This window comes from Catalinimonas locisalis, from assembly GCF_038039535.1.
GTDB lineage: Bacteria > Bacteroidota > Bacteroidia > Cytophagales > Cyclobacteriaceae > Catalinimonas.
The window spans coordinates 57,672-115,342 of the sequence record NZ_JBBPHP010000017.1 but is presented as its reverse complement, the minus strand read 5'-3'; the positions used below and the strand labels follow the sequence as shown (position 1 = coordinate 115,342).

Here is a 57,671-nt window from a genome sequence, read left to right as displayed (position 1 = left end):
CCAGCGCCCCTACTTTGTCGGTAGAGGTATTGGCGGCATTGTCTACGCCGATGGCAAATTCCACTTCATTGTACGCTCCGGCAGGGATGTTGTCTATCTGAATCTGAAAAGCTTCTCCCTCTACAGGACGCACCAGATGATAGCTGTATGGCTCCAGGTAAAACGCTCCGGTAGAAGTATTCCTGAGCTTGATATTGCTGAGGTAATACTTAAAATCCTGCACTACGAAGCTTTCTCCGGAAGCGTTGGTATAAGTCTGGGTATTGAACAATAACTGCTCACCATTTACCAGGTGGCTAAGGTCAAGGGTAAGTATAGCCCCTTGCACCATATCGTCAGGAGCTTCTTCCTGGCAACTGCTTAAGCCCAGCAACAGCAGGAAAGAGGTGATGATGTTGATATACTTCATCTTGATAAAATTTGAATGTGTAATAGGTAAACGAATCTGTCAGACATTTCATTTTAAAGCTGCTGAATATATAGCTTAACGGTTTAGGCAAGCTGCTACACTTCACGCGCTTAAAGGTTGACAAATCGTAAAGGGAAGAATGCACGCTATGCGCGGGGAGGGTGGAAAAACAGCTCAGTTACTGAGGTTGCGTGCAGATTTTCCTGGAAAGTAGAAAAAATAATGCTGGGCGCTTCAGGCGTCAGGAAGATATTTTCCCAATAGGAAGACGTATAGAAGACCGCAAAAATACCGTGCGACATCTGGTTCTGTTCCTGCTGGTCTTCTGCCTTTTTGAGTTTATCTTTAAGAAAGCAGATACCACGGCAAACGCTGATCTCTTTTTCTCTTTCTATACAAAGAAACTCGGCAATATAGTCCCTGTTCAGCTCAAAGCTCAGCTGCACCACACTCAATGACATCGCATTGAGGACTACAATCCAGATCAGACCTAATGACAGGAATCTTCGCATGGTCGTAAATGTAGAGGAGACAGGACATATTTGCAATATCTTAGTGGCTTCACTCCCCAAAAACAACCCCCTTAATGCCTGGCAGACATCAAGGGCTTTCATCAAATAATAATTGAGTCTCTGTATCTGAATCTAAACTTTCGTTGATCAACAAATTTCGGCAATCTACTTTCTTTGCTTATTCAGCTTGTGCTTTCTCATCTTCGTAAAGATAACGATCCTGCTGATTGACAGGCATTTCTATGGCTTCTTCTGTGGTCTTCCCACCTATTCGTTCTGCCCATTGATCATATTTGGAAATCATGGCTGAAACGCGCTCGGGGTACTGAGCAGACAGATCATTCATCTCCGAGCGGTCCTGGGAGAGATCGTATAATTCCCACCCTCTTCCCCTTTCGCCTACCAGTTTCCAGTCGCCCTCCCGGATGGCTCTGCTGCCCCGGTATTCCCAGAACATGGGTTTCTCTCTGCTGAGTGAATTGCCTTCAAAAATCGGCAGCAGGCTCATACCTTCCGGCGGCAGTAAGTTTCGTCCCTGATAGCCTTGCGGATACGTAGTTCCTGCCACTTCTATCAAGGTAGGCATAATATCTACAATCTGCCCCGGGCTATCTGAAAAAGTATTGGCTTCTACTTTCTCCGGCCAGCGGATAATCATCGGACTGGAAATGCCCCCTTCATGTATCCATTGTTTATACTTACGGAAAGGAGTGTTGGAAGCCTGCGCCCATTCGGTATCATAGGTTCTGGCAGATTCTTCCGGTCCCGGTGCCACATTAGGGGTGCGGTTGGCATCATAAGGGCAGCCTCCGTTATCCGACATAAACATCACCAGCGTATTCTCAGCAATGCCCAGTTTATCCAGTTGGTCAAGGAGCAAGCCAATCTGCTGATCCAGGCGGTCAATCATGCCCGCATAGGTAGCCATCAAGAGCTGTTCTTCTTCCTTTTGCGCCGGACTCAGGCTCGCCCATGCCGGGGCAATGCTATCCCGGGGAGTCAGTGCCCAGTCAGCATGCACAATGCCCATTTCCTGCATTCGCTGGTATCTGGCAGTTCTCAGACTATCCCACCCTATATCGTATATTCCTTCGTATTTTTGAATATACTCATCATGTACCTGCAGTGGATAATGTGGAGCATTATAGGCCAGATACAGAAAGAATGGATGTTCGTTCTGAGAAGCCTGGCTTACTTCTTCTATGGCATATTCGGTAAAGGCATCAGTCGCATAAAAGTCTTCCGGAGCTTCATATTCCACCGTGTCTTTGCGCATATAATTAACGCCTGAGCCATAGTCAAGGCCGGTGAAAAAATCGATAGCTCCGCATAAGAAACCAAAGTAATGATCAAACCCACGTTGGTTAGGCGTATCTCTTTCTTCCTGCCAGTGACCCAGATGCCACTTTCCACTTAATATCGTCTGGTAGCCGCCTTCTCTCAGTACTTCCGCAAGGGTAACGTTATTATCTGTACGATTGAGGTTATCGGTCTGCTGATGATACAGGCCGGTGAGTAAGGTAGCACGAGTTTCGGTACATTTGGCAGTATTGTAAAACTGTGTCATCCGCATGCCTTCGGCCGCCAGACGGTCCAGATTAGGCGTATTGATTTCCGAGCCATAGCAGCCCAGATCAGAATATCCCATATCATCAGCCATAATGAGGATAATATTGGGCTTTTCAGAAGCAGTTGTGGCTGTTGCTTCTTCTTTAAGAGAGGAACATCCGCTCCATATGAGTAGGCTAAACGAAAGAAAATAGGCTAGAGACAGGCGTTGCATAGTAATAGGTTTTCATACTAAACTAAAGGTACTCCATGTCATCAAAACATAAAGTAACTTTAGCCAAGAAGATAAGCAGATTTTATCTATATCCGTTATTGGTAGGGTCAGATTCCAGTAAAGCAGGATTAAGCCGCAACTCTTCCACCGGAATAGGCAGCAATACATGATGAGGCTGAATGTTAGCGGCAGGATTATAAATCCTATACTCCGTATTCTGTACCACATCCATCAGAATGCCCCAGCGAATCAGATCAAATCGCCTATGGCCTTCACCTCCCAGTTCCCAGCGTCTTTCATCATAAATGGCTTCCCGGAAAGCCTGCTGCGACAAGCCTGACACCGGCTGATTTGGCTCATAAGCCCGCTCCCTTACCTGATTAATATACTGATAGGCATCAGCCGGGCCATTAAGTTCATTCTCCGCCTCGGCAGCCATCAGATAGACATCTGCCATCCTGAAGATAATTTTATTGTCACCGTGGTTACCCCGGGGAGAATTAATCTGGTCCAGGTTCCACATCTTGGGCATATAGGGAAAGTTGAGGTCATACCCAAGATAGCTCTCCACAATATTGGACGGCCTTCTCAAATCATCCAAGGGAAACTCATTCACATAGTCGGGAAGAGGAATCGCCAGTCCATAGCCGGTAAAGCCTTCACTTCTCTGGCTAAGCGCCTCACTCAGGGCAGGTCTTTCATCGCTGTTTTGGGGTTCGTCGCGTATCCTGGGCGTAAAATGATCAGGCCAGTCATCCTGGTTGATATCTTTTACAAAATCAATGGCCCAGATGACTTCATCATTATACTCATTATCAGGAGCAAACACTGCAGCATAATCTTCCAGCAGACGGTGAGGAGAATTGTTGATGATTTCAACTGCCTTATCCCGTGCACCCTGCCAGTTTTCCTGAAGCAGGTAAATTTTTACCATCACTGTTGCCGCTGCCCATTTAGAAGCTCTACCCAATTCGCTGTCGCCGTAGCTATCAGGCAGGAGATCCTGGGCAGTCTGTAAATCCTGTAGCAGTTCATTACGTATTTCATTGACATCGGTACGCCCCAATATCCTGATCTCCTCAATGGGAAGCACATCTCTGAAGTAAGGCACATCTCCCCACAGATTGGTAAGGTGGTAGTAGGCATAAGCTCTCAGGAACAATGTCTCACCTACAAACTGATCTCTACTCTCTGCACTGATATCTTCATTCCCTTCTACATTGGCCAGAATGATATTGGCATTCTGGATGATCCGGTAGAGATCCTGCCAGGTAATAGGAGCACCACCTCCCTGGGAGATATCGCCTGCGTTTCCTTCATTCAGAGTATAGTTTTGTATGGGTTCTACCTGCCCAAACTCACGATTGGGTCCGATGACATCGGCTCCATTTTCATAAAACCTGTCCAGGCCGATTTTAGAATGTAGCGCATTACTTTTGTAGATATTGTACAGTCCGTTGACCGCCGACTGCACTTCCGATGCTGAATTAAAAAAGTTGGAAGGAGAAACGATTTGTCGTGGCTCTTCGGCCAGGAAATCCTCACAGCTTGTAAAAGTAAATACCATCAACAAGCTCAGGAGTGAATTATATATAAGTTTTTTCATCACTATTCTGGATTATTCATTTTAAAAATACTGACTTAAAGTACGGCCTTAATGCCAAGCGATAATATCCTTGCACTGGGATATTCACCTTCAGAAAAACCAAGCGCCACATTACTTCTACCAAACATACTGGTTTCAGGGTCTTTCAATCTGAAGTCAGACAACACAAATAAGTTCGTCCCTGTAAAGTATACACTTATGCTTTTGAAGCCATTTAAACCCCAGTTTTGCACTGGTAGGTTGTAAGTCAGTTTCAGGTTTTTGAGTCGCATGTGGGTGCCATCCTCTATCATTTCAGAATTATTTTTGATTTCTGATAAAGCCGCTACGGCTCCTGCCCGGGGTATGTCCGAGTCAGGGTTTTCGGGAGTCCAACGATCTAATGTCTCCGCGTATTTGGTTCTTTCCGCTCTTCCGAAGAAAGCTGTTTGGGTCAGGCTGTTAAACACTTCATTGCCATAAGTACCCTGAAAGAAAAAGTCAAGACTCCAGTTTCCGTAAGAGACTGTGTTCTGAAAACCGTAAATAAAATCCGGTTGCGGGCTTCCTAATACGATGAAATCATCTTCTGTAATCTGCTGATCTCCATTGGTATCTCCAAAGCGGGGGCCACCCACATCCTGACCGACCTGCCCGGAAGCATCAACTTCTTCCTGCGACTTCCAGGTACCCAGATAATTCACGCCGACAAATACCGGAGCAGCTTCTCCCACGATTAAGCGACCACCGGGGCCACCCTGCCCGGTAGCAGAAGGGTCTACCACGTCAATCAGGTCAACACCTCCCAGGTCCACCACTTCGTTTCTGTTACCGGAAAGCGTAAGCATGCTTGACCACCGCCAGTCATTTCGGGATACGTTTACACTGTTCAGAATAAACTCTAGTCCTGTATTCTTCATTTCTCCCAGGTTTTGCAGGCGGCTTACGAAACCGGTCTGGCGGGGAATCTGCACATTCAGCAGTAAGTCTTCTGTTCTTTTGTTGTAATAGTCCAGTTCAAAAGAAAGTCTGCCTTCCAGGAAAGAAGCTTCCAGACCGATATCAAACTGATGAGTGGTTTCCCACCTCAGTTCATCATTAGCCGGTCTTCCGAGGGTCACTCCGGCCTGCTCCGATCCATTGAAAGTGGTATTGGCATTGTCCAGCAGGGCAAGTGTTCGGAAAGATTCTATCGCCTGGCTACCGGATATACCATAGCTGGCTCTAAGTTTAAGCTGATCAAATACACCTAAGTCCTGAATAAAAGGCTCTTCTGACAAGCGCCAGGCTACCGCACCTGAAGGAAAAAACCCGTACTTATTGCCGGGAGCAAAACGGGATGAGCCATCCACTCTACCTACAAAGGTGAAGAGATACTTGCTCTGGAAGATATAATTTACCCTTCCCAGCCAGGAGATCAGTTGAAAAGCATCATAATCAGAGCCTACGATATTTCGGTTAGGGTTAGAGCCGAAGGCCAGGTTATTGTAGCCGGTGATGTCGTTGGAAAGCTGAAACGCCTGTGAAGTGTTTTCTTCTACCTGATATTTCTGTAAGGTAAATCCTCCCAGCAGATTCAGTTCATGATCTGAGCCCAGGCTCTTTTTATAAGAAATAGTATTTTCATTAATGTAGCCTACACTGGAGCGGGTATCAATACGGGCATCACCTCCGTCATTGATGACGAAATTTTGGGGCAAAGCACCGGGATTAAACCTATTGCGCTTAAACTCATTGATTTCAGGACTAAAAGTAGTGCGGATCACCAGATCGCTTACAGGCTCTACTTCCAGGTACAAATTTCCTAAGAGGTTGGTCACAAAACTATGATCATCTCTTAAAACGATATCTGCTTCAGGGTTCGTCTGTATGGAAGCCGAAACGGGGTTTTCTGCCGTGTACCTTCCTTCATCGTCATAGATGGCACGAGCAGATAAGTGATCCCTAAAAATCTGATCTATGCTTGTTTTGTTATTTTCTCTTCTTAATCGTGATACATTGAGCCGGAAACCGGTTCGTACTTTATCGGATAAATCATAATCCAGATTGGCACGGAAAATATACTTTTTAATACCTGAATTCCGGATAATTCCTTCCTGGTTGAAATAATTACCGGAAATATAATAGTTGATATCCCGATCTTCGGAAGCTCCGGAAACCGATACATCTACATTATTGATAGGTGCACTGCGGGTCACCTGGTCAACCCAATTCACGTCGGGTACTGTGTTCAGGTCAGGAAATGGTAGCGCTGCACTCCTGAATTCAGCATCTTCATTGGAATATTCGGCATGCTGGGGGCCATTTAAGAAATCAGCAGTTTCTATCATGTTTTGTACACCAGAGTACATATTAAAGGATACCTGCGGTTTTCCTGCTTTGATTCCCTGTCCATTTTTGGTAGTCACCAGGATCACGCCATTGGCACCCCGTGTTCCATAAATGGAAACAGCTGTAGCATCTTTCAGTATGTCAATAGATTGGATGTCGTTGGTATTAATATTGTTCAGGTCAAAATTCTGCCCTACGATCACTCCATCTATCACCCATAGGGGTTCGTTATTACCCTGGATGGAATTACCTCCCCGGATCCGAATGGAGGTAGCAGCGCCGGGTTCACCGCTTACCTGGGTTACCTGCACGCCGGGGGCTCTACCCTGTAGGATTTGATCCACCCTTGCACTAGGCACATTTTCCAGACTTTCACCTTCCACTTTACTCACCGAGCCGGTCAGGTCTCTTTTTTGCTGCGTTCCATAGCCTACCACGACTACTTCCGATAGAGACTGTACATCTGGACTCAGGCTGACATTGATGATAGATTGATCATTGATCGCTACTTCCTGAGATACATAGCCTATGGAAGAAAATACCAAGGTAGTGACTTCATCGTCAACGGTGAGCCGATAATTTCCATTCACACCACTTACAGTACCCTGAGAGGTGCCCTGAGCGAGAATATTTACGCCCGGCAAAGGCTCGCCTGACTCTTCATCCGTGACAGTACCGGAGATGGTTTGTGCCATCAATTTCATTATAGGCAGATAAGCTCCTATGGATTGCAGACTATTTACAGTAGAGGGCTTGAAGGTAGATGTCTGTGGCTCTTTTTTTTGGATAGGTTGAAGCACAGCCTCCTGGTAAATCATGTAATAGCCATCCTGAAGCTTTTTGAATTTCAGATGCAGTGGCTCAAGGAATGTTTTCATCACTTCCTCCAGTGCTTTATTCTGTTGTGCTTCCTGAAGCCTTTCTATACTTACTTCTTTATTTTCTATGAGTTTGGTATCATAGTTAAAATAGACAGCATGTTCAACTTCCAGTTCAGACAAGACAGACTTTAAAGATTTGTTTTTTTCACCCTGATCAGGGGTGTTTGCGACTGTGCCATCGTGAGGTGATGCCGGTAAACGTGATAGCGAGGCCAGATCCTGCGCCTCTGTGGGCCTGCCGGATAAGAGCAGTAAAGCCCCTATAAGGCAGCCGTAAAAGTAGTGTAAGGGTTTGTTCATAACTTTGCAGTTTTATTTGATCTAAAAATCTACTCCCCAGCATGGCTGAGCGTTTATTTCCTTGGATGAAAAGTGATAACATCTTCTTCTCTGCTGATTTCCATCTGGTAAATACCTGATAATGCTTCCAACAATATTTCTACATTATCAGAAGGTACTACTCCATTAAAGATCAGATGCTGTAGCTGCTCATCTTCAAAAACTACCTGTACACCATAGGTATCTTCTATAGTTTGAGCTACTTCTGCCAGGGTTTGATCTTCAAAAATGAGTTGCTTCTGGCGCCAGGAGAGGTATTTTTCGGGCTCAACAAGCTGCTGACTTAGGGTTTGTTTGCTATAAATTACCCTTTCACCTGGTTTCATCGCTATGGTTGGCTGCCCTCTGTTATCCAGTAGAGATAATTGTACATTACCTTCCTGAAGTACTACCTCAGTAGCTGAATGGCGGGCACGGACATTAAACTGCGTACCTAGCACTTCAATACGCATCTCATGGGTCAGTACTTCAAACTTACGAGGCACAAAAGCAGATCTTTCTGTATTATTTGCTGATGAGGCTTCCTGGCTAGTTGAATCTTTCACTACCTTAAAAAATGCTTCTCCATTCAGCCAGACTTTTCTGCTTTCCTGATGTTTCCAGTCAGCATCATACTGAATAGAAGAGTTGGCATTTAAGGTGACCTGAGACCCATCGGGCAGCATGATTTCTTCAATTTCTCCGTAGCCAGTCTGGTACTTAATCATATCCGAAGAACGAAACAGGAAAAAGTAAAAAAGAGCAGTCAGGGAAAGCAAAACCGCTACCGAGGCAGCCCATTTAAGATAGAGAGGTTTAGCTGCTTGAAGGTAAAGTGGCTTAGTCCGTTTTGATGGAATACTTTCAAGTACGCGAAATTTCAAATCAGCAATTTCTCCTTGCGAAACTTCTGCCTGTTCAAAAGAGAATGAAAGTAACAGACGCTTTGCTTCCTCTACATCTTTTTGCTGCTGAGGGTGCTTGAGTAACCATTGTTTCCAGAACAAAGTATTCTGCTGATTGGGCTGGAAGACCCATTCCTGAAAATACTCATCAAGCACAAAGTCATGGACTGTATAGCCTGTATAATCCATAGTAATAGGTTGTTGCTATACAGTAAAAGCGGGAAGTGAAGAAAGCTCACGGTTTTTTTATGAGAAAAAATAAGATTTACAGATCAATCAACAATCAAACAAAATACTTGTATTCGTGCGAGCTAAACTTACTTTTTATTACAATTATGCTAATAGTATTCCTAGGAGAATCGGCCACCAAAGCGGATACAATACATCCTGCGAAGACTTTAGTTCCTTTTGCAAGCTGCTGATGGCTTGAGAAATGAGATTGTAAACCGTGCGCTTATTCAAAGCCATCACCTCAGCGATTTCGTCATAAGAGAAACGGTTGTAAAACTTTAAATAAAGAGCTTCTTTTTGCCTGCGGGTCAGGGAACGAAGGGCTTCATTGAGTTGTCTGATTTGTTCTTCCCTGAGCTGTTGAGAAATGATTTTATCCTCCTGAGAAGAAGTAATGTGATGCTCCACTCCATCACTAATCTCCCACTGCTGAGCCTGTTTGATGCAGCGTAGGATTCTTCTTCTTAAGCTTTTGAATAAATAAAACTTAATGGTATCTGTATCTCCCAGGCGAGCCCGCTTTTCCCAGATTTCAGCAAACAAATCCTGTATGCAATCTTCAACTACTTCACGATTACTGGTGAATTTATGCCCATAGCTATACAGGAGTAAAATATACTGGTCAAATATAATACTCACAGCTTCCCTATCGCCTCGTTTTAAGCGTTTCCATAGATATGCATCGCTATGCGTGTTTACTGATGAGGGCATGAGTTTGGCAGTGGTTACCAATACAACTTATTTTTAATATGTTAAAAGCTAAGGATGATTTCAAATAAAAATTTGATATGTGATAATAAATCCCCATGTTTTACACATTTTTTATACGAATGCCTTTACAATAAGCCTTCAGTTGTTTCCCATACCCTCAGAGATATTTTATATAAAGTGTTTCTTGAAACTCACTTCTTTAATTTTAATTACTTTCCAGCTTTTCTACCAGTCTACGGGCTGCTCTCACATCGTAGCTTCTGCTTTCCTCATTATCGGGCAATAAGCCTTTCACAGTAGCAAGGGTTGGTTTGGCATCTTCGTCCATGGTTTCCAGCACATTAATGGCCTGTACCCTGGCCATTTCATTATCCGCTTTCAGTGCATCATTCAGCGTTTGAACAGCAATTTCCTTTTCTCCCAGATGATAAAGGGCCTCTGCGGCGGCTATTCTTACCGACACTTCCTCGTCATTTACCAGGTCTTTCAATTCCGGAACTGCTGAAGAGGCATCTTCCCCGAAAATGGTACAGGCAGTAGCCGCCCAGTAACGAACGATAGGTTCGCTGGAACTTAGCTGTTTTATGATACCTTTGACATCCTTTTCAGTAATCATATCAATGGTTTTGATGATCTTTTTCAAAGGATATTCTTTGCTTCGGGCAAACTCGTAGAGGGTGGTCCTTTTAGCAATTTCTTCCATCATAGCTTCCGGGGCAAAGCCCACATCCCGGACTTCCAGCATCCAATCCTGATTGGCTTCTCTCATTTTTTTCAGCACTGAAGCATACTGAGGATCATCTGCCAGATTTTTCACATTATCCGGGTCAGCATCCACATCGTACAGTTCTTCCAGCGGCTTAGTCTCCCAGAATTTGGACTGCACTTCGTTGAGTTCACCTGCCTTATAAGCTCTTTCCCAGGATTTCATGGAGGGTGCTCTCCACAGGTATTCAATGTATTGAGCGTATATCTTATGCGGCATAAAATTACGGATGTAGCGGTATTTTTTATCCCGTACCGACCTCACCATATCAATGCGCTCGTCCATTCTTCCTCTGAAGCTGTAAGCATACTCCCGGGGTTCATCTTCCTGTTCACCCAAGAAAGCTTTTCCTTGCATATAATCAGGGATAGGCACACCTGCCAGCCTTAAAATGGTGGGAGGAAAATCCACAAAGGTCACCAGCCTGTCGGTGCTGCTGCCCGCATTGCCAGGAGCCAGATGCTTGTACTTCTCAGGAAAACGAATGATCAGAGGGATATGCAAACCCGACTCATACATAAAGCGCTTACTTCTGCCAATCACACCGCCGTGATCGCTGTAGTAAAAAACAATGGTATTGTCAGCCAGGCCCGCTTCTTCCAACTCCCGTAAAACCTGCCCCACCTGTTTATCCATGTCTTCAACCTTGTCATAGTACTGGGCCCAGTCGTGTTTCATCTCCGGCGTACGGGGATGATAAGCAGGGATAGGCACTTGCTCCGGATCATGACGCAAATCAACCAGTGAGTCATGGATTGAGCTTTCGTGAGAAGTGGTAAAGTTAAATATTGAAAAAAAAGGCTGGCCTTCTTTCCTGTTTTTGTAAGTTGCCTGATTGCTGGACTCATCCCAGGCTTCCGGCTGGTCAACCGTATTATAATCTTTTTTAACATTGTTGCTGGTGTAATATCCAGCTTCGCGCAGGTATTTGGGATAAAACTGTATCATCTCCGGTATGGGATAGGTGCTGCGCATATGCTGCGTACCCATGCTGGTAGGATATACACCCGTGATGAGAGTGGAGCGGGAAGGCGCACATACCGGCGCCGTAGCAAAGGCATTCTCGTACAAAACCCCTTCTTTTGCCAACTGATCAATGTTTGGGGTGGTGGCAAACGCATCTCCATAAGCACCAATAAGCGGACTATTGTCCTCACTGACGATCCACAGAATGTTTGGCCTGTCCTGCTGCTGAGCCATACCCTCCGTTGTAAAGAGTGTAAATAATAGCAAAGTCAGCATTCCAAAAAAATACATACTCTTGTTCATAAGCTTAGGTTGTTGAATGTTAAATATCTTCGTCTAATGAGCTCGAAATGTTATTGTGCACTTGCAGACCAATACTGACTTTTTGTGGTGTTTTTTTCTACCCAATCTTTGATGGTGTTGATTACCTCAGGATGCTGTTCTGCTATGTTATTTTCTTCTCTTTCATCTTCTTTCAGATTGTACAGTTCCCACTCCTGCCCTACTCCCGGAAGCACCGCTTTCCAGTTTTTCCACCTTACTGCCCGCTGAAATCCTCTTTCGTAAAACTCCCAGTATAAGAAGCGGTCATCAGGTAAATTTTCCTGACCAGTTATCGCAGGCCATACATTGATGCCATCCACATCAGAAGGAGTTTTTGCTCCAGCAAGGTGGGTCAGGGTAGGCAGCACATCGGCAAAATACCATACTGCGCTGCTGTCGGTACGAGGCTGAAGCTGTCCGGGATAATGGACAATCATAGGCGTACGGAGGCCACCTTCGTACATATCACGCTTTCTGCCTCGGAGCTTGCCCGAACTGTTGAACCTGCCCTCCCAACGTTGCGCCGCACCATTGTCTGAGCAAAAGAAGACGATGGTATTTTCATCTATCCCTAACGCTTCAAGGGATTGCATGATACGCCCTACGTCTCTGTCCATGCGGCTTACCATAGCGGCGTAGATGATCTCATTTTCTTCCCAATCCTTATCGCTGTAGGGAGCAGTGTCCGGCACTTCATATTCGTCATGAGGAATAGTGTAGGGAATATAGAGGAAGAAAGAAGTATCCTGATGACGATCTATAAAATCCAGCGCAAAGTCGGTGAACAGATCATGGGAGTATACATCCTCCTGTCCTCCTTCGTTCTCAGGAATGGGATATCTGCTTTCGTTTTTCCACAAATAATCAGTGTAATAATTATGTGCCCGTCTCTGGTTAAGGTAGCCAAACCATTCGTCAAAACCCTGCCGGGTAGGGATTCCGGTGGTGCCGGGTTCGCCCAATCCCCACTTGCCAGTCATGCCGGTAACATAGCCTGCCTCTTTGAGCAATTCCGCAACTGTAACATCTTCAGCTAATAGAGGCACTCTACCCTGCGGATTTTCATCGGATTGTACTATGGGTGAACTATTACCCCGTACTGTAGTATGTCCCATATGCTGGCCAGTCATCAGTACAGAGCGGGAAGGGGCGCATACCGTATTTCCGGCATACACCTGGGTAAACATTACTCCTTCACTAGCCAGTTGATCAATATTGGGTGTCTGTATCAGTTCCTGCCCATAAGCGCCCAGATCAGCATAACCCAGGTCATCAGCCATGATGAAGATGATATTAGGTGTACTATCGGGCGGTTTGCTAAAGGCCTGATTGGCAAGATATAATAAAGCAAATAGCGTATGACTAAGTGTTAATACTGTTCTAAATTTCATTTATATGATATAGTTTTAGGTTGTGTCTTTAGAATACGTTGGTTTAGTTGAATTTATGAGTCTGCGCTTGCCTGTTTAAAGCTGCTTAGGTGCTGTTCGTGGGATATAGTATAAGCTAACTGTAAGACAGCATACAAAATGATACTGACGCCACTCATCTCAAAAAATTCTTCAAAAATCACTTCTGTTTTATACAAAGCTGAGGATTGCGCTGATCTTAAAAACAAATAACTTATGATTTCAAAACCAACTGCTCCTGTTACAAATACTACTACTCCGCTGAGCGCAAGCTGTGCCTCATAACGAAAATACTTCCATGCTTTTCTAATGTAAGGTCTTGCTATCCATACAGCAGGTACGGCAACCATCATATAACCCGTAATCCATGCTCCATGATTACCTTTGAACAACATCCAGTCAAAGGATAATCTGATAGCCAGCCCGGTAAACTGTTCATGTATAGCCACCCCCTCATCCAGTGCTAGAAAGAAGAAAATAAAACCACCAATGGTAAATAGTGAGTTGGGAAGCGGATGCTTGTCTAAACCCTGACGGGAAAGCAGGAATAAAAGCACACTCACCGTTAGCAACTGAACTGAAGAGAACCAGGCAGGTATGGACAAGTCTCCATCCAGGTCAAACAATCTTTGAAGTGGTCTATACGTAAAAATTGACTCAGTCATATGCGTAATAATATATGCCACTACAAATAGCATTTCTATAATAAGGAGCCCAAACAGCAATCTCCTAGCCTCTTGAGGCGTGTAGCGTAGACTTAATTCCATAATTTGACGGTCTGTTGAATAAGGCTAAAAAAGTATAACCTACCCCGATACCTTATGTTTCTTATAGCTACTTCCCAAACTATACATCTGGTACGCTGATTACCTAATCGTTTTCCAGGATCATGGGTACGAAAAACTTAATATATAAAAATAATGATTACTCTCTGGCTGCCAGCTGATCTTCTCCTATTACCAGATCTGCTTTATGCTCTTCCACAAAAGCATTGATTTCTTCAATCACTTCAGGATGCTCTTCGGCTATATTGTACTGCTCTGAAGGGTCATGGCTTAGGTTATACAGCAGAGGCGTAGCATGCTCTTCTTTTCCTCCAAATTGCCCGTATTCTCCCTGGGTAATGTAATGCGCCTTGTACTCTCCCAGTCGGGCGGCATAAACTTCAGGACCACGATAATATAAAATTCCCTCACGTGGACTGGGTTCTCCTTCCAGCAGGGTAGCAGTCAGGTCTACTCCGTCTATGATACGATCATCAGGGATGGTTACCCCAGCCATATTACTGAAGGTAGTGAATAAATCCATGGTAGAGCCCAGGCCAGTAATGACTGCCGGCTCAATCCTGCCGGGTGCCCAGAAGATGCAGGGTTCGCGCATACCTCCTTCCCAGGTGGTACCTTTGCCGGCTCTGAGTAATCCTGCACTGCCTCCGTGGGTTTCAAAAGGTAGCCAGGGACCATTGTCGGAGGTAAAGACGACTATGGTATTTTCTGCCAGGCCTTCTTCTCTTAAAGTAGTCATGATCTGTCCTACCCCATCATCAATTTCCGCCAGTACATCTCCATATAATCCCCGCTCACTTTTTCCTTTAAAATCTGCTGAGGCAAACAAAGGGATATGCGGTAGATTATGCGCCAGGTAGACAAAGAAAGGTTCTTCTTTATGTTCCTTGATAAAAGCAATTGCCTCTTCCGTATATCTTTTGGTGATCGTATTCTGATCAGCAGGACGTTCAATAATGGCAGTATCCCGCATGAGGGGCACATTATAATCTTCAAAACGGATAGAGTCATCCGGTAACTCTTTGTAATTGCTATTGCCTACTTTGTCCATATCATTGGAATAGGGAATACCAAAGTAGGTATCAAAGCCCTGATTGGTAGGCAGAAACTGAGTACGATGACCGAGATGCCATTTACCCACTGCTGCTGTAGCATAACCTGCCTTTTTAAGCTGCTCCGCCAGGGTAATTTCACCAGGGGGTAAGCCATTTATTGAGTTGGGGAATAATACCCTGCTTTTGTTGCTGGTCATTCCATTTCTTACGGGCAAACGCCCGGTCATAATAGCGGCCCGGCTGGGTGTGCATACGCTGGCGGCCACGTAGAAGTTGGTCCACCGCTGCCCTTCGGCCGCCATCCGGTCCAGATTAGGTGTTCTCATAGTAGGATGCCCATATACGCCCAGATCACCATACCCCAGGTCATCGGCAAATATGATGACGAAGTTAGGCGGCCCCTGAGGCTCACTGCTGGTTTGCTCAGCTTCTTCGGAACTGTCGTTTTGCTGACACCCCCAAAGCAGAGGGAGAAGTAATAAACTGAATAAGAGTTGCTGAATGGTAAAGCTTGTTGTAGTAGGTTGTTTCATGTTTATATAGCGTGTTCTGACTATATCTTTTTAATATGCATGATTTTGTTTGATTTTCCAGACCATTATCATTGAAATCTACATGATGCCTGCCTCCTATTTTCCTTTTATAACCAAGTCTCTTGAGTAGTGAGCATTCATTTTTGCTTCATGAATAGAGTTTGCACATTTCTCAGAACTGGTCTCTCACTTAGATATGACATTCCTATGACTGAGATATGACTTAGCTATGACTCGGTACTGAAAAGCATTTTTGTACTTTTTTTACAACCCTCTTGAGTGAAGGTGTTTCATCTGTTCAATCTATTTTTCTTAACAAGAACTCATTCTTCAGCGATGGTCTCCACAATGACATCATTACTTTCAAAAAGGCCTTCTCTGAAAACTAATCCCAAACCGGATGCTTCGGGTGGCTGCACCCTTCCCTGATTGACCTGGGGTACATTTTCAAAAAAGTACGGATAGCGGTTTTTCCAGTTGGGGTGCACACTTTCCACATAAAAAAGATTGCTGATAGCCGCTGCCAACTGCACTGAAGCATACCAAAGTATGGGCCCTCCGGCGGTATGCATCATGGTAGGCACATAATAGGTGTTAGCCATGTCTGAAATCTTTTTACCCTCCGATATACCTCCGCACCAGGTGAGGTCGTACATGGCAATACCACCGAGCTTTGCTTCAAACATTTCCCGGAAACCGAAGCGAGTGGCCAAACGCTCACTTAGCGCTAATGGAATAGGCGTCTCTGCTGCCAATGTCGCATACGCCTGCATATTATCCTGAAGGAGCATATCCTCCAGAAAGAGTATTTCAAAAGGCTCTAATGATTGGGCTATCCTCACTGCACTGGGCAGGTTCCATTTGCTATGGAACTCACAGCCTATTTCCAGCTCGTAACCTACCGTATCTCTTACCCGGCGTATCCAGTCCAGAGAAGCTTCTATTTCTTTTTTGGAAATGTATTCTCCGTTTGTTCTGGAACCGGCAATATCAAAAGGGCAGAATTTGATGGTTTGAATTCCCTCCTCAACCAAAAAGCTGGCGATCTTCTCCATATCATTTTCCAGTGTCCACCCATTGATATTACGGGCATTGGTATAGGTATTGTACACCCTGATGTCTTTATTGGCAGACCCACCCAGTAATTGATAAACCGGCATATTGGCTGCCTGACCCAGTATATCCCATTGTGCCAGGTTGATGGCGGAGAGTGCCCGCATTTCCGCTCCTCCCGTTACATGATAGGCATTTTGACGGTAGATACGTTCCCAGGTCTGCTCTATTTCCAGGGGGTTACTTCCCAATAATTTACCTGCCCAACTATGCCATTCCAGATCTTTGATCACCGCACCGCTTGCTTCATTGAAAGGATAGGTCTCGCCTGTGCCAATAATCCCTTCATTGGTATGCAGCCTTACCCACATCCACTGAATACCTCTACCCTCTACCTGAAGTTGGGGACTAAAACGGACTGTCTCCACTTTCGTAATACGTAGAGGGGGAACAGCAGCAATGGCTTTTTGAAGTAAATTCGGTAACACACTTGCGCCCATAAAGCTTAAAGCTCCTTTTCCTGAAGTTTGTAAAAATGTACGGCGGTTCATGTTATAGTTCTTAGTTTTAAAGTTCAGAGTTCAGAGTTCTGAATTTAGGGTTTTATATACCTAGCCTCCCTCAGAGTTCTCTGTGAGAAACTCTGAGGATGGGTAATATTAAATCAGCTTATCACATCGCCCAGTCAGGCTTGGGAAATTCCCGCATCGGACTGTAGCGCAGGTAGGTATCAAAAACCTCTTTATTCGGTCCTACGATTCTTGGGTCTTCGGTAAGGGTCAGATCCTGTACCATCAGCGCATCCATCTGCTCTTTGATACCGGAGAATTCAGGGTCTTGGGCTAAATTAGTGAGACAGTCCGGGTCTTTTTCTATGTCAAACAGCTCGTATTCAGGACGCTTGCCTACTGACCACTCAAAGTATTTCTCAAGCCCCTCCTCATCATGATGCTCTACAATAAAAGACTTGGTCGGGCAGGCATCTATGTCGGTAAACGCCCAGTCGGAATGGTGCACACTAGCTGAGTCTATGCCATACATGGGATAAACCGCACCACTGGAATCCGGCACCAGGCGCTGAGGTGCACCGGCAGGCCAGCGTTCGGGCTTCATATTCCAGATGTAGAGGTAGCGGCCCTGCCGCATGATGCGCTGCGGATAACCGGCATTGGCAAATCTTGAAGACGAATGCCGCTCACGCCCGGCCAGCACATAATTTTTGGACTCATCTACCACGCCCTCCTGATCTGATTTAAGGATATTCGTAATGCTTTTCCCTGAGATGGGCAGCATACCTTCCGCAGAAGTTTGGGTAAGCTCCAGAATGGTAGGTGCCAGATCTACAAAGCTGATCGGGTCTTCTACGGTTCTGCCCGCCGGAAAACCACTGGGATAGCTGATGGCCAGGGGCACGTGTACGCCGTACTCATAGCCATTGGCTTTGGCACGAGGAAAAGGCATCCCATTGTCGGCAGTGACGATGATGATGGTATTGTCCAGTTCGCCTATTTCTTCCAGATGCTCAATCATGCGCATCAGGTGGAGGTCAAACCACTCAATTTCTACGGCATAGTCCAGCAGGTCGCCTCTTACCGTATCATTGTCGGGCAGAAATTCCGGCACCTCCACATCGGCCAGCGACTTGCCATGCCGCTTCCAGGAATCCAGTTCGTAGGAACGGTGAGGCTCAGTAGCGCCATACCAAAAGAAGAAAGGCTCATCTTCATTTCTTTCCCCCATAAACTGCTGAAAGTTGGCAAAGTAGTTAATGGTATTGATGTCATCCGCATAGCGCTCATCTTCGGGGCTTCCTTTCTCATAGCGGATTTCGTTGTATGCTTTGCCCGCCGCATCCTCTGCCCGAAGTGGGTCTTCTCCGTATTTGAATGGTCCTACCCCTTTGCCGGTACGACCGGTATGATAACCATTGGCTGCCAGCATATCTATGAAGGGTACATATTTTTTCAGCCAGCCGGAAGCGTGCTGCCCCGCCTGTTCGTTCTGCCAGTGGTATCGTCCAGTGACGATAGAACTGCGGGAGGGGGCGCAGCCGGGAGAACCCGCATAACAGTTGGCGAAATAGATGCCATTCCCGGCTACCCGGTCAAAAGCAGGCGTCTGTACCCAGCTTCTGCCGGCAAAGCTGGTATGCAGAAAGGACTGATCATCGCTGATGGCAAAGAGGATATTGGGTCTTTTTTTGGGGGCTTCTTCCGAACAACTTGTAAAAACAATTACAGATAGAATTACAGAGAAAAAATTAAGAAACGTAGCTTTCATAAAGGTTGGTTATTCAAATATTGTGTATTAGTAGAGTCTATACTTATGAAACATTTTATTTTACCTCCCAAGCATAATTGCCTGGTCCTAGTTCAAACACAGCTCGTCCGGCTTCAGTACGCTCAGGCTGACTTACATCTCCATTGAGGGTCAGCGTCTGACCTTCTTCAAAGGGCACAAATACCCTGGCGGTGGTATTGGGCGGTACACTTACCCGCATCTGTAAAGCACCATCCTGCTTTTCCCAGGAAGAAAGAATCTCTCCATAGCCACTCTCATGAGAAGCATTGACCCAACTTATAGCATCCAAAATATCAGGACGAATGATAAAATGCCTGAAGCCCAGCCGTTTTTCATCTAGCTGTATGCCTGCCAGAGACTCATAAAACCATTCACTCACCGTACCAAACATGATATGGTTGAGCGACATGGAGCCGTCCCAGTCCTGCCACAGGGTGTTGGCCCCTTCTTTCAGCCAGTAGCCGTAGCCAGGAAAATCTTCCTGGCTCACCATCTGGTAGAGCGTTTCTGAATGTCCGTATTCCCTAAGCACGTTAAAGAGGTATTTCAGACCTACTACGCCTGCATCAAAATGATTATCTCTGGCTTTGATATCTTCCATTAACACGTTCAGTACTTTTTGCTCCTGCCCTTCGGGTACAATCTTATGATAAAGGGCCAATGCCTGAGAAGTCTGCCCGCCATTGCCATAGCGGCCACTGCGCTCATCAAAATACTTTTGATTAAAAGCGTCTTTTGCTTTAAGTGCATACTCAGCATAATATTGAGCATCTTTGGGCTTATTCAGTATAGAGGCCATTTCAGAAAACATGCGCGTAAAGCCTACCAGATAACCGGAAGCAAGTATATCTCCTTCGGTTTTGGTTTCTACCGGTTTATGGTCATCAATGCCGAAGTTGAGGGTATAGCCATCTGCATTAGTGATCAGAAAATCCAGGTACTTTTTCATGGCAGGGTAATACTTCTCCACAATAAGTGCATCGCCAGTAAAACGATAGAGGTCCCACACCATCTGGATGAAGGCTCCCTCCCACTGCGGCCCATAGCCCAGATGGCGGATTTCGGGGTCTTTGCCATATTCATAACCCCAGCCGCTGCTGGGAATCACACCCGGCAGGTCACCACTCTCCTGCTGTTCGTCTACAAAATCATCCATCCATTTAAGGTAGGCGCGCACCACATCATAGTTGAACAGGCCCGTTTCGGCTACCAGATGGGCATCGCCGGTCCAGCCGATTTTTTCCCGATGCGGACAGTCAGTTGGAATGCCATGATAATTACCGATAAAAGACCACTCCATATTCTGCTGTGTACGGTTGAGGAGCGGATCGGAGCAGGCAAAACTTCCTATCTTATCAAAAGCGGTATGCAGCACTACGCCAGTGATCGTTTCCAAGGTAGGTGCTACCGGAAGTCCTCTCACTTCCACATACTGAAAGCCATGATAGACGAAGCGAGGCTCCCACACCTCCACGCCTTCACCTTTGAGGATGTAGCGGTCGGTCTGGGCATCACCTGACCTGAGAAACCTCAGAATCTGCTTCTGCTCTACCGTACCATCGGGATGAAGGCGTTCTCCCATTTTCATACTCACTTCTGTGCCCTGGGGACCGGCTACCTTCAGGCGACTATAGCCTGCGATATTTTGCCCCAGGTCAAACACCCAGACGCCCGGATCAACTTCTGTAACGGACACCGGCTTCACTTCCCGCATGGCTTTGATCGGCTGAATCATCTGCACCTGTAATTGACCGTCAGGCCCCTGGCTGAGCTCGGCATTTTGCCAGGCACTATCGTCAAAACCTTTCTGGCTCCAGCCGGGCATTTCCATAAGTGCGTTATAAGTTTCCCCGTTACGGATACCATCAAAGCGGATAGGACCTTCGTGGGTCGTTTTCCAGCTTTCATCTGATACGATAACTTCACGACTTCCATCGGCAAAAGTCATTTCCAACTGACAGATGGCTTCGGGATAACTTCGCCAGGGAGCTTTATTGAAGCCCCAGACCGCATTGGCAAAGTGATTGTACCAACCGGTGCCCAGCACCGTGCCGACAGTATTTTCTCCCTCTTGTAAATAATCAGTAATATCAAAAGTGAGGTAGCGCGCAGATTTGTCGTAGCGGGTTTTGACCGGATCAAGGATGTGATCTTCTACTTTCCGACCATTCAGATAGAGCTCAAAATAGCCCAGGCCGGTGACATAGACTCTGGCTTCTTCCGGCAATTCTTCTACGGTAAAGGTTTTACGAAAGTAGGGAGCAGGCTTACTTTCCAGCAGCGTATCTGTAAAGTCAGGATGCCGTATCCACTTGGCCTGCCAGTCGGACTCAGTTAAAAGCGCCATTTCCCAGAAGGCAGGCGTGCTCCAGTCCGAAGTATTACCCTGCTTATCCCAGACCCTTACTTTCCAGTAGCAGCGCTGCCGCGACGGTAAAGCTTGTCCGGCAAAAGGAATATGTATGGAAGCCGAGGAAGTGATTTTACCGCTATCCCAAAGGTCACCCTCATCCTTTGCCAGTGTCTCTGCAGAAGAGGCCACCAGGATATGATAGGCACTTTGCTGTGCACTTTCATGCGAAGCGCTGATTTTCCAGGAGAGGCGAGGGTTTTTGGTATCTATTCCCAAGGGGTTTTCCAGGTACTCACATGTCAAATCCTCTAATCTTAGATTCTGAGCCAGCAGTAATCCCGGCAAAAAAATCAGTAAGCACAGTAAATACGCCTTGTATTGATTCATAATACAAAATGCGTTGCAAACGCGCTTTAGAAAGGGTGAAAGTTTGTTTGTGAGACACAAACGAAGGCTTAAGGGGCCTTTTTGGGAGCAATTCTTCATGATCATCATATGATTTGACTTACTCATTTTAGAATGGTCCTTTGGCATTGGTTTGTATGGCTTCTATACCGCCAGGCATTTCGCCTCTCGTTCTTTCTATATCCAGGGGATCGCCCGTTTCACGATCGTACCAGTCAGAAGTGAGTTGGGTGGGTGCAGTATCCAATGTTTCTGTTCTCCACTGCTGCAGCACTTCTCTCATGTGTTTTAGCCGAGACTGATATTCCGGTAATGAGGCTACGTTCACCAACTGCATAGGATCGGTGTAGCAATTAAAGAGCTCTTCCGCCGGACGAGGAACCATGAATATATCTGCCTGGGCAGATGAAAGTTCACCAGCGTCCCTAATATCTTTGAGATCCAGGTAAGAAGGGCTTTTGTTGGAGTCAGCCGGGCCTGGATTACTCAGATTAGGGCGCAGGTTCAGCACATACAGATAGCCTTCGGTACGTACCATTCTTTCCAGGGCTTCGTGGTCGTGCCAGTTGTGCTCGGAGAAAACGTAGTTTCTGAATTTGCTGTCAGGCTGCTCAAGTATAGAAGCGAAACTCTTACCCTGAAAGCCCGGCTGGATTTCCGCACCTGATAGCTCCAGCAAGGTAGGCGCAATGTCTATCACACTGATGAGGCTATTACTCACCACCCCTTTCTGCGGCAGGCCGGCATTCCATTTGACTACAAAAGGTGTCTTCATGCCACTGTCGTATACTCTGGTTTTGCTTCTGGGAAATGGGCGTCCGTTGTCCGACATGATGATGATCAGGGTATTATCAAGTACTCCCTGTGCTGCAAGTTCTTCTTCCACTTTGCCGATGTAGTCATCAAAACGAGTGATCTCATCATAATATTTAGCCAGATCTTCTTTGGTGCTTTCCACGTCGGCCAGATAGGGAGCGGGCTTAACATCAGCAGCCTCATGCGTACCACTAAAATCATTGGGTCCCCAGGGACGGTGGGCATCCAAAGAGGCGAACCACATAAAAAAAGGTTTATCCTTAGGGCGTTGCTGTAGCGAAGTCAGCCACATGCCTTCGCCACCATCGCCATTCTCCTGCCCATTATCATGGACAACATCAAAGCCCCTTCGGGCGGCATCGCCCATGTGCCACTTGCCCGCCTGCGCAGTGTAGTATCCGGCTTTCTGCATCAGTTCGGGGAAAATGGCAACTTCTGCCGGGAGGGGTGTATGCAGTTCGGCCGAGCCGGTATTGTGAGGGTATCTGCCGGAGATAATGCTGGTGCGGCTGGGGCTACAGGAGCTGGCCGTAAGGTAGGTATTGGTAAAACGGATACCTTCCTGTGCCATTCGGTCAATGTTGGGCGTTTGCACTTCAGTATTGCCATAACAGCCCAGGTCATTCCAACCGATATCATCAGCGATAAAAATAATGACGTTGGGAGGAGTATTCTGGGCCCAGGTATTTTGAAAAAGTAGTAGTAAACATCCTGCCAGCAGCAGGTTTATTCGTAGGTTCATAGGTTGTTATTAGTAGTGGTTGTTGTCTGCTTAACGCTAGTATTTGATTGCAGTATGCTCTTATTTTCCCAAACTACGAGCATAGGTTCAGAAAACAAATTTCTCCTGCCTGAAAAATAGCAGGCAGGAGAAATATAAGTAATTAAAAGCCAGGGTTCTGAGTAAGGTCAGGGTTTACATCTATCGCCCGCTGAGGGATAGGAAAATGTAATTTATTCTGATTGATTGCGTAGCCTTTAGCGCCCATTACTTCAAGAGCCCGGCCGGTCCGCACCAGATCAAAGAACCTGTGGAACTCAAAAGCAAGCTCTACCCTTCTTTCATGTTCAATGGCTATTTCCAGAGTAGTGTACTCAGCAGGATAGCCCGGCTCTCCGAAGCCAGGTAGTCCTACCCTGGCTCTTACCATATTCAGGTAGGTAGGATCATCAGTGACTTCTGCATACATCAGCAGGATATCAGCGTAACGGATAATCTCAAAATTATGCCCCGCGTAGCGCCAGTTAGGGTCAAAGAACTTCATGGTGAAAGGATACTCCACAAAGTCTCCTGATTCCAGGTTGACATAGCCGGGATATACCGAAGTAATTAGACGGATACTATCAGCAGCTTCAAATTCATCTACCAGATCCTGGGTAGGGGTATTTCTTCCTCCACCCCGGAAAGTTTCATTGATGCCTGGCAGATGAAATGACCATTGATAAGGCGTATATTCCTGCTGGTGGTTGCTATTCACTGCGTTTTGCCCCTCCAGATACTGTATTTCCACAATAGAAGACTTTGAATTTTTAGTGTCCGGATGAAAAAGATGAAGATAATCCTGAGCATTTACTACACCATTGTCATCGGCATCCAGCGAATACATACCGCTATCAATAATCTCTTTCAGTTCAGTCGCTGCCCCCGATTCATTTCCCCGGGTAAGATAGACTTTTGCCAGTACGGCTGTAGCACCATATTTGGTGACCCTACCAATATTATTTCCTACATATCTTTCGGGCAGGTTTTCTTTAGCAAACATCAAGTCACTGATAATCTGCTCGTATACCACTTCACTATCTTCACGCAGGTATTCGTAGCCTTCTTCGGGAGAGAGAGGCTCCAGGGGTAAAGGAATATCTCCCCACACCCTCACCATATTGAAGTAGATCAGCGCCCGAACGAATCTCACTTCCGCCCTTAGCCTTTCTTTCAACTGCTGATTACTGAACTCTACTTCTGTATTTTCAAGCCGGTTCAAAATATCGTTGCAAATGAAAATTGAATTGTAGGAATCCTGCCAGGCGTTTTCAGTATCCAAGTCGTTGGTGGGAATATTGAAATTAGAGATCATCTCAGCAGAATTACTGGAACCTCCGATGAACTCAATGTACGTATTATCTGAGCGCAGCTCTCCGTAAATATCGGCGATTCCACCTGCCCGGTAAGCTCTTTCCATCTGCCGGTATACATCATTCACCGCCAGAATAAACTGATCTTCTGTCTGGTAAAAATTACCTTCTGTAATCGCAGTTTTGGGGTACAGATCAAGGTCTTCCTCATTACAGGCAAATATGCTCAGCAGTAAAGTATATAGAATAATTTTATTGATCGTTTTCATTTCTTCAGTTTTTAGGGTTGAAAATCAGAAGCTTACGTTCAGGCCTAATGAATACACCTTGGCAGTTGGGTAAGGAGAATGCGCCACACCACGACGCGCTGCATTGCTTGCTCCGCCATTGTAGTTTTCAGGATCAAAGACCGGACTGTCAGAGATTGTGAACAGGTTTTGCCCGTTGAAATACGCTCTGACTGAGCCTAAGCCAATCGTTTCAAGCAAAGAAGGAGAAAAAGTATAGCCTAAGGTTAAGCTCTTGAGCCTTACAAAAGAACCATCTACAATCCAGTAACTGGAAGGCTGTTTTTCATAGCCATCCAGATTAACGGTCAGTTTGTAGTGATAGCCATCTCCCGGCTCTGCTTCTGATCTCCAGCGGTTGGTCATAGCTTCGTAATAATTTCTACCTTCGTGGTACTGCATGGAGCGGTGAATGTTATTGTCAAAAACTTCATTACCATGCACACCCTGAAACAGGAAGCTGAAATCAAAGTTTCTGTAGTTAAATGTATTGGTCATTCCCCAGCTAAAATCCGGTGCGGCATTACCAATAATGGTTCTGTCATCAGCATTAAACACTCCATCTTCATTGATATCTACATACTTTCCGTCTCCGGCTACCGCTGTCTCATAGGCGGCAGGATCAGCTTCCACTTCGGCTTCACTCATATAAACTCCATCGTACTTATAGCCATAAAAGCTAAAAATAGGCTCCCCTATCTTGTTGATAGACTGCATACCAAATCCAGCATTGTTGATCAAAGGGGCATCGTCAGGGCCAAGGTCTACGATTTTATTTCTGTTCGTTGAGTAATTTAGTTGTGTAGTCCATTTCAGGTCACCGGTGAGGTTGCGTGTTACCAGACTCAATTCCAAACCTTTATTTTCCAACTCACCAATGTTTTTGAAAATGGTGGTAAAACCTGTCACAGAAGGTACGGGTACGTCCAGTAGCAAACCGTCGGAACGTGTGGTGTATACGTTACTTTCCAGTACAATTCTGTTGTTCAAAATACCGATATCCAAACCCAGATTAAGTTGTCTGGAGCGCTCCCAACCCAGTTCAGGGTTGGTAAAGCCTGATGGATAAAAAGAGGCATCCAGTGTATTACCAAAAGCAACCCTGGCCTGATTTAGTGGAGAAATCCATCGATAGTCGGCAAACTGGTCATTACCAGTAAAGCCATAGCTGGCACGAAATTTTAAATTACTTACAAACTCCAGCCCATCCATAAAGCTTTCGTCGGATATAAACCACCCACCCGAGATTGAAGGAAAGTAACCCCATTTTTTGTCCGGACCAAAGCGGGAGGAACCATCTCTTCTGATACTGGCTGCCAGCAGATATTTTCCTTTGTAGTTGTAGTTCGCCCTGGAAAAATAAGAGATCAAAGTCCGCTCAGTAGCATAGTCATCTGCGCGGGCAACCGTAGCTCCCGCACTCAGGTATGGAACCAAGTCATTATTGTATCCACGTCTTTCGGCTGTAGTCGTATAGAAATCGTCTTGCAAATACTCCTGTCCTAAAAGTACAGTCAGGTTATGATCGCCAAAACTTTTGCTGTAGTTCAGCAGGTTTTGAATGTTATAATTGATTGTCCTGTCCATACCTACTGTCATTACGCCTTCGGTCTGTACATTAGGTCCCATATTGTGGTCACGGGTAGCATAATGCGTATCATCTATACGTTGGTAGTAGAGATTTAGCGTTGACCTGAAGTTCAGGCTGGGAAAGATATCCACCTGCCCGAAAATGTTACCTAGCCCATTAAAGCGTCTGTGCTGAATGTCATCATTAATTCTATACAACGGATGTCCGTTAAACGCTCTAAACAAGATAGCATCGTAGTTTCCGAAGCCATCTACTGAGTTAGGCTCTCCCAGGTAGCCGTTGTTGCCATATACCGGATAGATGGCCGGATATTGTACTGCCCATTCTACCGTTCTGTTAAAAGGTTCTTGTTCATGATCGTAAGTCGCGTTTAACATACCTCCCAGTTCCGCCCAGTCGTTGACTTTTGAAGAGATTTTAAAGTTCAGGGAATACTTATTATAGTCGGATGTAATGACAATACCCTCCTGCTTTACATATCCACCGGACACCCGGTAATTCATTTTCTCTCCTCCCCCGGATACGTTCAGATCAACTTTGTGCATAGGGGCTACCCTAAAAATTAAATCCTGCCAATCGGTATTGGGAAGCGACTCAGGATTTTCCAGTTCTTCAGGCCAGGTATATTTGTACTGACCGCGAGCTTCAATGGTATTAGGTGCGTTGGGATCTCCGCCAATCTCAATCCATCCGTTTTGTGCGGCATCAATGGAAGCCTGCGCATATTCGTAGGAATCCATCACGTCAATGGTGTTGATCACTTCCTGGATGCTATAAGAATAATTAACCCCGATTTTTGGCTTACCTGCTTTTCCGCTCAGTGTAGTCACAAGTACTACGCCATTGGCTCCCCTTGAGCCGTAGATGGAAGCAGAGGCAGCATCTTTTAGAATTTCTATGGATTCAATATCCGCAGGGTTAAGCATATTCATGTCGTAGTTGGGTAAAGGAATTCCATCTACTACTATGAGCGGAGAGCTATTAGCCGAGATGGAATTGATTCCTCTGATTTGGATGGAAGAAGAACTTCCCGGCCTACCATTTCCATTGATTACCTGCACACCGGGGAGTTTGCCGTACATGGCTTGTCCCATCTCTACCATTGGGCGGCTTTGCAGGTCAACATCCATTTCTACCGTACCTTGCGCACCCGATATGTTGGCCTTTTGCTGCGTACCATAGCCCACTACCACCACTTCTTCCAGCGACTTTACATCCGGGCTTAAAGTAATATTGATAGTATTTCTACCATTGATTTCCACTTCCTGGGAGAGGTAGCCTATGGAAGAAAATACCAGTGTGGAAATATCATCGGTCAAGGTCAGACGATAGCTTCCGTCAATCCCTGTTACCGTACCCATAGTGGTGCCTTTGCCAAGCACATTGACACCCGGTAAAGGCTCACCCGATTCTCCATCTGTCACCTTGCCACTGATGATTTGTTCCTGAGGTTGTGAATGAGTTTTCGGGGAGGTTGAATATGCTGCGGAAACAGATGTCAGGCTTAGCGATAGCGCCTGATTTCCCAGGGGGATAAGTAAAAAAATGACTGCCAGCAAAATATTGTGGCATAGCTTTGAGAATAGTTTCATAGGTTGTTGAATTTTAGTAGTGAAAAATTTCATTTAAAAAGTCACTCTTCCTTTTCTAATGACATTGGTCTTTCATTGCTATAGAGTTTGATAAAAATTCTGTTTATTCATCCAAGTAGTAAATGTGTATAGAAGCAGCAGAATTATGCCTCCCATCTACTCTCTTACCCCTACTTCCTCTGCCCAATTTTGATAATCAGTGGTAAGTGCTTCAGCGACTTCTACAAACTCACCGCTCACATCCTGTAATTCGGTAGGGTCTTTTTCCATATCATATAAGCTCCACTGAAAATCAGGTGCGTTGGCTACAATCTTCCACTTACCTTTTCGCAATGCCTGATGGCCAAAATGCTCCCAATACAATGTTCTTTCCTGATCCAGAGCATCACCGGTAAATGCGGCTTTCAGACTTTCGCCACTCAGCGGTTTTATGGCTTTACCCTGATAAGTTTGAGGATAATCCGCTCCGGCCACATCCAGGCAGGTTGCCATAATATCTATGACATGGGCGTAATCATTGACAATGCCTTTTTCTTTAATTCCTGCCGGCCAGTGTGCAATAAATGGCGTAGCAATTCCGCCTTCATTTGTCCACTGCTTGTACCTTCTGAAAGGCGTATTGGAGGCAATAGCCCAGGGTTTTTGGTAGGCCACATAAGAACCGGGATAACCAATTTCTACGGAAGGGTCATTGAGTTTTCTTCCGCTGATTTCCTCTGCGCAACCTCCGTTGTCAGATAAAAATAAGATCAGCGTATTGTCCCAGGCATTGTTTTGCTTTAGGGTATTAAAGACTTTGCCGATCCCCTGGTCCATACGGTCTATCATAGCAGCATAGACTGCCATGCGCTTTGCCCAGTCTTCCTTATTTTCCGCATCTTCCCAGGCATCAACACCTTCTTCGCGAGGCGATAAAGCGTAAGTAGAATCAATAATGCCTAAATCCAGCATTTTCTGGTAACGGATGTTTCTCAAAGAATCCCAGCCCAGCTCATATTTACCCTCATACTTCTGTATATCTTCCGGCAAGGCATGCAGTGGCCAGTGGGGAGCGGTGTAGGCAAGGTACATCAAAAAAGGTTGCTCCTCCTGCTGAAAATGATCGTCTAAAAAACTAACAGCATAATCTGTGAAGGCATCCGTCATATAGAAGTCTTCTGCCGGGGGCGTCCAAGGCTGGTTATCCAGGGCCATCTGGCGCACTCTGGGCTGCTCTTTGATGATTTCAAAATAGCTGCTTCCCCCGCTGATCAGGCCAAAATAACGGTCAAAACCCCGCTGAAGGGGCCAGTGCTCAGGCTTCTCGCCAACATGCCACTTTCCTGACATATAGGTAGCATAGCCCGCCTCTCCCAATGTCTCAGCAATGGTCACTGAACTATCATTGAGGTACCCTTGATAGGGACCAGGTTCAGGTTCACTATTCAGGCTGCTGACCATCGCTCCGATTCCTGCTTCATGCGGGTACAAGCCGGTAAGCAGTGAGGCACGGGTAGGACAGCAGCGGGCAGCATTATAAAACTGGCGGAAGCGGATTCCATTATTCGCGATTTCATCCAGATTAGGCGTGGCGATCTCGCTGCCATAACTTCCGATATCAGAATAGCCCATATCATCGGCCATGATGATAAGGATGTTGGGTTTAGCGCTAGCTTGTGTACTTTGCGCTTCTTTGGGCTGTTCAGCGCAAGCACTTGCGAAAAGCACTACACTTCCCAATAAAGTAAGTAGATTACTGTTTTTCCTAAAAAAATCAGTGTATTTCATATGCGGTCGTAACTTTTCAGTGGCTTGAAGGAATTCATAAAAAGATAAGCCTGTGGTATGCAGGCTTATCTCATCTAAAAAATTTAGTAGCCTTGATTCTGAGAAAAATTACCGGGATTTGTCACCCTGTCAATCTGGGTTTGCGGGATAGGCCTTACCAGGTGCATTTCCTGAATGTTGGGTGCAGCATCCAGGTTATATTCTCTCACCCGTTCCAGCAAAGTTCCGGTGCGTTTAAGGTCATACCAGCGATGCTTTTCTCCTACAAGTTCGCGAGCCCGTTCATCCAGGATAAAGTCAAGGTCTATATCACTGGCAGACACCTGCATCTCTGCTTCTTTGCCCGGAATCGCGGCTCTGGTTCTGATCACATTCATGTAATCCGCAGCTACCTGGTTTTTATTTTGCCTCCAGGCTGCTTCGGCAGCAATCAGATACATTTCAGCCAGCCGGATGACAGGAAAATCCCTACGGCCGTCAGTGGCATTGACACTGGTTCTTAGAGGGTCCATATACTTAAGCAAAGAGGGATAGTTCCTTCTTTGGTTGGTCCCTACTTCCCAGGGAGCGGTAATATCTCCAATCCAGTTGTCATTGAAGTCAAAGAGCCAGTAGGGAGCCGTTTGCTGTACTTCGTCCTCTACCGGGTACATGACGATCTTGATCGCAGTATCTCCGGGGTTTACCATATGCCCGTTGATCTCAGCAGGTATATCGGCCAGCCAGGCGGTCCTGAATGAGCCATCCCAGCGGGCATCCATGGAACGATCGTATAATTTGAGCAGATAATTCGTCGGTAAAAATCTTTGCCACGGTCTACCATAGATCACATTCCTGGTCATGGCAGGATTAAATGTATAATCAAAAATGAAGAAGAGGTGTCCCCAGTTACCCCCATCATTGGTGAGCGGATCGGCAGAATACTGCACAGACCATACAATCTCACTGTTTACATCATTACCTATGTCCCACAGCTCTGCGTAGGGAGTTACCAGTTCAAAGTTATACTCATTGATCACTTTGCTGGCCAATGTCTCAGCTTCAGCCCAGTTTCCCAGGGTAAGATGGACTCTCGCTAATAAGGCTTCCGCAGCAGGTTTATTGATTCTTCCGTACTCAAAGGCCTCTACCGGAAGATTGTCTACTGCGTACTGCAGATCAGGTAAGATGCCTTCCTGGTAAATGGTAGACACATCCGTACGATTGGCTTCAGTCTCTACGCCTATGGTTTCTTCCAGGGAAAAATGTACCGGACCAAATTGCTGCACCAAATGAAAGTAGTATAATGCACGAATAAAACGTGCTTCCCCCATAATTCTGGCTTTTTCCGTTTCGGCTATTCCACTTATCTCAGGCGTTCTCTCTACTACCGTATTGGCTTGATTAATACCAATATAAAACTGATCCCAAACAGTGGTGATCATCCCATTGGTACCTAATAAATTAGCAGAATAGTTATTGATATCTGGGGCATTGGCAACGCCACCAAAACCGTTGGTAAAGATATCTGTACCTGTTACGGTAAGAAAAAAGCCTTCCTGTCTTCCGTAGAATCTTCTTAAGGGAGTATAGGCTGCCTTAAGTCCGTCTTCTAATCCCTGCTGACTGGTATAGTAACCATCCGCGGTAGCAAGGCTGACCGGATCTTCTACCAGCACATCTTCACAGCCAAAGCTGAAAGAGAGCGTCAGGGTAAGCAGTAATATTTTATATATATTTTTCATTTCAAAAATAGTTTTAGGTTAAAATTTAAGGTTGACACCAAAAATGTAGGTCGCTGTTGTCAAAGGACTCCCTGCCCCTACTATACCATTGGAAGTTTCAGGGTCTACCCAGTCATAATCCGAAAACGTTATCGCATTATTTACAGTGGTGTAAAGCCTCAGAGACGATAAGCCTACGCGACTGATAAAGTCATTTTGAAAATTATAGCCCAGCGTGATGTTTTTAATCTTGACAAAAGAGCCATCAAAATATCTTACCGCATCAGAATAGAGCGGGGCTTCCCCCGCATCGGGTAATGGATAAGCATTCGTAGGATTGTTTACGGTCCAATAGTCAAGGTTCAGGCTATTGTACCTTCCCTGCCAGTTGTTTCCCCCCAGGTCATGATAGTCACTGCGGAGCCATTGTCCCTGACGGGCATACACCAGAAAAGAGAGGTCAAAACCTTTGTAGCTAAAGCGGTTGGTCATGCCACCACTCCAGTCAGGCACATCAGAACCAAGTATTGTTCTGTCGTCTGAGTTGATAACACCATCCGGCTGATCCGTGAGTTCTCCGTTTTCATCTCTACCATTCACATCCGCTATTCTGATATCTCCGGGAAACTGACCCTGCTCTTCAGCCTCGGTAGCTTCATCACTTTGCCAGATACCATTCTGCTTAAAGCTGTAAAACACATTGATAGGCTCTCCAATAAACCAGCGGTTTCCTACATCATCACTTTGTCCTTCAAACAGTTCCACAATCTCTTCATTATTTGAGAAAGCATTCAGGTTGACATCCCAGGTAAACCCTCCATTGCTGTTGATCACATTGGCATTCAGGTTAAACTCCCAACCGCTGTTGCGGGTAGCTCCAATGTTCTGAAGAATAGATGAAAAGCCGGATGTAATGGGAATGAGCCTTTCCAAAAGGAGGTTTTCTGTATTGGTGATATAATATTCTATTGAACCGGTAATCCTGTCTTCCAGTAAGCCATAGTCCAGACCAAAATTAGTAGTTTTGGATATCTCCCAGCCAAGATCAGGATTGGAAATCTGGTTCTGCCCAAAACCAAAGCCCTGATTATCACCAAAGACATAAATCGTTCGCGCCAAACCTCCCAGGGTTTGAAAAGGGTCAATGGCCGTATTACCCACTTCACCATAGCCTGCCCTGAGTTTGAGGAAAGAAATGGAGGAAACAGAAAGAAAATCTTCTTCACTGATGATCCAACCCGCAGAAACTGCCGGGAAAAATGCCCACTTATTGCCCTCTGCCAGGCGCGAGGAACCATCGGCCCTACCGGTTAATGTGAATAAATACTTTTCCTTTAAACGATAATTTATCCTTCCCATATAGGATAGTAGTCCCCAATTGCCTAAGGAGTCAGCAACCCCTGTGATGGTGGCGGCACTACCCAGATTATTGAAGCCGGACTTTTCTATAGGAATATCCTGAACATTGGTTTGCGAAAATTCAGCTTCGCTCTCCTGCACACTGAACAATCCTACAACATTAATCGCATGGTCTCCAAACTGCTTGTCATAGCTCAAAATATTTTCTAATGTATAGGCAAAATCCGTTCTGTTCCTTACTGAAGCACTATTGATACTGCCACCTAGTGAACCATTGTATCTTCCTCGCCTAACCGAATTATAGTCAGGCCCATAGTTCAGACGGTAAGATAAGCCATCCAGTATCTGATATTCCGCATAAATATTGGCAAAAACTCTGTAACTTTTGGTTTCGTCTACATATTGCAGAGGCTGATAATTCAACAGTGGGTGTGCCAACAAACCCTCTCTGGGATTAGGGTAAGGGTCAAATTCACCTTCTTCACCATAAGGTTCAATCAGGGGAGAAAACCTAAGGGCAGCATTATATGGTGCGTTTGACATCTGGTTTCTTAGGTTTCTGGCTACTGTAGAGCTTAAACCGATTTTCAGCTTTTCTGATAGCTTCGCCTCTATATTTGCCCGGAAAGCATAGCGGTTAAAATCGCTGTTCTGTATAATGCCTTCTTCATTGTAATATGAACCTGAGAGATAATAGGTAACATTTTCACTTCCTCCGCTTACCGATACCTGATGATCCTGTTGGGTACCATCCTGGAGTACCAGTCCTAACCAATCCGTGTCAACACCATTCTGTAAATTCTCAATTTCTATATCACTGAAGAAAGTATCGTCCTGGCTGGCGTCGTTTGGATCAATACCCCGGGATATCCGGGAGTACTCGGTAAATTGCTGGGCGTTCATCAGGTTCAGATTTTCTACTGGCTGCTTCACTCCATAGTATCCGTCATAGCTAACTACCGCCTTACCGGCCTGTCCTTTTTTTGTGGTGATCAGCACTACGCCATTGGCACCTCTGGAACCGTAGATTGCCACAGCACTTGCGTCCTTTAAAACCTCCATGGAGGCTATATCATTCGGGTTAAAATTATTAATTCCCGCGGTGGTAGGGATTCCATCAATGACATAAAGAGGCTCATTACTTGCATTGATAGAGCGGTTTCCCCGAACCCTGATTTGCACCGGAGATCCTGGCGAACCATTCGCTCTTACAATATCTACACCTGCCAGCCTGCCTTGGGACTGCTCAAGCACATTACTTGCCGGTGTTTCAGCCAGCGATTCACTGGAAATAGAAGAAATAGCCCCGGTAAGATCGCTTTTCTTTTGGGTACCATAACCAACGACAACAACTTCGGATAAAGACTGAATATCGGGCATCAAAGTCAGGTCAATTACACTTCGTCCATTGATTTCTACCTCTTCTGTTTGATAACCGATAGAAGAATATACGAGTGTACTGATATTGTCATTCACAGTGAGCCGGTAATTTCCCTCTACATCGGTCACGGTACCTGTGGTAGTGCCTTTGGCAAGCACATTTACTCCTGGCAGAGGATCTCCCGATTCTCCATCTGTCACTTTTCCGCTTATAGTTTGTTCCAGCACTTTAACATGTTGATCTAACATGACAGCTCTTTTTCGGGAAGAGACCAGGCCATCCTGCTTACTACTGCTTTCGTCTTGATATAAAATATCTGATGTGCTGGATTTTCTTTCAACCTTCTGTATGCTCTGCTTTTCCTGCTGAGGATAAATAGCATAGGAGGCGTCTTCAAACTTCTTAAAGTCAAGTCCCAGAGGAGCAAGCAAAATCTGCAAACTGCTTTCCAGATCTTCTTTTTCTATAGTTTTCAGTACTTTTTGGGTGACTTTTTTATGCTGAACGGTCTCAGAATCGTAATTGAACTCCGTTCCAAATTTTTCAGACAACTTTGATAATACCGTGGAAAGCTCTTGTTCCTCACCCTGGTAAGGATTGTTTGGCTGCGAGTTAGTTGGTGTACCGGTATGGGCTGCAAGTGTCTGTGCCTGCAACTGTTTTACCAGCGGAACCAGTAAAATGACGCATGACAGCAAAAGACTGTGCGATGATCGTAAGAATAGTTTCATAAGTTGTTGTACTTTAGTGGTTGATTCATTTCAATTTTTCAGTAAGCCTTCTACTTGCGAGTTGCTGTCTGCCAAGGAAAGGCTTCTGCTTTTTTACTTGTCTCTGATGATTATTTCTTTCCCATTTCTATCAATGTTTAGGTTGTACACTACAGACATTTTGACTAGTAGAATATCCAGATTATCTGCCGGAGCAGCACCGGTAAACTCTCGTTCTAACAGGCCAGAGGACATTAAGCTTACCTTCATGCCGTAATTATCTTCTATAAGTTGAATGATTTCTGCGATGGGGGTATGCTCAAAGATCAGTTTGTTTTCTTTCCAGGCAGTGTACTGAGCAGTATCCACCACTTTTTTCACTACTTCACGCTTGACTTTACTTACCGCTACCATGTCACCCGGTTCCATCATGATTTCTCTTTCAGCACTTCCTGGGGTTTGCTGCAGGTTTAGTTTTACACTTCCCGAACTCAGTACCACTTTCGTCTCCTGATGGCGATTATTGATATTAAATGCTGTTCCCAGCACTTCTACATTCACACTTCCGCTATGTACGATGAATTTGGAGGGCTCACCGGAGGATGTTTTCTTCTCCTCTACTTCAAAAAATGCCTCTCCTTCCAGCCATACTACCCGCTCAGCAACAGTTCCCCAATTGCCTTCCTCCAGGCTGAGGGATGAATTTGCATTCAGTATAACAAGTGAAGAGTCGGGAAGCAGGAGTCTCTTGGTCTCTCCATAAGCTGTATTGTACTTAGTGACTTCAAGGGGAGGCAGAAGCATAAAATAAATACCTGCCAAAAGAATAAGTGCACTTACAACTGCTGCTATGCTATACCAGGCTTTGTTAGATAATTTTTCTGCTTTATAAAGTTGGAACTGCAGCTCCTTTCCTGACAACACAGGCTCATCACTTTCCTGAATGGCACTTTCAATCTTTGCTTTGACTTTAGCTTTTGTGTCTGCCGACCGTTTAGGCTCCTGGAAATCAAGTTGCATGACGATGGCACGCGCTTCTTCCATTTCCTGCTTTGCTTCAGGATGCAGGCGGGTAAACTCCTGCCAATAGTTGTTGTTTTCTGGTGTAGGAGACTTTACCCATTGATGAAAATGCTCATCCAAAAGAAAGTCTTTAGCAGAATATTGTTGGTTAGGCATTGCTTAGCATTTATGGCTTCTCCACTACTGAAAAGCGCTGTTTACTAAGCAAAGACAGCAAGTCCGGATTTTACACTATAATTTTTTCAATTATTTTGAGAAATACATCCCAAGCAAAGAAAGAGGCCTTTTATTAGTGCATTTTCAAGAAAACAAATCAAAATTTAGTAGAAGTGAAATGTAAAAATTATAATGATGGGCTGTTTATGCATACTCAAAGGAGACAGCCAGCATAGCAAAAATGAAAGAAAGAGAAATCACCTCAGTACTACTGTGCTTATTTTTGAAGTCCGCTCTTAAGATATCAATCGTTCGTCCGATCAAATTATAAACTGACCTTACTTCTATCTCCATCACTTCGGCTACTTCCTGGAAGGTGAGGTTATTATAAAATTTCAGATAGACCGCTTCTCTTTGCCTATCGGTGAGCTTATATAATGCCTTACTAAGTATCCGCTTTCTTTCTTCCTCTTCTTCAGAAATAGCGGTAGAATGGGCTTTGGCTGATAGTTCAAGCTGAAAGTTTGTTCTTGAAGCAGAGGAATATGCACTGCTTCTTTTTTCCTCCTGCTGTATTCTGCGAATCAGCATCCTCCTGAGGCAGCGAAAGAGATAAAACTTTATAGAATCTGTGCTTCCCAAATGTCCTCTGCGGGTCCAGAGGCTGATAAATAAGTCTTGTATGACATCTTCTACCAAGCTCTTATCTGCACATATTTTATCTCCGTATCCACACAACGGCCGGAAGAGCCGGTCATATATGATATCAAAAGCCCTTTTATCACTGGCCTTAAAAAGTTCCCATAATTGTGCGTCTGAAATTTGATCATAAGCCTCCCCTGGTAAACATGGATTTACCAAAGTATCGCTTGCTGCGGAGGGCTTATCATCTTTATTTTCCATGCAGTTTTCTTCCTTCTTTTACATATTTAATTTAAATCCCTGGCAATCACAAATTTAAAAAATCAATAATTCTCAATATTAGCACTCAAATTAGCTGTATTATTTGGAAATATTAAACACATATTTTCCATTAGTAAAATTTAAACCTTCAAGAATAACTTATTCCGATAAAGGAAATATAGGAATAACCAGACCAGTGCCAAAGCACCCAGCGCCTGAAATACAGGATACCAGTCTTCAGGAGCAGGAGCATATATACCCCCAAAAAGCAAACGAGAGGTACTACCAAAATCAATGAAGCGATAGGCTAAATAGATGGTAAGGGAGTTCATGCCTATTACCTTGAAAAAGAAAGCCCACTTCTGGAATTTGAGAATATCAATCACCCAGAAAAACAAGCCTAAGACCAAAAAGGCCATTCCTCCGGTAAGCAGGATAAATGAGCTGGTCCACAAATGCTTGTTGATTGGAAAATGTAGACTCCATACCAGGCCCAAGGCTACCCCTATAATTCCTGAAATCAGCAGTAACTGTAGCTTATTATGATCCTTTTGTTGTCTGCGCAAAATATCCCCGGCAGCAGCGCCCAGCACTGTCAGACAGAGGGCAGGAAATTGGGTAAGTAGCCCTAACTCATCGTAAGTTCCCTGTAATAATCTGCCGGGCAGAAATGTGCGGTCAAACCAGCCTACCAGATTACCTTCAAAGGAAAGATCTCCGGCACCATAACCGGGCACAGGAATGAGAAAGAGCGCAGCATAATAAAGCAGTAATATTCCTCCTACCCAGCCCAATCTTGCCCGAAAAGAAAAGTTAAGGTAAAGAACTGTTGTCACAAAACCCGCGAAGCCTATTCTTCCCAGCACACTGCCCAGGCGAATCTCCGAAGGCTCAAAAAAAGGGATGGGAGCATTTTTGTATAAAATACCCAGCGCTATCAGGATAAGCATACGGCGAAAAGCTTTCTGATAAATCTCTGCTTTACCCATGCCCAGCGATAAACCTTTGTTCAGCGAAAACGGCAGAGAAACGCCTGCAATAAACAGGAAGAGCGGAAAGATAAAGTCGTAAAAGGTAAAACCATGCCAGGCAGGATGCTCCATTTGAAGGGCAATCGTGTCTACCCAGGCCCAACCCGTTTTACCTTCCAGCAACATCAGAAAAGTACCGGCACCGGAAATGAACAGCATATCAAAACCGCGGAGCGCATCAATAGAAAGCAGCCTCCTGGGCTTCTCTGCGGCTATTGGTGGAACCGTTTTTTTGGAAGCAGGAGCTACAGTAGTACTTTCTGCTGTACTTCCAGTATTCATCAGGTGGGCTGAAAAAGAAGACCAGAATGCTGAGAGATCAAGTTTTGCCATTAGTTAGGTTGTTGTTTTTAAGGAAAATCCAGACTTGTGTCCTTCATCTCAAAAAATACAAAAATATTTGGCTTTTCAGTACCTGATCAGGCGCTTATGTTTGGGCTCAGCATAAAAAAGCCTTCTGCAAATACTACATTATAGTGTAGCAAAACAGAAGGCTAAACTTAACTACCAGATTGTTTACCAATGGCAATACTGATCAATCAGTGATTGCGCTATTCCTTTGCGGCCAGCCCTTCTAGCTACCCATTTTAATAGTGGAGTGATATAACTCAGTAAGCCCGGGATATTGGTATCGCCCCAAGTGAAAATAAGCGCCAGGTGATAAAAGTTTTTGGGAATACCTTTACGGTTTACTTTACCATCTCTGCAAAGCCCGTAAACTACCTGTAAGGTATGCTCAAAACCAATATGTCCAGGAGTAAGTTTTACTGTAAATCTTACAGCTTCTGTATCCGAAGGGTTATAAAAACGGTGCAACTCTCCGGGCATTACCGTATGAATTTCGCCTGTCCGAAGCTGAAGTTTTTCTTGCTCTATATCTACTCCCAAAGTGCCTTCCAACACTTCAAAGGTTTCGCTAAAGGAAGTGTGGTAGTGCATATCATTTCCTCCTTTAGGAGCCAATAGCACTTCTACCCAAGTGTGCTTACCTCCGCTTTCTGCACAGGACTCAATCAACCTGACCTGATCGCCAATCAGCGGATTTTCTATCGTACGGGCGTCTGAAATGATCATCATAATTTTTACTGCTTAAGTCTGTAATACTCGGTGTAAGCACCATTATCATGATGCAGGGTAAGTTTCAATACGGTGCTGCCCAGTTCGCTGGTCTCCTGAGTAATTTCGTAGGCCACTGCAAAGGCTTCGGTAGATTCATCCCGATCAAAGTTAAGCGAAGGCTCGCAGGTGCTATGGTATTTCCTCCGGCGTACCGAAGGCTCAAAGATCATTGTATTACCCTCAGTATTCACTTCACCTAGCAGAAACTCCACGGTATAAGATTGGCACCCGCCTACTCCTGTGCTCAGCCCATAATTCCACACAAATTCACCATTTTCCAGAATAGTAAAACCTGTACCCGGACGTGGGTCCATATCCCAGGGGCTCACAGCACCCCTAAACCATAGGCCCGTGCTGGTATCATAAAATTTATCGTCAATGATATAGCTGTTCTGAAAACTCCAGCTATCCAGCCAGCTTCCTCTTAAAATTTCAGGAAGTTCATCACCCTGAGCATCAATGATCTGATTGTTTGTGCTGCTTAGCCAGGCTCCTGGCTCTACGTGCAATGCATCTCCTACATTATAGCCCACAAAGCTGTTGGTCAGTTTGAGTTTGGCCTGTGTATCGCCTTCCAGCGCTATCCCACTATATACCGGAATACCAGGTAAGAAGGTACTTCCCGCGCGGGTCAGGTCAATGTGATCCAGTTCGTTCTGATCATTCGCAGACTGAATCAAAATACCGGCCCAGTGTCCGTGCTGCTGATCTGCACTGGTGAAAATGACCGGATTAGAGAAGCTTCCTTTGGCAGAAATGTAGCCCTGCTCTTTTACTATCAGACTCTTATCCTGCCCGAAAGTCAGATTAACTCCTGCTTCTATATGTAAGCCTCCATAAATCTCTACATTTTGGCTGATCAGGTATTCCATTGCCCCGGCAAACCTGCTTACTGTTACAGCTTCTAAGGCTGGTACTGTGCCTTCAGTAATTTCTATACGAGGATTATGGTTAGACTGATCCAGTTCTGAATTAGCATTCAGCTTGAGAGCCAAATCCAGCGGAATAGCGATAGGAATATCATTGCCCAGGAAGATACTGCTTTCCATTTCCATGTCAGAACCTTTTTCAGCATACAAACCATATTGCTTACTATGGGTAACTGCTGTATGATTCAGCTTGACAAAGCCATATGCCTCACCATCCAGCGCCAGGTTTGCGGCAGCTTCCATACCGGGTAGTGCTTCTCCACCACCGTAAGAAATTTCAGTATAGTTCAGCTCATTTTCTTCTCTGGGAGAATTAAATACTATTCCTTTCCAGTAGCCTTCGGTCTTTTCTTTTCCGGTAAACTTAATGGAATCATTGACTGTACCCATTGCCTTCAGGTAGCCGGAAGAAGTAACCACCATTCCCTGATTGGCTTCAAAAGCGATGATGACACCGGGCTCTATTATTAAGCCTGCTTTCACGGCGATCAAGTCCGTTACCAGATAATCAGCTTTGGCAGGATCAGTGAAAATGTCGGATAATATCTTTTCACTCTCAATATCTTCACTAATGATCACCTGAACCGGTTCCGCAGTAGAAGTTTTGGCTGTAATTTTCACTTCATCCGCATGCTCGCTGCCGATGATGTTGTAGACTTTGAGTTCAACGACATAATCACCGGCTACATCAGGCGTAAAAGAAGCCTGTGTTTTATTTTCATTTTCTATTGCTGCCTCACTGGCTTCCGGTTTACTTTTAATTACCCAGGCATAATGATGGGGTTTGTTTTTTCCATCCGCTGAAGCTGATCCATCCAGCATAACCAAAGTGTTGATTTCCACTTCCTGGTCTTCTCCAGCCACTGCTTTGAGCTGGGATACTGGCTGCGGGTTTTCATTTTCATCCCCTTCCTGACAACTCAGCAGGAAGGATAGCGCCCACAGGCAGAAACATACATAAAAAAGGCGTTTCATTTTGTCAATTTGGGTTAATCTATATTAGGGTATTATAGTGCGATAGTGTTGGAGTGTTATGGTTCTTGGTGTTATGATTTAAATGAGCATATTTAAACCTTCATTAAAAAACTATAACACCATCGTACCCTAACACTATCGCACTACTATATCTGTTCGGAGGGCAATTCAATTTCCTGCTGTAGCAAAAGTGTGGCACAGGCAGCAGCCAGTAAAGACTGCATGTCATCCGGCAAAGCACTATTGATCCAAACACGCCCCTGGTTTAGCAGTTCTACTGCTGCCAGCGAGTGGCCATCCTGTTGAAAATCAAAACCTACAATATCACCACCCCAGCTTTTTTGCTCGGCAAGTTTACGCACCGGCACAATCTGAATCGGAGTGGTGGCTTCACTACTGAGTAGGCCCACATACTTCCCGTCCTTCCGGAAATCATCGGTGTGCATCATCAGCATATGCCAGTGCTCCTGCTGCTGATGGTCATAAAGTGTAGCAGCCATCATGTCCTTCGTCTGTACGGTAAAAGAAAGTAGCTCATGCACAGCAGGCTTAGCTTTAGGCGTAAAGCGATCCACAGGAATCACAACTCCACTAAGCTGATGCGCACTCATCACCGTATAGCGTTGTCCTTTCTCATCTTCCAGCGTAAAACTAAATTTCTGCTGCGCACCTTGCAGCTCAGTCAAGAACAAGTCTATACCATAGCTAAAGGTCCAGCCACGCTGCACTTTGTCAGTTTGGTAGTTGCCAAAAGAGAGCTTCTGGTTAATGAGCCAGCCCTGTCTGCCTTTTACAGGCATAGGAGCAGCTTCGCTGGCGAGGGGTTCCTGCAACAACATTTGAGGCGTAGTGCAGGCAGTAATGTATAGAATAAAGCTTAGAAAAAGCCAGTTGATCGTTTTCATACTTTTGAGGGTTAATGTTGCCGCCTAAGACGACACACTACAAAAGTGAGAAGAACAAAGCGCTTTAAGAATACCCGATAGAGGGTGTATGATCTACTGTCTACACGGTATTTTGAAGCTGACTTTCAATACCAGAGATAATTACAGAAGTAAAAATTACAAAGATCATTTGTGCTATTAAAGTAATATTACTTTATAGATTTATGTATTCATCATTGCTTCATAAGGATACCTCATTCAGCGCTGAAGCAAACGTATCTCTTTACAACTTAAGTAGTTATTCTCCTTCTTTTAGGCTACTTTACTTTAATCTTTCTCTGTAGCATAAAAAGCTTCTTTTCGGCTAAAATTTTCCAACCTTTTTGGAGCCAACATACTCTTCTTTTGCATACATTTATCAAATTTTCCACTATGCAAGAGAGCATGCTACTGCTTGGGAAGGAGCGCATACATGTCACTTCTCACTACTCCGGTCAGTCCACTACGCTGATATTTGTCCACGGCAATTCTTTATCCTCACAATACTGGAAGCCACAATTTGATAGCGACTTAGCGCAGCATTTCAACCTTTTGGCTTTGGACTTGCAGGGACATGGTCAATCTGAGCCAGCTGCTGATCCGGCGAGTAGCTATAGTTTTTCAGCCTATGGACAGGTACTTCTGAGTTTACTGGAGCAGCAGAAAGTAGTTTCTTTTGTACTGATCGGCCATTCTCTGGGAGGCCATGTGGTTCTTGAACTGCTGCCCTTCCTGAATGAGCTTACTTGTCGCGGGGTAGTGACTATTGGTACTCCTCCCCTGCAAAAACCCTGGGATCAGGGGCAGCCCTTTTTGCCTAATCCTCATGCAGCTATTCTGTTTCAGGCAGAAGCTCCTGAAGAAGCCCTGGAGGCTCTAAGTCTTAGCATGATACGTCCCGGAGGTGAAGCCTGGAGCCTGGTACCTAAAACCTACCGACAGACTGATTCTCTTGCCCGTACTACTTTCATCCAGAATACCCTGACAGGGCAGTATCAGGATGAGGTAGCACTGATCCGTTCTTCGTTCGTACCTGTACTGCTTACCTACGGAGAGGAGGAGCAGATTGTGAACCCTGCCTATTTTGGTACTCTGCAGCTTGCGGATGAGCTTTGTACCATTGTGGGCATTCCGCAGGCAGGCCATCTAGCATCTTATGAAAATGCAGCGTTTTTCAATGCTTTGTTAAAAGAGCACTTTGCTTAAAAAATCTTCTGCCATGGAAAATATGCTGAAAGAAGGACTGTCAGAAGCTGTTCATCACAAAACGTCTTCCTTTCATTCTAATGTAATCCAGGAACAGTATGCTTCGCTCTACGGAAGAACTTCAGAGCTACAGGCAATCGTACAGGCACTTCGGCACCCGCCCCGGCAGGATATTAATCTTTTGTTTATTTCCGGTGCTGCCGGTATCGGTAAGACCAGCCTGATTCGTCATGCACTGAGTGAGGTGAAAGGAGAAGGGACTTTCGTATTATCTGCCAAAGGAAGCACCTCAGTCATGCGAAAGCCTTATGCCATTCTTCGGCAAAGTTTTGCCCAATGGGTCAACCAGCTGCTATATCTCAACGATGAAGAACTTCAGCGGCTCAGAGCCAACATCCAGGAGGCGGTGGGTAAGCAGGGCTATATTATCAGCGAAATACTGGAAGAACTTGAATGGCTGGTTGGTCCCCGGCGCGCCGATGCTGCTGTGTGGTCAAGTCACGATGGTAATCAGGCCAGGCAGCAGTTTGCCTACTTCTTTCATAAGATGCTGCAAGCCATTACCCAGAGTGGCTACAAACTTATTTTCTTTTGGGACGACTGGCAGTGGATAGACACTACCACGCTCAACCTGCTGGCTGACCTGCTCAAGTTGTATGAGCATCCCAATGTTCAGATGATAGGCGCATATCGTGCTGAGCTATATGAAGAGGTAAAACCCTACCTCGCCAAATTACAGATGTTTCATAAGCTCAACCAATGGGAAATTTTACCGCTTAATGCTGAAGATTTACAGCAGCTGGTTCCTGAGGAATGGACAATTGCTGAAGATGAGAAGTCTGCCTTTCTGGAGTACTTTCATCAGGCCAGTGCCGGTAACCCCTTTGCAGCCCAGGAAATTATCTCCTGGATACAAAAGGAAGGTATGGTGAAGTTTGAGGCAGGCATTCAACTGAAACTGAATTGGAATAAATTACCCCGCATCCAAAAGAATCAGGATGCCATTCGTCTGATTGTTCGTCGTCTCAACCAACTGCCTGCTATCTGCAAAGCCATAGCGGGCACAGGAGCCAGCCTGGGATTTTCTTTTTCAGAGGTTTCGCTTAGTCAGCTCATGGACAAGCCTGCCGCGCAAATCAAAGAGGCACTGGTGGAGTTACAGGCAGAAAAGGTGCTGCATACCGATGAAAAGGAGTACTTTTTCATTCATGACAATGTGTTTACAGCGGCAGAATCTCTGCTTACTGAGAAGGAAAAGCAACAAATCCATTATCGCTATGCCCTTTACCTGAACAGAACAGTAGAGTGGTGGGGCAAACATCCGCAGTTTCTGGATATGCTGAATCATCTTAATCTTGCGCTACCTCTGTTATCTGCTGCAGAACTGGATGCCCTCTGGTATGCCAACTGGCTGGGTGCCAAAGTGTATCGTAAAAAAATGGCCTTTGACAAGGCCCGGCAATACTTCTCCTACTGCCTTATTCATTGGCCTTCAGAAAGGTTTATTGAGAATAGTCATCCATTATATGCCCAGCTTCCTATATTTCCGGATTTAAGCGATCATCAGCAGTGGCGCTTACAGATACTTCTGGAGATTGCTGAGTGTGAGCTGCTCCTGCAGGACTTCATGACTGCTTTATCCCATACAGAAGAGGTACTGGCTTCTACGACTGACCTTTTGATGCGCCTGCATGCTTACACGCTCAGCCTAAAAATCTGTATTGCTTTATCTAATCTTCGCAATGCTCCGGAATATCTGGAGAGAGGGATGCAGATCACAGAAGAAGTGCTTCAGCAATACGGTATTGAAATCCCTGATCGCGATTTTGAGCAGTATATGCATAAACTCTGTATGCGTATTAAGAAAAGAATGCGTGAGAAGGGCATTGAAGCCATCAAGCATTACTCTATCAACGAGGACCAGGCCTATCAGACGATGATGCATTTTGTGGTGCAGGCCCTTCCACTGGTATTTTTTGTACACATTCACAAGTCCAAGTGTATTGCGCTGGCCAGTTTGTATCTGTGTATGAAAAAAGGCTATACGCCGGTAACCCCTGCCCTCTTTGCCTCATCAGTGTGGGCAATGAGTGCGCAAAAAGACGGAGTGTCTTCTGCCATAGATCTGGGTAATATTGCCCTTGAAATGGTTCAGCATGAGCCTTATCTGCATGTAAGACATGCCGTTTATCATCTGGCTACACTTAATTTTTACAACTGGCAGCATCATTATCTTGAAAGTGTTCAGAAACTTGATGAAGTCACACAGTTTTCTCTGGAAAAAGGTGACCTGAACTATGCCGTTTTCTGCATGACCAATGCTCGTCTCTTTGAGATTTATCTGGGGACACCTCTTCTGCGCCATGAGTATGCCATGCCTAGCCTCCGCCAGCAGCATGTACACTTTGTCAACCGCAGCCATACTGCTTTTGTACAATATCTAAGCGGGAGAAAAGCTGGTTTTACCGAAGGCAGGTTCGTATTCAGTCATTCATTGATTGAAGAAGCAAAATACAACAACAACTGTCGCTTTCATTTCTCTCTGGTCAAAGCCAAGCTCTATTTCATGACCGAGCAGTATGACAAGGCTTTGAAGAATGCCCAGGTCTGTGAAAGTACTTACCAGTTGTATGAGGCTTTTCAGATTGGTATGGAGCATGATTTTTATTATGCTTTGATCTTGACCGAGATGGCTTACAGAAAACTCAATCCCCCTGAGAACTGGGAGGAAAAGGTGGAAAGAAAGCTCAACAATTTTGTCCAACTGGCTACTTATCGCTCAGGAAACTTTCAGCACAAGGTATGGCTGATCAAAGCGGGCCTTGCCAAATGCAAGGGAAAGCAGGAACAGGCACTGAAATACTACGATAAGGCACAGGAAGAAGCAGAAAAACAGTCGTTTACCTCTGTAGCAGCTTTGGCCTCAGAACTTGCCGCGCACTACCTTTATAGTTTGGGCAAAAAACGTAAGGCAGGCCGATACTTACAGGATGCACTACACTTTTATGAGAGCTGGCAGGCAGAAGCAAAAAAAGAGTGGCTATACAATCGCTATCCTGATATACTGAACTGCGTACCTTTTTATCACGAGACAGTATCGTCAGAAAAGGCAAATGTCTACGAAGATATACGGCAGCTTTCTCAGTCACTACAACTGACTGAGCTGGTAAAGTCACTTTTACAAATTAGCGTACAACGAACGAAAGCTGAGCGGGGGGTATTTCTGCTTCGGCAAGCTACCGGATGGAAAGTGCTGATGGATTATGTACGGGGAGACTGGCAAATGCCTGCTACTTCTCTCCCTCAGTATTTGTCACAACTTCCCCGCCACTTCATCTATGAGATGCTCCGGCAGGCAAAAGGAGACATGGTAGAAAATACAGACACCGCTCTCAGTCATTCTGATCATGCTTATTTTACCCATCATAAAGTAGAGTCGGCAGTAGGTTTGCCTGTGCTGTACCAGCAGCAACTGATGGCTTATGTGTATCTGGAGGGAGTACAGGAGCCCGCACAAGTACTTGAAAATGCGGTGCTTCAGCTGATTTATAGCCAGGCAGGGGTTTCGCTGAGCCACGCAGGTATGTACGAGGACCTGCAGCAGCTCAATGCTGAGCTTAAGCAGCAACAGCAGCGTAGAGTAGAGGCTATGATGGAAGCGCAGGAAAAAGAGAGAAAACGAATCGCTGAGGAACTGCACGATCATCTGGGTCAAATGCTGTCTTTGGTGAAACTTAATTTCTCCCAGATAGAAGATTACATCACCGGCAAATTTGAACTGTTTGAAAACACCAATCAGCTGCTGGATGAAAGTTGCCAGGAGATCCGTAGAATTGCTTACAACCTGATGCCTCCTGACATACAGCACAAAACATTAGTGGAAGTACTGGAAACACTGCTGCGCCGACAGGCAGCCGTGAGTGCGCTGGATATTCGCTTCACCCATACAGATGTTCCCCACGAACTATCGGATTTGCTGATGATTAATGTTTACCGTGTAGTGCAGGAGCTGGTCCACAATGTGATGAAGCATGCACAGGCAAGTCATCTGACTTTAGACCTTGAAGGGACTGCTGAGGGGCTTTTACTCACGGTAAAAGATGATGGAAAAGGATTTGACATAGACATCAGTACATCAGGGCTGGGGCTGCGCAATATCCATTCGCGAGTGCATTTACTCAAAGGGAAAATTGAAGTTCATTCGGCTTCTGGTAAAGGCACCAGTTATACCATTTTTATTCCCCATGATGGCTCATAAAAATGTACGAGGTGTACGCTACTGATCACAAAACTGTTCTTTTACGGACACTCAAAATCATTGAATAAGCCTGTTTCTTGAAATTTAATCCATATTTTACTTTGGCCTATAATTTGACATTCGCTTTTCATCCTGATAAAATGTATGGTAAAAAACTACTTACTCGCAGATGACCATCAGCTCTTTTTAGATGGCCTGCATTCGCTACTCGCCGAAATGGATGGTGTGAAGGTGCTGGGCACCGCAACCTCCGGCAAAAAACTACTTGATAAACTTCGTTCCTATCCTCATTGTGATGTCGTCATTGTGGATTTACACATGGCAGATGGTGATGGTAAATTTGTCACCAAAGAGATCAGAGAGCGCTACCCTCACATCAAGGTAGTGGTGCTGACGATGGACGATCACCTGGAAAATATCCGAGAGATCTTGCAGGCAGGAGCTAGCGGTTACATCCTGAAAAACACCGGAAAGACCGAACTGCAGATTGCCTTGGAAAAAGTAGCCAGTGGAGAGTTTTATCTGAGTCAATCTGTTGGGCAGCAACTGGCCCAGGATATGCTCAGACCTGCTTCCTATGCTACTCCCCGCTCTTCCGAAGTAACCCTAACCGAACGTGAAGAAGAGATTCTACGCATGATTGCCCTTGAAAACACCAACCAGGAAATCGCTGATCAATTGTTCATCAGCCCCAAAACCGTAGAAACTCACCGAAAAAACCTGATGAAAAAAATCGGAGTCAGGAATTCTCTGGGCATCTACAAATATGCCGTTAAACATCAGTTGGTATAAAGAGAAGGGGTCATACATGACTATTTTCTGAATAGGATGTTATAACCATTACCAATACATTTACCCAAAATTTCACTAAAAAGAGTGGATGGCATCAGCTGTCCACTCTTTTCTTTTTCGGCCTACTCTGAAAATACTGAGTTTTCTACTCCCACATTTTCATTTGATCATAACCATCTGATTTTCAATACTTAGAAAAGATTCCTACCGTCTTCCCGCCATCTAAATACCATGAACACGGTAGTACAAATGCCCCTCCTAAGGTATTCTAAGCAGCAGCTATGCTCTCCATCTTTGTAAGGTCAAAACTGACAAATGAAAAACTTAACATTAACTCAGATTCAAATGAAAAAAATTCTCTTAGCGTTACTTCCGCTCTTCCTCATCATGATGAGCTGTGAAGAAGACGAAGAAACGCCCAAACCCGAAAACAAACTGGAAGCGAATGCCGGAGCTGATCAGCAGGTAGAGGTCGGTACGCTGGTTACGCTGGATGGATCAGCCTCCAAAGATGGCAATGGTGAAACTTTTGATTACGAATGGACCCTCAAAACCCAGCCCGACGAAAGTGAGGCCGAGCTTAGCGATGAAACCGTGACCAAGCCTACTTTCACCCCCGACGTAGCCGGTGACTATGTGATTGAACTCAAGATCAGCAATGAGTCTGGCAGCGATACCGATGAGGTAACTATCAAGGCTAGTGCTACTCCTACTGCCACCGCCACTATTATTGATGGCGATATCACAGAAGAGATCGTACTGGAAAATATTTTTGAAGATCCAGCTGTGCCCGATTATCATGTAACCGCTATGGTAGCGGTCAACGCCAAACTGACGATTGAACCCGGAGTGGTCATCATTTTTGATGAAGACAAAGGCCTGAAGATCAATGCTGATGGCAAACTGATTGCCAAAGGCACTGAAACCCAGTTGATCACCTTTACCGGAAAAGAAGAAGAGAAAGGTTATTGGGCGGGTATCATGTTCTTGAGCAGCAGCCTGGATAATGAAATGACCTATACAGAAGTAAAATATGCTGCTGGAGATGCCATTTATCCTTTTGAACATCCTACAGCCATTGGTGTAAACGATGAGGCTTATCTCAAACTGACCCACTCGAGTGTAGAATATGCTATGGACAATGGCCTTTTTGTCAAAACACACGGTATTATTGATTATGAGCATAATTACTTTGGAAACAACGAAGGACTGAACGTGACAATACCGGTAAGTCAGGCGCACAAAATGGATGCTAACTCCAGAATTGAAGCCAGAACTGAGGAATTAAACTATGTGCAACTGATGGGTACATCGCTGGAAGAAGAGGAAGAAGTTACCTGGGTGAGCCTTTCCAATGGTACAGTATACAAACTGGTGGAAGAAGTAAGCGTTGGTTCTGGTTTAAGATTAGAGCCCGGCACACATCTTCGCTTCAACCCAAACAAGTTCTTCAGAATTTTTAATGAAGGTTACCTCTACGCCAAAGGTACCAACACTGAGCCTATCATCATGGATATTGCCCCTGCTGGCGGATTCAAATGGGGGGGGCTTCTCATCAAATCTTCTAGCCCCGACAACCTGCTGGAATATGTAGAAATCTACAACGCCGGTAACGGACAGCCTGCTTACGGATTGCTAAAAAGTGCAGCAGTGAGTGTAGATAGCGATTACAGTACTATCCTGAACATGAAAAACACTTACATATTCGGTAGCTTAGCCTATGGACTGTATGTAGAAAATGGCGCAGTGCTTGGGCAGTTTGACAATAACCTCTTTGAAGAAAATGCCATCCCTGCTTCGCTTCCAATCAAAGAAATAGGTAAACTGGCTTCTACAGCGATTGCTACCTCTTCTGACGGAGAAGCTGCTATTGAGATCAACGGTGCTTCACTGAACATAGAACAGGAAGCCAGCTGGGTAGCCCTGGAAGATGGAACTCCTTACTTCATCCCTGAGTCTGTTAATGTACACTCTGGCTTAAAGTTAAATCCTGGTGTGACGCTCAAATTCGGTTTAGATGCGGTGTTGCAGATCAGCCCTGGAGGTTACCTGAACGCAGTAGGTACTGCAGATGCTTACATCACCTTCACATCTATTAACCCAGGCATGTCAGTGTACTGGAAAGGCATTCTGATACAGTCCAACAATAGCATGAACGTACTTGATTACACACAAGTGTCCTACGGTGGCAGCAACGATATGCCGGGCATGGTCAGCACCAAAGCCAATATTGCCGTAGATGCTATCAGCCCCGGTAAACTGATCGTGACCAACTCTGCGATCTCGCATGGCGCTGGCTGGGGCGTAGCGGTAGAAACCGGTTGGGGTGCTACCATCAATGATGATGTAGAAAGCAGCAATGTCTTTGACGACTTATCACAGGGTAATCTTTATAAGTATTAACAAGTTGAAGACTGAAATTTTAAGGTTCGGACTTTTCCACTGACAAAATATATATAACTAAATGAGTGTCTGGAAGCGCTAACTGAAAGGCACTCTACATTTCAAACCCAATTATTTATTAATCATAATTCACTCAACATTAACACAAACCCATGAAAAAGTTAAATGCAATATTTCTGTTATCCGCGCTGATACTGGCTTCAGCCTGCGAAAAAGATGATGATGAACCTGAAGCTCCCCTGAGCATCAAAACACAAATGCTTGTCAACCCAACCTGGGAAACCACTGCATTTCTTTTGGTAGAAGTTGAATCAGGCGAAGCTGTAGATGCTACGGAAGAAATGCCTTGCTACCAAGACAACTTTCTAAAATTTAGTAAGCAGGGCAACTACGAAATGAACGAAGGTAGCGATGTATGCGAAGACGAAGAGCAAACTTCTGCTGGTAGCTGGAAATTTAATACTGATGAAACAAGAATCACTTTTACTGACGAAGAAGGACCCAACGAGGTAGAAATTCTAGAACTCACTGAAGATGAACTCATTTTCGCAATGGATCAGCTTTTTACGATAGATACACTTGAGTTCGTTCCCGTATTCGTCTTTGAAGCTAAATAATAGCCCAAAACTATCAGTAATAAACAAGATTTTCATTAATCCAATTCAATTCTCATACAGGCTAATTTATGAATATCCCCTTCCATATGATTGATTCGCTACAGCTGGTTTATCAGGATGCTTACTGCGAAACGCTGTGGATCGGGGATATTCGTTGCTTGTATCAGCGCTTTAAGCAAACGCCCAAAACTTCTCACCTCATCCCTTACTATTATCAGCAAATAGAAGAGTGGTACGCTCAGAAAAACCAGCCTTTCCCTATTTTTGCTTTCATCATTGAAGTTCCCAACGGTCAGCCTTTTCCTGCCGATGACATTACCTGGCCGCATGCCCTGGAACTGATCCGGCTCAATGAGTACTGCATTTACCAGGTTATCTACATATCCCGCTTCAACCTGTTCAACCATATTAGTCTGAATAAAATGGAACATACCATGCAGCAGGATACTACCATTACTATCTTTCAGGAAGCTACCACTGCGTTTGACTGGCTGGAAATGACGCACAAACTTGCACAGTAGCTGTGTTGTAAGCGTTACAGACTGCTAAGGTCAGCATGGTTTCACTGCCTTACATAGTCAGCATTACTATAACCATTGGCTCTCCGCTGCTCCGGTCAGGAACCATAACACTTTGCTAAGTTTAGCACAATTTTCTTCCCTTCTAAACATTTTCTTTGATAGATTGGGGGATGTTTTTGAAAAAATACCTACTCTCAACAACAACTTATCTGTTTAGCGTCTTCCTGTGTGGAAGCTTATTGTACAGATGCTCCAATCAAAATAATAAGTCTGCCCAAAATGCGATCACTACTGACCCGCAAATGATTGCTCAGGGGGAGCAGCTTTTTCAGGACAACTGCTCCTCTTGCCACAATTTCCGGCAACGCGCTATTGGCCCCGAGCTTTCCGGTATCACCCAGGAAACTCACCCTGATTGGCTATTTCACTTCATCCGCAATGCCCCGGAAATGATAGAGCAGGGAGACCCAAGGGCAGTTCAGCTTTATGAAGAATACCAAACTTATATGCCTCCCTTTACTGCATTAGACAGTACAGAGGTAGAAGCCATTATGGGATATCTGCATACCCATCAACAGCAACTAACATCAACTGAAATGGCTGATAGCTCTTTTCTGAAAGATCCTATTCCCGAAAAGATCAAGGCGTCCGGACTAAGTCTGGTCATTGAGGAAGTAGCCCAGGCACCGGCCACTGCCCAGGATCCACCTCTGGCACGTATCAACAAACTACTTACCCTCAACACTGGCGGACAGGAACGTATGTTTATCCATGATCTGAATGGGATACTCTACGAACTAAAAGACAACACATTTCATACTTTTCTGGACATTAGAAAAGAACAACCTAACTTCATCAGCAAGCCTGGGCTGGGCACTGGTTTAGGTAGCTTTGCCTTCCATCCTGACTTTGAGCAGAATGGAATTTTCTACACTACCCATACCGAACCGCCCGGCTCTGATCCCGCTGACTTTGCTTATGATGACAGTATCAAAGTTACTTTGCAGTGGGTACTTAGCGAATGGAAAATGGAGAACCCAAAGGCCAATACGTTTTCAGGAAGTAGCCGAGAATTATTACGAGCCAATATGGTGGGTGGTATCCATGGGGTACAGGAGATTACCTTCAATCCGCTGGCAGTACCTGGAGATGATGACTACGGTATGCTCTATATGGGCACAGGAGATGGGGGAGCTGTACTGGCAGGCTACCCTTTTCTGTGCGAAAGCAAAGAACGTTTCTGGGGTACTGTTATCCGCATTGATCCCAGAGGCAATAACAGTAAAAATGGTCAGTATGGAATTCCTGATGATAATCCTTTTGTCAATGACCAAAAGCCTGAGGTGCTGAAAGAGATTTGGGCTTATGGTTTTCGTAATCCGCACCGCATCTCCTGGGATATGGGGGGAGATCACGATATGCTGATTACCAATATTGGGCAGCGCAACATTGAATCCATCTACATAGGCGTAGCCGGAGCCAACTATGGCTGGGGTAGCCGTGAAGGAACTTTCCTGATTCATCCTGAAGGTAATATAGATCATCCTTATCCGCTCCCGCAAGACGATACATCTTTAGGTTACACCTACCCGGTAGCCCAGTATGATCATGATGAGGGCAGCGCCATTTCGGGAGGCTTTGTCTACCGCGGCGATCTGGTTCCCCAACTCAATGGCAAATATATTTTTGGAGACATCGTGACAGGCAGGCTTTTTTATGTAGAAAGTGATCAGCTGGAATTAGGCCAGCAGGCTGAAATTAAAGAACTAGGACTCCAGTTTAACGGACAGGAAACTAACTTCAGAGAAGTAACTGACAATAAACGTGTAGACCTGCGGTTTGGCATTGGTGCAGAAGAAGAGTTTTATATTTTTACCAAAGCCGATGGCAAAGTCTGGAAAGTCATCAATGTAGCAGGCAGCTATATTTCAGCTATGGAATAGCGAGATAGTGTACCGCCAAGACCTGGTATTATAGTTCTATTGATTTCTCTAACTATAACACTGAGAACTATAAAACCATAACACTCTATTAAACTACAAACAACCTATGAAAAGCATCATCATTGTCTTCACCTTAACCATTTTTCATTTCCACGTCTATGCACAGGAAAAACCCAACATCATTTTCATTTTTGCTGATGATCAGGCTTTTTCCACCATTCATGCGCTGGGAAATGAGGAAGTGATTACTCCAACTTTGGATAAATTAGTGAATGAAGGGGCAACTTTTACCCATGCCTACAATATGGGTGCTTGGAATGGCGCGGTGTGTATGGCTTCCCGGGCGATGATGATCACCGGCAGGTCGGTATGGAGGGCGCATGCCCTGGATGATGAATTAAAAGCAGGCAAAAAACAGGATGAAACCTGGCCCAAACTGATGGAAAAAGCAGGCTACAATACCTACATGAGTGGCAAATGGCATGTCGCTGCTCCTGCACCAGATCTGTTCATGACTACCCACCATATCAGACCGGGCATGCCAAAGGATACCGAAGAAGCTTACAATCGTCCCAAAAGCAGAGATGACAAAGCATGGCAGCCCTGGGACAAAAAGTTTGGCGGTTTCTGGGAGGGAGGCACACATTGGAGCGAAGTGCTGCGCAATGATGCCCTTACATTTATTGAAGATGCCACCCGGAAAGAAGAACCATTTTTTATGTACCTGGCTTTTAACGCTGCCCACGATCCGCGGCAGTCGCCTAAGGAATACGTGGATAAATACCCGGTAGATGAAGTGAAGGTGCCCGAAAACTTTATGCCCGAATACCCTTACAACGAGGCTATGGGAAGTGGCAGAACCTTAAGAGATGAGCGCCTTGCCCCCTTTCCCCGTACCGAATACGCGGTGCAGGTACACCGGAAGGAATACTATGCCCTCATCACCCATATGGATGAGCAAATTCGCCAGATACTGGAAGCACTAGAAAAAAGCGGAAAGCAGGACAACACCTATATCTTCTTTACTGCTGACCACGGGCTGGCCTGTGGAGAGCATGGCCTGATAGGTAAACAGAATATGTTTGACCATAGCATACGCGTTCCCCTGATGGTACTAGGTCCTGATATTCCTGAAGGTAAAAAAGTTGAAGCTGATGTGTATCTACAGGATGTGATGGCCAGTGGACTTGAGTTGGCCGGTATCAAGAAGCCAAAGTATGTTGAGTTCAATAGCCTCATGGATATGGCACGCGGCAGGAAAGAAAAGAGCAAATACAAATCTATTTACGGAGGCTATATTGAACAACAGCGTATGATTCGCAAAGATGGACTTAAGCTCATCGTCTATCCTGAAATTGATAAGGTGCTTTTGTACAATGTAGAAGAAGACCCCAAAGAGCTGCACAACCTGGCAGAAGATCCTGCCTACAAAAAGAAGATTAAAAGACTTTTCAAAGATTTGCTGAAGCTACAAAAGAAACTGGATGATACACTGAATATCAAAAGCACTTATGATAAAGTCGTCAGTTAAATTGGTGGCTGTTTTTTTATATCTGGCAAATTATAAATTTCTCAATACTTACCTCTTTATTCAGGATATCATTTCCATAAATTCTCTATACATCTTATCTTTTGTAAAAAGTAAAAAATTAGTTAATTAGAAGATGCTCATAATAAACCGTCCGATTCTTATACTTAAGAAGGGAGTGGGGTAAAGGTAAAGTGCATCAACAGTCATTGTACCAAACCTCCGAAGTATTCAGTAGCAGCTTTATTTTTTGTGATATTACTTTACAGCAGGTGATAAGAGAATGAGGTAGTGACATTGTGCTGGCAATTATTTGTTCTGAATAGCTGTATAGGCCTGTTCAGTCTTTCTGATATGTTTTCTATTTCCATACTTATACAAAACCTACACTATGAAAGAACAGAAAAAAAATGATCGGCGCGACTTTATGAAGCAGGCCAGCCTGGGCGGCCTTAGCCTGGCAGCATTTACAGCATCTCCTATTGAGGAAGTATTAGAGTATTCCACCCAGAATGTAAACCGCTATTCCGCTCCTACCGAATTAAAAATCACGGACATGCGCATTGCTGAGATCAGCGATGTGGTGTTCCGAACCCCTATTGTACGCATCTATACCAATCAGGGCATCATAGGTCATGGTGATGTGAGGGATGGCGCAGCCAAAGAGTATGCCCTCTTTCTGAAGAGCCGTATCCTGGGAGAAAATCCCTGCAATGTGGAGCGGTTGTTTAAAATCATCAAGCAGTTTGGTCATCATGGCAGACAGGGCGGTGGCGTATCCGGGGTAGAAATGGCACTTTGGGATTTGGCAGGTAAAGCCTACAATGTACCAGTCTATCAGATGTTGGGTGGAAAGTACCGCGACAGAGTGCGCGTCTACTGCGATACTACTACTTCATCTGACCCTCAAGAATACGCTAAGCGTATGCAGGAAAGAATTGACAAGGGCTATACGGCATTGAAGATGGATATCGGTATCAATCTGATCAAAGATGTGCCCGGCGCAGTGATCAATGCTCCGGAAGGCAAACTAGACCCTTACAAGTATGAATATAAGAAGTACAACCTGACTGAGCACCCATTTACCAATGTGCAGATTACTGACAAAGGAATTGATAAGCTCATGGAATTTCTGGATGTGATGCGTTCACAGATCGGCTACGAAATTCCGATGGGCACCGATCACTGGGGACACTTTGGGGTCAACGAAGCTATCAAAATTGCCCGGGCTGCCGAACCCTATAACCTGGCTTACATAGAGGATATTATTCCCTGGCAGTATACCGACCAATGGCGCGAAATCACCACTTCCTCTACTACACCAACACAGACCGGAGAAGACATCTATTGCCTGGAAGGTGGCTTCAAAGAACTGATAGACAAGCGGGCAGTAGACATTGTACACCCTGACCCTAATACTGCCGGCGGTATACTGGAAACCAAGCGCATTGGCGACTATGCCTCGCAGCATGGCATAGGATTTATGCACCATCATGCGGCAGGACCAGTTTCTTTTCTGGGATGTGTACATAGCGCAGCCGCTACTGAAAACTTTAAGTGGCTGGAACACCATGCGGTAGACAAACCTCAGTGGGAAGATCTGGTGACCGGCATAGAAAAACCCATCGTACAGGATGGTTATGTGAAGGTACCTGAAAAGCCGGGTATCGGGGTAGAACTGAATGAAGATGTGGTGAAAGAATTTCTGGTGGAAGGCGAAAAGCTCTTTGCTCCCACTCCAGAATGGAATGAAATCCGTGCCTGGGACCGGCTCTGGAGTTGATACAAACTTTAATCTGGCAGATTTCAAAAATCTGCCAGATTTCCCACTTACTATTCGCTTCTCAATGATTTTACCGGATCAGCCTGTGCGGCCTTGAGCGATTGTGTGGTCACGACTACCAAAGCAAAAGCCAGGGCAAATATCCCGGTAACAGGGAAAATCCACCAGGCTACGTCAGTACGGATAGGGTAGCGCTCCAGGTACATATTCAGCAGCCACCAGGCCAGGGGTGCCGATACCAAAAACGATATGATCACTAACCTTGAGAAATCTTTGGACATGATGGACACAATGCTCATCACAGAAGCACCTAACACCTTGCGTATGCCAATCTCTTTGGTGCGCTGCTCTGCCGTATAAGAAGCCAGCCCAAATAAGCCTAGCCCGGTAATGAGGATGGTTAAAATCGCAAAGAGATTGGCCAGTTTGCTGGTCAGGTTAATGGTTGTGAATTTCTTCTGAAACTCATCATCTACAAAAGTATACTCAAAAGGATAGGCCGAATTATACTCACCAAATATATCTTTTACTGTAGCCAGCGAGGCTTCCAATGCTCTACCCTTAGTTAAACGGATAGTTATTGCGTTGGTCCAGTCCGGATCCAGGATCATGAACATAGGCTTCACCTCCTCATAGGGAGAACCCATCATCACATTATCCACCACG

At 45.1% G+C, this 57,671-nt stretch carries 36 protein-coding genes (2 of these 36 cut by a window edge); 9 read left to right on the top strand and 27 right to left on the bottom strand.

Annotated elements, in window-relative coordinates; all coding sequences use genetic code 11:
• The 26 genes from WJR50_RS19495 to WJR50_RS19370 all read right to left on the bottom strand — a co-directional run.
• Positions 1 to 409, bottom strand: the 5' portion of a protein-coding gene (locus tag WJR50_RS19495) for an MbnP family protein (RefSeq protein WP_341294990.1). It extends 353 nt beyond the left edge of the window; only the first 409 of its 762 coding nucleotides appear in the window; the start codon lies at positions 407 to 409; its stop codon lies off the left edge, out of view.
• A gap of 146 nt (positions 410 to 555) precedes the next feature.
• Complete coding sequence (locus tag WJR50_RS19490; RefSeq protein ID WP_341294989.1) at positions 556 to 1,023, bottom strand: hypothetical protein; 468 nt, start codon at positions 1,021 to 1,023, stop codon at positions 556 to 558.
• 76 nt (positions 1,024 to 1,099) lie between these two features.
• The gene (locus tag WJR50_RS19485) at positions 1,100 to 2,704 is read right to left on the bottom strand and encodes an arylsulfatase (RefSeq protein ID WP_341294988.1); all 1,605 of its coding nucleotides are present in this window, start codon (positions 2,702 to 2,704) and stop codon (positions 1,100 to 1,102) included.
• Positions 2,705 to 2,786: 82 nt separating this feature from the next.
• Positions 2,787 to 4,310, bottom strand: a complete 1,524-nt coding sequence (locus WJR50_RS19480; RefSeq protein WP_341294987.1) for a RagB/SusD family nutrient uptake outer membrane protein — start codon at positions 4,308 to 4,310, stop codon at positions 2,787 to 2,789.
• Between the two features lie 35 nt (positions 4,311 to 4,345).
• A complete protein-coding gene (locus WJR50_RS19475) occupies positions 4,346 to 7,801 on the bottom strand; it encodes a SusC/RagA family TonB-linked outer membrane protein (RefSeq protein WP_341294986.1) in 3,456 nt (1,151 codons plus the stop codon).
• A 53-nt stretch (positions 7,802 to 7,854) separates the two neighbouring features.
• The gene (locus tag WJR50_RS19470) at positions 7,855 to 8,913 is read right to left on the bottom strand and encodes a FecR family protein (RefSeq protein ID WP_341294985.1); all 1,059 of its coding nucleotides are present in this window, start codon (positions 8,911 to 8,913) and stop codon (positions 7,855 to 7,857) included.
• Between the two features lie 144 nt (positions 8,914 to 9,057).
• A complete protein-coding gene (locus WJR50_RS19465; protein ID WP_341294984.1) occupies positions 9,058 to 9,666 on the bottom strand; it encodes an RNA polymerase sigma factor in 609 nt (202 codons plus the stop codon).
• A 205-nt stretch (positions 9,667 to 9,871) separates the two neighbouring features.
• Positions 9,872 to 11,701, bottom strand: coding sequence for a sulfatase-like hydrolase/transferase (locus WJR50_RS19460; protein WP_341294983.1), 1,830 nt, complete (start codon positions 11,699 to 11,701; stop codon positions 9,872 to 9,874).
• A 50-nt stretch (positions 11,702 to 11,751) separates the two neighbouring features.
• The gene (locus tag WJR50_RS19455; RefSeq protein WP_341294982.1) at positions 11,752 to 13,113 is read right to left on the bottom strand and encodes an arylsulfatase; all 1,362 of its coding nucleotides are present in this window, start codon (positions 13,111 to 13,113) and stop codon (positions 11,752 to 11,754) included.
• Between the two features lie 53 nt (positions 13,114 to 13,166).
• Positions 13,167 to 13,898 (bottom strand): DUF8692 domain-containing protein, encoded by a 732-nt coding sequence (locus tag WJR50_RS19450; RefSeq protein ID WP_341294981.1) that lies wholly within the window; start codon positions 13,896 to 13,898, stop codon positions 13,167 to 13,169.
• 157 nt (positions 13,899 to 14,055) lie between these two features.
• On the bottom strand, positions 14,056 to 15,504 hold the full coding sequence (locus WJR50_RS19445; protein ID WP_341294980.1) for a sulfatase family protein: 1,449 nt from the start codon (positions 15,502 to 15,504) through the stop codon (positions 14,056 to 14,058).
• A 323-nt stretch (positions 15,505 to 15,827) separates the two neighbouring features.
• Entirely contained in the window at positions 15,828 to 17,108 is a 1,281-nt protein-coding gene (locus tag WJR50_RS19440; protein WP_341294979.1) for a mandelate racemase/muconate lactonizing enzyme family protein, read from the bottom strand.
• 121 nt (positions 17,109 to 17,229) lie between these two features.
• Positions 17,230 to 18,837, bottom strand: coding sequence for a sulfatase family protein (locus WJR50_RS19435; protein WP_341294978.1), 1,608 nt, complete (start codon positions 18,835 to 18,837; stop codon positions 17,230 to 17,232).
• A gap of 55 nt (positions 18,838 to 18,892) precedes the next feature.
• A complete protein-coding gene (locus WJR50_RS19430; protein ID WP_341294977.1) occupies positions 18,893 to 21,598 on the bottom strand; it encodes an alpha-L-rhamnosidase in 2,706 nt (901 codons plus the stop codon).
• A gap of 127 nt (positions 21,599 to 21,725) precedes the next feature.
• A complete protein-coding gene (locus WJR50_RS19425; protein WP_341294976.1) occupies positions 21,726 to 23,174 on the bottom strand; it encodes a sulfatase family protein in 1,449 nt (482 codons plus the stop codon).
• 142 nt (positions 23,175 to 23,316) lie between these two features.
• On the bottom strand, positions 23,317 to 24,774 hold the full coding sequence (locus WJR50_RS19420) for a RagB/SusD family nutrient uptake outer membrane protein (protein ID WP_341294975.1): 1,458 nt from the start codon (positions 24,772 to 24,774) through the stop codon (positions 23,317 to 23,319).
• 24 nt (positions 24,775 to 24,798) lie between these two features.
• Positions 24,799 to 27,975 carry a SusC/RagA family TonB-linked outer membrane protein gene (locus WJR50_RS19415; protein ID WP_341294974.1) on the bottom strand — a complete coding sequence of 1,059 codons (3,177 nt, stop codon included), beginning with the start codon at positions 27,973 to 27,975 and terminating at the stop codon, positions 24,799 to 24,801.
• A gap of 156 nt (positions 27,976 to 28,131) precedes the next feature.
• Entirely contained in the window at positions 28,132 to 29,742 is a 1,611-nt protein-coding gene (locus tag WJR50_RS19410) for an arylsulfatase (RefSeq protein ID WP_341294973.1), read from the bottom strand.
• Positions 29,743 to 29,825: 83 nt separating this feature from the next.
• A complete protein-coding gene (locus WJR50_RS19405; RefSeq protein WP_341294972.1) occupies positions 29,826 to 31,466 on the bottom strand; it encodes a RagB/SusD family nutrient uptake outer membrane protein in 1,641 nt (546 codons plus the stop codon).
• Between the two features lie 18 nt (positions 31,467 to 31,484).
• Positions 31,485 to 34,916 (bottom strand): SusC/RagA family TonB-linked outer membrane protein, encoded by a 3,432-nt coding sequence (locus WJR50_RS19400; protein ID WP_341294971.1) that lies wholly within the window; start codon positions 34,914 to 34,916, stop codon positions 31,485 to 31,487.
• Positions 34,917 to 35,009: 93 nt separating this feature from the next.
• On the bottom strand, positions 35,010 to 36,074 hold the full coding sequence (locus WJR50_RS19395) for a FecR domain-containing protein (RefSeq protein WP_341294970.1): 1,065 nt from the start codon (positions 36,072 to 36,074) through the stop codon (positions 35,010 to 35,012).
• A 204-nt stretch (positions 36,075 to 36,278) separates the two neighbouring features.
• A complete protein-coding gene (locus WJR50_RS19390) occupies positions 36,279 to 36,977 on the bottom strand; it encodes an RNA polymerase sigma factor (RefSeq protein WP_341294969.1) in 699 nt (232 codons plus the stop codon).
• A gap of 140 nt (positions 36,978 to 37,117) precedes the next feature.
• A complete protein-coding gene (locus tag WJR50_RS19385) occupies positions 37,118 to 38,341 on the bottom strand; it encodes an acyltransferase family protein (RefSeq protein ID WP_341294968.1) in 1,224 nt (407 codons plus the stop codon).
• Positions 38,342 to 38,524: 183 nt separating this feature from the next.
• Positions 38,525 to 39,085: a cupin domain-containing protein gene (locus WJR50_RS19380; protein WP_341294967.1), complete on the bottom strand. Its 561-nt coding sequence runs from the start codon at positions 39,083 to 39,085 to the stop codon at positions 38,525 to 38,527.
• A 5-nt stretch (positions 39,086 to 39,090) separates the two neighbouring features.
• The gene (locus WJR50_RS19375; protein ID WP_341294966.1) at positions 39,091 to 41,031 is read right to left on the bottom strand and encodes a beta-helix domain-containing protein; all 1,941 of its coding nucleotides are present in this window, start codon (positions 41,029 to 41,031) and stop codon (positions 39,091 to 39,093) included.
• A gap of 146 nt (positions 41,032 to 41,177) precedes the next feature.
• A complete protein-coding gene (locus WJR50_RS19370) occupies positions 41,178 to 41,936 on the bottom strand; it encodes a hypothetical protein (RefSeq protein ID WP_341294965.1) in 759 nt (252 codons plus the stop codon).
• A 411-nt stretch (positions 41,937 to 42,347) separates the two neighbouring features.
• On the opposite strand from WJR50_RS19370, the gene WJR50_RS19365 reads away from it, so the two are divergent.
• The 9 genes from WJR50_RS19365 to WJR50_RS19325 all read left to right on the top strand — a co-directional run bounded on the left by WJR50_RS19365 (position 42,348) and on the right by WJR50_RS19325 (position 57,005).
• Entirely contained in the window at positions 42,348 to 43,160 is an 813-nt protein-coding gene (locus WJR50_RS19365; protein WP_341294964.1) for an alpha/beta fold hydrolase, read from the top strand.
• A gap of 13 nt (positions 43,161 to 43,173) precedes the next feature.
• On the top strand, positions 43,174 to 47,418 hold the full coding sequence (locus tag WJR50_RS19360; protein WP_341294963.1) for an AAA family ATPase: 4,245 nt from the start codon (positions 43,174 to 43,176) through the stop codon (positions 47,416 to 47,418).
• Positions 47,419 to 47,562: 144 nt separating this feature from the next.
• Positions 47,563 to 48,210: a response regulator gene (locus WJR50_RS19355; protein WP_341294962.1), complete on the top strand. Its 648-nt coding sequence runs from the start codon at positions 47,563 to 47,565 to the stop codon at positions 48,208 to 48,210.
• A gap of 345 nt (positions 48,211 to 48,555) precedes the next feature.
• Positions 48,556 to 50,613, top strand: a complete 2,058-nt coding sequence (locus WJR50_RS19350; protein ID WP_341294961.1) for a PKD domain-containing protein — start codon at positions 48,556 to 48,558, stop codon at positions 50,611 to 50,613.
• A gap of 152 nt (positions 50,614 to 50,765) precedes the next feature.
• Complete coding sequence (locus WJR50_RS19345; RefSeq protein WP_341294960.1) at positions 50,766 to 51,230, top strand: lipocalin family protein; 465 nt, start codon at positions 50,766 to 50,768, stop codon at positions 51,228 to 51,230.
• Positions 51,231 to 51,298: 68 nt separating this feature from the next.
• The gene (locus WJR50_RS19340) at positions 51,299 to 51,751 is read left to right on the top strand and encodes a hypothetical protein (RefSeq protein ID WP_341294959.1); all 453 of its coding nucleotides are present in this window, start codon (positions 51,299 to 51,301) and stop codon (positions 51,749 to 51,751) included.
• Between the two features lie 176 nt (positions 51,752 to 51,927).
• Complete coding sequence (locus WJR50_RS19335; RefSeq protein WP_445223478.1) at positions 51,928 to 53,694, top strand: PQQ-dependent sugar dehydrogenase; 1,767 nt, start codon at positions 51,928 to 51,930, stop codon at positions 53,692 to 53,694.
• 106 nt (positions 53,695 to 53,800) lie between these two features.
• A complete protein-coding gene (locus WJR50_RS19330) occupies positions 53,801 to 55,225 on the top strand; it encodes a sulfatase family protein (protein ID WP_341294958.1) in 1,425 nt (474 codons plus the stop codon).
• A gap of 388 nt (positions 55,226 to 55,613) precedes the next feature.
• Positions 55,614 to 57,005: a mandelate racemase/muconate lactonizing enzyme family protein gene (locus WJR50_RS19325; protein WP_341294957.1), complete on the top strand. Its 1,392-nt coding sequence runs from the start codon at positions 55,614 to 55,616 to the stop codon at positions 57,003 to 57,005.
• Positions 57,006 to 57,055: 50 nt separating this feature from the next.
• Here the strand turns inward: WJR50_RS19325 and WJR50_RS19320 are convergent, their stop codons facing one another.
• Positions 57,056 to 57,671: the end of an ABC transporter permease gene (locus WJR50_RS19320; RefSeq protein WP_341294956.1), read on the bottom strand. The gene runs 1,751 nt beyond the window's last position; 616 of the gene's 2,367 nt are visible here — the last part of the coding sequence; its start codon lies off the right edge, out of view — the gene reads right to left on this strand; it ends in the stop codon at positions 57,056 to 57,058.

Coding starts and splice junctions, on each gene's coding strand:
- WJR50_RS19490 (WP_341294989.1), bottom strand. CDS start 1,023: ATGAAAGCCCTTGATGTCTGCCAGGCATTAAGGGGGTTGTTTTTGGGG.
- WJR50_RS19485 (WP_341294988.1), bottom strand. CDS start 2,704: ATGCAACGCCTGTCTCTAGCCTATTTTCTTTCGTTTAGCCTACTCATA.
- WJR50_RS19480 (WP_341294987.1), bottom strand. CDS start 4,310: ATGAAAAAACTTATATATAATTCACTCCTGAGCTTGTTGATGGTATTT.
- WJR50_RS19475 (WP_341294986.1), bottom strand. CDS start 7,801: ATGAACAAACCCTTACACTACTTTTACGGCTGCCTTATAGGGGCTTTA.
- WJR50_RS19470 (WP_341294985.1), bottom strand. CDS start 8,913: ATGGATTATACAGGCTATACAGTCCATGACTTTGTGCTTGATGAGTAT.
- WJR50_RS19465 (WP_341294984.1), bottom strand. CDS start 9,666: ATGCCCTCATCAGTAAACACGCATAGCGATGCATATCTATGGAAACGC.
- WJR50_RS19460 (WP_341294983.1), bottom strand. CDS start 11,701: ATGAACAAGAGTATGTATTTTTTTGGAATGCTGACTTTGCTATTATTT.
- WJR50_RS19455 (WP_341294982.1), bottom strand. CDS start 13,113: ATGAAATTTAGAACAGTATTAACACTTAGTCATACGCTATTTGCTTTA.
- WJR50_RS19450 (WP_341294981.1), bottom strand. CDS start 13,898: ATGGAATTAAGTCTACGCTACACGCCTCAAGAGGCTAGGAGATTGCTG.
- WJR50_RS19445 (WP_341294980.1), bottom strand. CDS start 15,504: ATGAAACAACCTACTACAACAAGCTTTACCATTCAGCAACTCTTATTC.
- WJR50_RS19440 (WP_341294979.1), bottom strand. CDS start 17,108: ATGAACCGCCGTACATTTTTACAAACTTCAGGAAAAGGAGCTTTAAGC.
- WJR50_RS19435 (WP_341294978.1), bottom strand. CDS start 18,837: ATGAAAGCTACGTTTCTTAATTTTTTCTCTGTAATTCTATCTGTAATT.
- WJR50_RS19430 (WP_341294977.1), bottom strand. CDS start 21,598: ATGAATCAATACAAGGCGTATTTACTGTGCTTACTGATTTTTTTGCCG.
- WJR50_RS19425 (WP_341294976.1), bottom strand. CDS start 23,174: ATGAACCTACGAATAAACCTGCTGCTGGCAGGATGTTTACTACTACTT.
- WJR50_RS19420 (WP_341294975.1), bottom strand. CDS start 24,774: ATGAAAACGATCAATAAAATTATTCTATATACTTTACTGCTGAGCATA.
- WJR50_RS19415 (WP_341294974.1), bottom strand. CDS start 27,975: ATGAAACTATTCTCAAAGCTATGCCACAATATTTTGCTGGCAGTCATT.
- WJR50_RS19410 (WP_341294973.1), bottom strand. CDS start 29,742: ATGAAATACACTGATTTTTTTAGGAAAAACAGTAATCTACTTACTTTA.
- WJR50_RS19405 (WP_341294972.1), bottom strand. CDS start 31,466: ATGAAAAATATATATAAAATATTACTGCTTACCCTGACGCTCTCTTTC.
- WJR50_RS19400 (WP_341294971.1), bottom strand. CDS start 34,916: ATGAAACTATTCTTACGATCATCGCACAGTCTTTTGCTGTCATGCGTC.
- WJR50_RS19395 (WP_341294970.1), bottom strand. CDS start 36,074: ATGCCTAACCAACAATATTCTGCTAAAGACTTTCTTTTGGATGAGCAT.
- WJR50_RS19390 (WP_341294969.1), bottom strand. CDS start 36,977: ATGGAAAATAAAGATGATAAGCCCTCCGCAGCAAGCGATACTTTGGTA.
- WJR50_RS19385 (WP_341294968.1), bottom strand. CDS start 38,341: ATGGCAAAACTTGATCTCTCAGCATTCTGGTCTTCTTTTTCAGCCCAC.
- WJR50_RS19380 (WP_341294967.1), bottom strand. CDS start 39,085: ATGATGATCATTTCAGACGCCCGTACGATAGAAAATCCGCTGATTGGC.
- WJR50_RS19375 (WP_341294966.1), bottom strand. CDS start 41,031: ATGAAACGCCTTTTTTATGTATGTTTCTGCCTGTGGGCGCTATCCTTC.
- WJR50_RS19370 (WP_341294965.1), bottom strand. CDS start 41,936: ATGAAAACGATCAACTGGCTTTTTCTAAGCTTTATTCTATACATTACT.
- WJR50_RS19365 (WP_341294964.1), top strand. CDS start 42,348: ATGCAAGAGAGCATGCTACTGCTTGGGAAGGAGCGCATACATGTCACT.
- WJR50_RS19360 (WP_341294963.1), top strand. CDS start 43,174: ATGGAAAATATGCTGAAAGAAGGACTGTCAGAAGCTGTTCATCACAAA.
- WJR50_RS19355 (WP_341294962.1), top strand. CDS start 47,563: ATGGTAAAAAACTACTTACTCGCAGATGACCATCAGCTCTTTTTAGAT.
- WJR50_RS19350 (WP_341294961.1), top strand. CDS start 48,556: ATGAAAAAAATTCTCTTAGCGTTACTTCCGCTCTTCCTCATCATGATG.
- WJR50_RS19345 (WP_341294960.1), top strand. CDS start 50,766: ATGAAAAAGTTAAATGCAATATTTCTGTTATCCGCGCTGATACTGGCT.
- WJR50_RS19340 (WP_341294959.1), top strand. CDS start 51,299: ATGAATATCCCCTTCCATATGATTGATTCGCTACAGCTGGTTTATCAG.
- WJR50_RS19330 (WP_341294958.1), top strand. CDS start 53,801: ATGAAAAGCATCATCATTGTCTTCACCTTAACCATTTTTCATTTCCAC.
- WJR50_RS19325 (WP_341294957.1), top strand. CDS start 55,614: ATGAAAGAACAGAAAAAAAATGATCGGCGCGACTTTATGAAGCAGGCC.